A 55,994-nucleotide genomic window follows, 5' to 3' on the forward strand; every position below is an offset into this window, starting at 1 on the left:
ACGGGCACATCGTGAGGTTGCGCTGGCAGCGTGTCGACGACTTCTTCGTCAAACACCACCGCAACAATAGGGATGCGGTGGTCGCGGACCTGCTCAAGCGCCCGGTCGTAATAGCCGGCGCCCTTGCCCAAACGTTGCCCGCGGCGGTCCACGGCGAGCGCCGGGATCACCAGCGCAGCGCAACCTTTGAGCACTTCGCTGGAGAACCGGGAACCGACTGGCTCCGCGATGCCAAGCGCGCCCGGCTGCTGTTCTTCGGTGCACGCGGCCCATTGCAGCACACCGCCAGGAAGCGAAATCGGCAGCCACACCGTTCTTGCGTGTTGGGCGAGCTGCAGCGGGTAGTCAGCGGCAGCGGGTTCCGTGCGCAGCGGGTGGTAGGCGCTGATTTCACTGCCCACGGCGCCGAAGTGATCGAGAGCCTCGAGCGTGTGCTGGAGAATGCTGGCGTCGCGTTGACGCTTTTCGTCGGGTTTGCTGGCGAGGTGGCGTCGAAAAGTAGTGTGTGCTTCGCGGATAGTTTGCTTGGTGTGCAAGTGGGGGAGCCTCCTCACGAGTCGGAAACGGTAGTCGGGCCATACAGAGGTAAAGTAGATCTTTATGCGGAAGTCTAATGAAGAAACCTCCCAGCAGCCTGCGTCGCGTGGCGTGAAGACCGTCGTGGTGCCGGCAGCTGGCATGGGTACACGGTTTTTGCCAGCTACGAAGACTGTTCCTAAGGAACTCCTGCCCGTGGTGGATACACCCGGTATCGAGCTGATTGCCGAGGAAGCGGCAGAGCTCGGCGCTCGCCGATTGGTGATCGTGACAGCTCCGGCAAAAGAAGAAATCATGCGCCACTTCGGCGAGTTCGAGCTGCTGCGCGAGACCCTCGCGGCGCGCGGGAAAGACGACCAGGTGAAGAAGGTCGCCCGCGCCGCGGACCTTATTAATGCAGTCGCCGTGACGCAGGAGAAGCCGTTGGGCCTTGGCCACGCGGTGAGCTGCGCGGAATCTGCCCTCGACGAAAACGAGGACGTTGTCGCCGTCATGCTGCCAGATGACCTTGTGCTTCCCACCGGCGTGATGGAGAAAATGGTGCGCACCCGCGAGAAGCTCGGCGGCTCCGTGCTGTGTGCGTTCAACGTGACGCCGGAGGAAGTCTTTAACTACGGCGTGTTTGATGTCGAAGACGTCGACGAGACTATTGAGGGCGTCGAGGTCAAGCGCGTGAAGGGCATGGTGGAAAAGCCGGCCGTGGAAGACGCGCCGTCGACGCTCGTGGCCACCGGACGCTACCTGCTTGACCGGGCAATTTTTGATGCGCTGCGTCGCATCACGCCGGGCAAGGGCGGGGAGCTGCAACTGACCGATGCGATCGAGCTGATGATCCAGGAAGGTCATCCAGTGCACATCGTGGTGCACCACGGCAAGCGCCACGATTTGGGCAACCCGGGCGGCTACATTCCCGCTAATGTGGACTTTGGTTTGCACGACCCGAAGTACGGACCTGCACTGTACACGGCACTCAAGCAGATCATGAACGACTTTGAGGCCGAACACCCCGAACTCACGGGTGATGAACAACGCTAACGAAGGCGTAGAAAGAGGCGTGGCTGATGCGCGGTGTTGATGAGCAGCTTGCCATAATTGGCGACGCAATCCGGACCCCCGAGCCGATCCGAGTGGGGATCGACGACGCGCTGGGGCTGATGTGCGCCGAGGAAGTCGTAGCGACACGCGCGTTGCCCGGCTTTTCGCAAGCAGCCATCGACGGCTACGCCGTCCGCGCGGTCGACGTCGGGGGATCCGCAGGCCTGCGGGTGAAGCCGCGCCAGGCGGAAGAAGACGGCGAGCCGGAGCGCGATTCGCGCCCACGCACCAACGCCGATCGTGCTCTACCTGTGGTGGGGGAGGTTCCCGCCGGTTCCCAGAAGCCGTTGCGCCTGCAGCCACGCCAAGCGGTGCGGGTTGCAACAGGTGCCCCGCTTCCCACACTTGCCGACGCCGTGTTGCCACTGGAATGGAGCGACCGGGGTGCCAAGCGGGTTACGCCGCAACGCCCAGTTGCAAGTGGCGAGTTCGTACGCAAGCCGGGGGCTGATATCCAGCCAGGCGACATCGCAGTGCGCCCCCGCACGGTCCTCGGACCTGCACAAATTGGGCTGCTAGCCGCTGCTGGGCGCACAAAAGTACTGGTGTATCCCCGGCCGAGGGTCACCGTGCTGAGCTTCGGCATGGAACTCGTTGACATCGAACGAGAGCCAGGCTTGGGCCAAGTTATCGACGTCGCCTCCTACGTCGTTTCCGCTGCCGCCGAAGAAGCGGGTGCAGATGTACACCGTGCCGGCATCATGAACGCTGAACCGCGGAAAATGCGGGAAACCCTGGCTGGCTACATTGGGCGCAGCGAGATGATCGTGATCACCGGCGCTGTTGGTGGTTCAGGCGCGCAGACACTCCAAGAAGTGCTGCATGACCTCGGGGAAATCGACACCACTCGAGTGGCCATGCACCCCGGGTCCGTCCAGGGTTTCGGCACGCTGGGTGAGGAACATGTGCCGGTCTTCCTGCTGCCGTCCAATCCGACGGCCGCGCTCGTGATCGCCGAAACCATCGTGCGACCGGCAATCCGCCAAGCGCTGGGCAAGCAGTCTTGGCAGCGCCCAGTCGTTCGCGCACGCTCGATGCGGGCAATTACCTCGCAGCCGGGGCGGCGTGGTTACATCCGTGCACGCCTCATGCGAGACACGGAGACCGGCGACTACTTAGTCGAAGGCCTCGGCGGTGCCGGTGGCGAAACCTCCCACCTCTTCGCAGGCTTCGCGGAAGCCAACGCCATGATTCGCCTGCCGGAGTCCACCGCGGAGATCCGCCCAGGCGACGTGGTGGACGTCGAATTCCTCCAGCAGCGGGGATAGACGTTGGGCCTGCTGCGAAGGATTGAAACTTGGCTGCACGGACCCACACCTGGTTGGCCCGAGCGCACCCCGTTCGTCAGACTTCCGAGCGGGGAAACCGTCACGCTGCGGCCCCTGCGCTTGCAGGATGGCGGGGAATGGTGCCGTACCCGCCTGCTCGACCAGCAGTGGTTGCAGCCGGTAGAACCAACGATCCATTCCACATGGGAAGCTGCTCACACCAAGAGCGCTTGGGCGGGGCAGTGGACGATGCTCAAAGAAATGGCTGCAGATGGCACCGTCGTACCGATGGTGATAGAGGTCGACGGCCACTTTGCCGGCCAACTGACCCTCGGCGGCATTCAGCGCGGAACCGTCGACGAGTGCTGGATCGGCTACTGGGTGCACAGACAGTATCAAGGGCGCTGCGTCGCGACGGCCGCGTGCGCCTTGGGCGTTGACCACGCCTTTGCGCGGGTGGGCCTGCACCGCGTGACTGCGACGTACCTTCCAGACAACCCGGCCAGCGGCCACGTCCTGCAGACCGTGGGTTTCCGCGAAGAAGGATTCATGCGGGGAAACATTCATATCGACGGCCGCTGGCGCGACCACTACTTCGTCGCAATGACCGAAGATGACTACCCGACCACGGCCGTAGACAGGCTGCGGCGTTCCGGCCGAATTCGATGACGCGGCCCCGGCGTGGCTCGGGCCGGAAGAGCGGATTGCTCGCTACCGTTAAAGGTCAGTTTCGAGGGTAGTTTTAGGAAGGTGGCTTCGCTGTATGGGTAGCCCGAGCTTGATCATTATCTTGATGATCGTCGTGTGGGTCATCGTGCTGGCACCACTCGTATTTGGCAACAACAAACCAATTCGCCGCTCCGGCGAAGGGTACGACGAGACGAGGGTCCTGCACACCGGTGGTACGGAACCCATGGAGGTTCGTCGCCGCCCACGCGTGACCGCTGCGGACGTGCACCTGCACGACGAAGACGCTGCGGACGTGGAACTCGTCGAAGCCGTCGAACACGAGCCAGCTGCCAGCGAAGTACTCATCGACGACAGTGCGGTCATCCGAAACTTCTTCTCGAAGAACCAGGAAGACGCTGTCTCCGAAGAAGATACCGACTCAAACGTTATTGAGGGAGAGGTCATCGAAGCGGAGCCAGTCGAGGATGCGGCAGTTGAAGCGGAGTCCGCTGAGGCTGAGACTGAGTCCGCCGATGAAGTGGATGAGGCTTCAGACGATTCTTCAGACGACGCCGATGCGGTAACACTCGAGACTGCGGAGGATCCGGAGGCCTCGGTAGCAGAAGCCGAAAGCATCCCCGACTCGTACTACTCCGCAGCTGACTTCGGATACGACACTGGCGTGACGGCAGAGATGGACGCCGAAGAGCTCACTGCCGAGGAAACCGAGGACGACCAGGACGCTCCAGATGAAGAGGTCGCAGTCACCGACGAAGATCTCGCGTTTGCAGAGGCCCGCCGCGGCCGTGGCGGCTGGGACCCAGACCGTGCACGCCGGGCACGCGAAGACCGCTTTATGCGCCGTCAGCGCACCTTCCTGGGCCTCATCATCGCCTGCGTGGTCACGTTTGTGATCGCGTTCGTCGCAGGCGGCTGGACATGGATCCTGCCTGCGGCCTCCGTCGCCCTGACCACCTGGTTCATGGTTGTGCTGCGCAGCGTCGTCCGTCAGGAGCGTGCGCTGCATCGCCGCCGCATGCGCCAGCTGCGCCGCGCGCGCCTCGGCGTCGCCACTGCAGATTCGACGCACCCCAGGCAGGAGTGGCCGCGTCGATACGGAGAATCCGTAGCCCTCGACCTTGACGACGCCCACCCCGACTTCACCGACCTCCCCGAAGCATCCTCCGCAATCTTCGAGGACCACACGGATTCCCCCCACTACCCATACGGCGAGGATGACAACCGTGCCCCACGAGCGAGCTAAATCGCCTGGGTAACCGGACGATTTAGCATCAGCGGAGAAGAGGAGTAACGTCTTCTCCAGCGAGGGGCTATAGCTCAGTTGGTAGAGCGTCGCGTTCGCAATGCGAAGGTCAGGGGTTCGATTCCCCTTAGCTCCACAGTCCGTAAAACCCCAGGTCGTTGGTGGCCTGGGGTTTTGTTGTGTTTGTGCTGGCTCCAAATTCCGGGTTTTCCGTGAAGACGGCGAAGTCACTCGAACAACGTCTTGAGGAGCTTGATGCGAGGCGCGACGCGCTGAAGCGTCAGATGCGTGAGCGCGATAAGCGCGAGCGCCAGCGTTTCGGGAAGCGGGAGCAGCCCGAAACGCTCCAGCCGTCCGAGCAACGCAAGGACGGCTAATCCCAAGCGGCGGATGCCGCGAGGGCGCGGCACATGGAGCGAGCATCGCGATCGACATGTGGCGGGACGCCGCGACTACACGCCGAAGAACGCCGTGCAAAGAGCAAGGACCCCGACCACGAAGTAAAGTCCTTTTACGAGTACGTCGTGAGTCTTGGCGATAGAAACGGCGTGATGGCGGTGACGGACGCGACGTTCGACAACGCGACGTGGAGGCGGCTGAAGGACGGCTACACGGACGACGATGGAGCGGAGCACGCTCTGGACTATCGCGCTGCCGATGCTTACGTTCGTGAGCATCGCAACAATCATCCCGATAGGTCGGTGGTCAAGGTGGCGTTGACCGCCTACATGTCCGAACTCCAAGGCCGCTTCCCGAATTTTCGCTTCACCGCTATCGAGGGTCACGACGACGAGCCGAACGGCACGTCCCACTTCCACGTCCGTTTCTTCCCGGTAGGCGAAGGCTATAAGAACGGCATGCAGCAGCAATGCGGGTTGAACAAGGCTTTTGAACGGATGGGTTTCGAGGGCGGCAAGGGTATGCACCCGATAACGCAGTGGCAGAACGCGGTCAAGCGCGACCTTGAAGAGATCGTGCAAAAGTCGTGCGGTTATGACCGTGCATACGGCGATGGCCGCAAGGAGCGTATGGAGCAGGACACTTACGCGCCCTCGCAAGATCTTGGGGAAATGCGCATCGAACTCGAACAGGTTCAGGTTGATGCGTACCGCAAAAGTGCCGCCGTACGCAAGCGCGAACAGCGTGTTGCTCGCCGCGAGTCTGTAGTCGACGAGCGCGAGGCTTCTATTGCCAAACGGGAGGCGTCTATTGTCAAAAGCGAGGCAGCCATCGCTGATAGGGAGGATGCTCTTGCCAAGAGGGAGAAGGACGTTGAGTCTGCGGTAGCTGATCTTGAACCAAAGCGCAGATGCTTGGCAGTGCAGAAGTCGAAGTTGGATACTCGTGAAGTTTCATTATCGAGGCACGAGTCGGCGCTTGCCGATGACGAGCAGGAAGCGGCGAAGCAGCGTCGCACACTTGCGCAACGTCGCAAGTGCTTAGATGAACGCGAGGCAGAAATCATGCGGCGCGAGCACGATGTGGACAATCGCGAAACCAACGCGCATGCCCATGAACTCGATATACTTAAACGCGAAAACGAAATCGCCAATCGGGAGCGAGCCGTCGCGTCTCGTGAGCACGCGGCAACCGACCGTGAGAACCGACAACTTGCAGAAACGAGGCGCCGCCTCGCCGACATCACGGACATCAGCGCATCGCATTACGGATACGGTCTCCGCTAGTAATTGACGGCGGTATAATGGGTAATAATCGTCACAAGCAGTGAAGTGGAGCCGATTATGAAACTGATCGATACGACATGTCCGAAATGTGGCGCACAACTAAAGGTTGATGCTGACAACGCTCAAGCAAAATGCGAGTTTTGTGGTGCTGGTCTTCTTATCGATGACGAGGTGCAGCGTTTGAAGGTCGAAGGAGCGGAAAAGGTCGGCTATGATTTTGAAAAAGGCCGGCAGCGAGCGCAGGCCGAAGCTCAACAGCCTGTAGCAGTTAACTATGCCGAGGCACCGCAGCAAAAGAAGAAACACGGTGTCGGTTGGTGGATTGGAATGGTTCTGCTCTGGATCTGCTTCTTGCCCATCATGGCAACGATATTCGTTGTGCGCAACCAGAATTTGAGTCGAAACGCCAAGATTGGCATCGTCGCTGCGATATGGGTAGCTTGTATCCTTATTTACGCGGTATCTCCAAAGGACAGCAGCGGTACTGGCTCTAGCATCGCATCTTCTTCGGTCGCTGCTTCGTCGTCAAGTGCATCGGCTGACGCCAAGGCGTTTGGAAGCAAGGAGGATACAGTTAATAAATTCGTCGAGCAGTACAATGCGACGCACGAAGTGAAGATTACCGACACAGTCATGTTCGATCCTCATCAAGAGCATGAAACGGGTGGCCCGTATTCGCGCGTCGAGTATCGACTGGGGGCCTATGACAATAGCGTAGGGCTGCACGGAACGCTGGGTAGCGATACGATAGACGTTGTGGCAACAGGAAGCGGCAACCTTCGCGTTTACGTTGACCAGAACGATAGGGACTACGAACGCACCCTCGGATACGCCCACGCCGTTGTAGATACGTTCTTCGCTGCGGCGGGATACACCGTGCCGAGCGATAAGCTCTCTGGTTACGAAGAGGATTGGAGCCGCTTCGATGAAGGCGTAAGGCATTACGACTATCAGTATGCCACGAACCAGAGCCTGCATTATATCGACTCCCCTGTTACTGCTGACGTGTCGATACTAAGCGGGCAAAAGGGCCAAATCGCCGAGCTTCTCGTTGACCTCAAGGCGTAAACCCTCGGCGTACAATACATGTCCTTCCCCCGGCCGGCGTGTCGGACACCCGCGATTCCGGCTCGGAGACGGATACACCGAAAGACCACAACGCTCGCTGCGCTCGCGTGGTGGTCTTTCGGTGCTGTGCGTCGGAGAGGTGGATTCGCGCACTGTACGGGCGATCGTTTGACTTCGGAACTATTTTTGTAGACAGCCGTCGCCACCTGGGGAAACGTAAGCATTGGTCGACCGAAGGAGACCTGAAACACGAAATGGTTCCCCGGGTTGGGAACTTTTTGTTCCAGGTCAAGCTGTCCAAGCTGGTCAAGGGAACCATGAAGAGCCATGGCATGTGTATTTAAGGTGTGTCGAGAAGGCCTCGTACCCCGGGTGCTCGCCCGGATGCAGCAGTGTGGAGGGAATCGAGGGAATAACCGTTTCTGTTGGGGTGCAGGAACGGTTAGCACAGAGTGACAAACGTCGCTAGAGTGTCACGCGCACGACAGCCGAAGAAAAGGAGAACACCGTGACCGCGCAGCAGATCCGCCGAGCAGTGCTGGTTGTTGCACTGTTGAACCTTGCGTACTTTTTCGTCGAGTTTATCGCCGCGCTGGCGATCGGCTCTGCCTCGCTCGCAGCGGATTCCGCCGATTTTCTCGAGGACACGGCGATTAACCTACTCGTATTCTTCGCGGTGGCGTGGCCGACGCACCGGCGTCGCATGGCGGGCAGCGTGCTCGCCGGGCTGATTCTCATCCCGGCTGTAGCTGCGGTAGTCATGGTGGTCACCAAGATTCTCAACCCGGTCCCGCCGTCTCCCGAGGGACTGACAGGCGTGGCGCTCGGTGCGTTGGCAGTCAACCTCATCTGTGCGGTGATCCTGCTCAAGCTGCGTGACCAGGGATCCTCCTTGGCGAAGGGGGCATGGCTCGCAGCGCGCAACGACGCACTGGCGAACCTGCTCATCATTGCGGCCGGGTTACTGACGTTCGTGTGGTCCACCGCTTGGTTCGACATCATCGTTGGCGCCATCATCGCAGCGGTGAACTTCTCAGCTGCGAAGGAAGTCTGGGAGGCGTCCCGCGAGGAGTACGACTCGGTGGAGGAAGCCTTCGCAGAGATGGATGACGACTAGCTCCACACCCCGGAGGCTCCTCGCCGGTGCGTGCCGACCAAGTTCGTGTCGATGATGCCGGTCGATTCCATGAGCGCGTACATCGTGACGGGGCCGACGAAGGTGAAGCCACGCTTCTTCAGGTCGCGCGCGAGGCGGCGTGACTCCTCAGACTGGGTTGGAACCTCCTCCATCGTGCGGGGCGTAGGTGTGGTTTCTGGCTGGTAGGACCAGATAAAGGTTGCAAGATCCGTGCCGGATTCCCGCAACTCGCGGGTGGCGGACGCGTTGGTGAGCACCGCCTGGAGTTTGCGCCGGTTGCGGATCAGGGAGGCGTCGTCAAGAAGATGCTCGATTGAGTCCATCCGTGCGAGGGCGTCGGGGTCGAATCCGTGGAAGGCTTCGCGTAGGGCGTCGCGCTTTTGCAGAATGAGCTTCCACGACAATCCGACTTGGAACCCCTCGAGACAGAGGCGCTCGAACATTCCGGCCTCGTCGCGGATGGGCATGCCCCATTCGGTGTCGTAGTAGTGGCGCAGGAGCGGATCGTGTGCGGCCCAGGGTGGGCGGCTGAGTCCGTCGTCGCCGGTGATTGGGAATTGTTGCTTCGTTTCTTTATCCATACGTAGTTTGACGTTTTTCTGTCTAGTTCGGTTCCTTGAGTACTCTAGTGTGCATGAACAGGCCAGCAGTTCGAGATTTTGCGCTCTTAGTCATCCGCGCGGTGCTCGGGATCGTGTTTGTTGCGCGTGGGCACCAGCGCTGGTTTGAGCTGGGAATGCGGCGCACTGCGGAGGACTTTGCGGCGATTGGGGTGCCTCAGCCGACGCTGTCGGCGTACCTGGCGGGATTCGTTGAGCTGGTTGGGGGAGCGTTCCTCGTCATTGGTCTGCTGACTACGATCGTCGCGTCGGTACTTGCATTGTTGGCGGTGGCGGCAACCTACTTCGTGCATTTGAGCAACGGTTTCTTCATTGCCGATGGCGGTATTGAATACACGATGGTGCTCGCCGCGGCGTTGTTCGTGGTCATCGTGTTCGGGCCGGGGCGCGCAAGCTTGGACGGGGTGCTCACACGTGATTAGCCATGACGAGATTCAGGCCTGCCTGTCCGCGCGGCTCGACGGGGAGCAACCATCGCTTGACGACGCCATCGTGGACGCCCACCTGGCGCAGTGCGAGGAGTGCGCCGCGTTTTGGGAGCAGGCGCTTTCCTTGTCGCAGACGGTGCGCTTTGCAGAGGTTGACGGCAATGTGGCTCCTCCGAGCGACCTCGCTGACGCGATCCTCGCTGGGGTCAACGACCCGTGGCACGCGATGATGCAGCGCCGACAAGTCAACGTGATGATTGGCAGAGCCGCGCTGTGTGCGATCGCGGTGTGCTGGATTGTGTGGGCCATCGTTGGGGTCGTCGGTGTGGGCGAGGCGTTGGCGCAGACTCCCGAGGTCGCCGCAGCCACGCTGATGGGGGTTGCGGTCCGCTTCGGCGTGGGCCTGTCGTTGGGGCTCGCGTCCTGGAAGCCTGCCCAGATCCCCGGCATCGTGTTGATCGTGGGGACGATGTTCACGTTTACCCTGGGGTTTGCGGTGCTTGATGCTGTGCAGCGTATCGGAGCAGTGGCACCGATGACGGTCATCGCTCCGGGAATCGCGTTGTTGGCGCTCGCCTGGACGTGGATCGCGGACAAAGGCGTGGCCATGCGCCGCGCGTGGCACTTGCTCAACGCAGACCCGACCGGCCTCTAGCGAACTATTTCCAGCTCGGGAACCACATGAGGGACTCGTAGTAGCCGTCGGTGACTCGAAGGCCGTACAGGATCGGACCCCAGTAGACGAAGCTTGCCGCCACAACGGCGAGGTAGACAATCACGATGATTTGGCCGGTGCGAATCGGGGCGCCGGTCAGCTTCACCAGCCACTTAGGTTCCCGTAGCGTGCCTTTCTTCGCGATGTTTCCGAGCGCCAGCGCGAGCAGCACTGCGGTAAACGGAATGAGCGCGGTGGCGTAGAAGAAGTACATCTGGCGGTCGAACGCCGCAAGCCACGGCAGGAAGCCTGCGGCAAAGCCGATGACTGGCACGATGACGCGGAAGTCGCGTCGGGTAATCCAGACCCACGCTGCCCACAGCAACACGGGGATGGTGAGCCACCAGATCGCCGGGGTGCCGAACAGTGAAATCATTTCGCGGCAGGTGTTGCCGTCGCCGCACTCGATGTCGGTGGAGGAGTAGTAGAGGATCGGGCGTGCTGCGACGAGCCACGCCCACGGCTTGGAGTCCCATGGGTGCGAGTGCCCGCTAGAGCTCGTGAGGGAGCCGTGGAACTCGAGCACGGAGAAGTGGTAATACAGCCATCCAGCAGCGGCATCCGGCAGGTTGGCGAGCCACGGCCAGTCAGAACCTGCGATCGTGCCGTCCGCCAGGGAGTGGCGGTACACAGAAGTCTCAGAGGCGAACCATGCGCGCCACGACCAGATATAGAGGAGTGCGGGCAACAGCACGATCGAGGCGAGTGCAGAGGGCACGTCGCGCACCAGTGCGCCAGCCAGCGGCTTCTCGACGCCATAACGCTTTCGCAGCCACAGATCCCAAAACGCAGACATCAGGCCGTAGAACGCGATGTAATACAACCCCGACCACTTCACGCCCAGGGCGAGTCCGAGCAACACACCGGTAGCGAAGCGCCACCAGCGGAACCCGAGGCGCGGCCCGTACGGACCCGAGGACTGCACAGCACCTGACAGCCAGGCGTCGTGCCAACGCTGGTGTACCTGGCGCATGTCACCTGCGAGCGTCCACGCGGCGGCGACGATGAACAGCACCTGGAAGATGTCCAGCATGCCGAATTTGGCTGCGACCAGCAACACGCCGTCGAAAAGCGCGATGACGCCTGCGATGGCTGCGATCGACGTCGACTGGCTCACGCGTCGGGCGAGCAGGAACGTGAACACGATTACTGCGGTACCAAAGAGCGCTGTCATGATGCGCCAACCCATCGGGGTGTAGCCGAAGACGGTTTCACCAAGCGCGAGGAGCTGCTTGCCCAGCGGCGGGTGCACCACCAGCCCATAACCGGGGTTGGACTCGATGCCGCCCAGCACTGGGTTAAAGGAGCTGCGCACCATGTCCCAGCCCTGCGGCACGTAGTGCTTCTCATCGAAGACCGGGGTGCCAGAAGACGTCGGCTGCACCAGCCCGAGGAAGCGCGTGAACAGCGCGAGGACCGTCAGTACCGTCAGCGTCACGGTGTCCCTGCGATGCCATGGCACACTGACTGGTGCTCCCGGCTGGGGCCTGCCAGGCTTCATCAACGCGGGCGTTGGCGACGCTTCACTCTGGACGGTATCGATGGGCGCATTGGTATTCACGTGAATGGATACTACTGTGTTCGCCGCATTATCTGTAGCTGCACCTAGTATCTAATGCATGGATAGTGCAGACACTCAAGCGACGTTGCAACACCAGTTTCCAACACGTGGGGTAGTGCTGGCCGCTACGCCGCTCGGCAATATTGATGACGCCTCGCAGCGGCTTCAGCACGCACTCGCGAACGCAGACGTGATTGCGGCGGAGGATACGCGGCGCACCCGCGCGCTAGCGGCAGCCTTGGGGGTGGAACCGCGTGGGAAGATCATCTCGAATTTTGACCACAACGAAGAGCAGCGGCGGGACGAGTTGCTCGTGGCTGCTCGCAATGGCGTTGTGCTCGTGGTGACCGACGCCGGCATGCCGATTGTGTCCGACCCTGGCCTTTCACTCGTTGCAGCGGCACACGACGCCGGCGTCCCCGTGACTTGCCTGCCTGGCCCCTCTGCTGTCACGACGGCGCTTGCGCTCTCAGGCTTGCATGTAGGGCACTTCATCTTCGATGGCTTTGCTCCACGCAAGGCAGGCGCGCGGGAAGCCTGGCTCAAGGAGCTTGTGCACCAACCGCGCGCCGTGTGCTTCTTCGAATCACCGCACCGACTGGCACAGACGCTTGCCGACGCCGCTTCGGTCCTCGGCCGCGATCGACGTGCAGCGGTGTGCCGCGAACTGACAAAAACGTACGAAGAAGTAAAGCGCGCGACACTTGGTGAACTCGCCGAGTGGGCCAAGGACGGAGTGAGGGGAGAAGTCACCGTTGTCATCGAGGGCGGTGACGCCGCAACAGCGGAGCCCGAAGACCTTGTGGAACTCGTCTTAGAGCTGGTAAGCGGGGGTATGCGGATGAAGGATGCAGTGAAGACTATCGCGAAGCAGCACGGGGTGAAATCGGGCGAATTATATGACCTCGCTCAGGAAGCTCGCAGCGCGGAATAGTCAGACTTTTTGGCTGAAAATGGGCACTACGTGGACGAATTGGATTAGATATAGCAGCCGAATTCAGTTAACCTGCTAAAGCTTTCTTATTTTCTATGGAATTGAGGAGAATTTTTCATGTCTCAGGGAGACCTGACCCAGGATCCGCATGATCCTGATGCAGAAACTCGGAGTACTGAACAGATAAATTCCGATGAAACCGAAATTGCCGCACCGTCTGCGACGAGCGAGCTTGCCGAGCTCATCGTTGCAGAGCGGCGCGGGGAGCGTAAAGAATCGGTCGACGCAGAGGAGCAGGTTGAGCTTGCTGCGGAGGACGAGAACGCGAAGATTGACTGGAGCATCGTTGTTCCGCTTCTCGTCGTGGTGGCGGCCGTCGTCGCTTGGGGCCTGTTAGCAACAGATAGTTTCTCGCGCTTTGCTGATACGTCCTTCAGCTGGGTGATTAACAACCTTGGCTGGGCGTTCGTGCTCTTCGGCACGATTTTTGTGTTCTTTGTCTTGGTAATCGCGTTTTCGAACTTCGGTACGATCCGCCTGGGCAAGTCGGACGAACAACCGGAGTTTAGAACGTCGTCATGGATTGCGATGATGTTCGCGGCAGGCATGGGCATTGGTCTGATGTTCTACGGTGCGTCTGAGCCGCTGGCGATGTACCGCGATGGTGTCCCTGGCCACCAGCCACACGAAGTGGGCACTGCGCTCGCGCAGACAATGTTCCACTGGAGCCTGCACCCATGGGCGATTTACGCGATCTTGGGCCTTGCGATCGCGTACTCGACGTTCCGCCTCGGCCGCAAGCAACTGCTCTCTAGCGCCTTCATCCCGCTGATTGGTGAAAAGGGCGTGAACGGTTTCTGGGGCAAGCTCATTGATGGTTTTGCAATTTTTGCAACGATTTTCGGTACCGCATGTTCGCTGGGCTTGGGCGCGATGCAGATTAGCTCGGGCCTGAACGCTTCCGGCTTTGTGGATTCGCCGTCGACGAAGCTGACGGTCGGCATCGTGTCCGTCCTGACTCTTGCATTCCTGCTGTCCGCGATGTCGGGCGTCGGCAAGGGAATCCAGTGGCTGTCGAACTTCAATATGGCGATTGCTGCGTTGCTGGCTATTTTCGTGTTCGTCTTCGGCCCAACCGTCAGCACCCTGAACTTCTTGCCGACGGGCGTCGGCGCATACCTGTCCCAGTTTTTTGAGATGGCTGGCCGTACCGCTGAGAACCAGAACGGTGAAGCAGGAGACTTCCTGTCCGGTTGGACCATCTTCTACTGGGCATGGTGGATCTCCTGGTCACCATTCGTTGGCACCTTCCTGGCACGAATTTCCCGTGGCCGCACGATTCGCGAGTTCTGCCTTGGCGTCATGCTGATTCCAGCAGGCCTGTCCACCGTCTGGTTCGCCATCTTTGGCGGCACCGCGATCAAGTTCGAGCAGGACGGTCGTTCCATTTACGGCGAGGGTACCTCGGAAGAGCAGCTCTTCAACCTGCTGCACCAGCTGCCTGGTGGCTTCTACATTGGTATTTTCGCGGTGATCCTGCTGGGTACGTTCTTCATCACCTCGGCTGACTCGGCTTCGACCGTGATGGCGTCTATGTCGCAGAACGGTAAATCGGATGCGAACCCATGGATCGCAGCTGTCTGGGGCCTTGGCACCGCGTTCGTTGGCCTGACGCTGCTGATCGCTGGCGGCTCTGACGCACTGGGCGCGCTGCAGTCTGTGACGATTGTTGCGGCAACCCCGTTCTTGCTCATCCTGATCTTGCTGATGTTCGCGATTGTGAAGGACGTGTCCAACGACACTATTTACCTGGACAAGAAGGAACAGGATCGCTTCAACCGCCAGTTGGCTATTGAACGCCGTATGCACCGCGACCAGCTCGAGCTTGATAGGAAGAAGGAGCAGGTCAAGCGCATGTTGCGTCCGCGTAACTAAGCTCTGACATCCTGCGGTGAATACCGCTCATGGCCCCGATATGACCCGAAACATGGGTTGTGTCGGGGCCATAACTTATGCTTAAGGGCATGACTTCTGCGAAGACTCAAAAAAATATCCTTGTGTGCGTTGCGTGGCCATATGCGAACGGCCCCCGCCACATCGGCCACGTAGCTGGTTTCGGGGTACCTTCTGACGTGTTTGCGCGCTATCAGCGTATGGCTGGCAACAACGTCCTGATGGTCTCCGGCACCGACGAACACGGGACCCCGCTGTTGGTGCAGGCGGACAAGGAAGGCGTGAGCGTCAAGGAGCTCGCAGACCGCTACAACGAACAGATCGTGCACGACTTGGCCGGTTTGGGTCTGTCCTACGACCTGTTTACTCGCACGTCGACTCGTAACCACTATGCCGTGGTGCAGCAGCTGTTTAAGGGACTGTACGCCAACGGTTACATGATCAAGGAGACGACGCAGGGCGCGATCTCTCCTTCGAATGGCCGTACGCTGCCGGACCGCTACATTGAGGGCACCTGCCCAATCTGCGGCGCGACTGACGCTCGTGGTGACCAGTGCGATACCTGCGGTAACCAGCTGGACCCAGCAGATCTGATCAACCCTGTCTCCAAGATCAACGGCGAGACGCCGAAATTTGTTGAGACCGAGCACTTCATGCTAGACCTCCCGGCGCTGCACGACGCGTTGAAGACGTGGCTGAGCACCCGTGAGAAGTGGCGCCCGAACGTGCTGAAGTTCTCGTTGAACCTCTTGGAGGACATGCGTCCGCGCGCAATGACGCGTGACATCGACTGGGGCATCCCTATCCCGGTCGAGGACTGGCAGGACAACCCATCGAAGAAGCTCTATGTATGGTTTGACGCGGTGGTCGGCTACTTGTCTGCCTCGATTGAGTGGGCGGAGCGAAGCGGTAACCCGGATGCGTGGAAGACGTTCTGGCAGGACCCAGAAACGGCGAGCTACTACTTCATGGGCAAGGACAACATCACGTTCCACTCACAGATCTGGCCAGCGGAGCTGCTCGGCTACGCGGGCAAGGGCTCGCATGGTGGGCAAGAACACGAGCTGGGCACCCTGAATCTTCCGACTGAGGTTGTGTCCTCGGAGTTCCTGACCATGTCTGGTTCGAAGTTCTCGTCTTCGAAGGGCGTAGTCATCTACGTCAAGGACTTCCTGAAAGAGTTCGGTGCGGACCCGTTGCGCTACTTCATTGCGGTGGCCGGACCGGAGAACAACGACACGGACTTCACCTGGGACGAGTTCGTGCGCCGTGTGAACAACGAGCTGGCGAATGGCTGGGGCAACCTGGTCAACCGCACTGTGTCGATGGCGCACAAGAACTTCGGTGAGGTTCCAGAACCAGGAGAGCTCGCCGAAGTGGACGAGAAAATCCTTGAATTGGCGGAATCCACGTTTGTTTCCGCAGGCAAGGACTTGGCTGAGGCTCACTTCAAGAGCGCGATCACCAAGACCATGCACGTGGTTGGGGAGACCAACGCGTACATCGCGGACCAGGAGCCGTGGAAGCTCGCGAAGGATCCGGACCAGCGCACTCGTCTGGCGACGGTTCTGTGGACCGCACTGCAGGTGGTCAGCGACTGCAATGCGATGCTGACCCCGTTCCTGCCGCACACGGCGCAGAAGGTACACGAGACCCTCGGCCGGACTGGTGTGTGGGCCGCAGAGCCGTCCATCGTTGAGGTTCGCGATGACGCTGACTACGATCTCGTCGGCGTCGGCCTGCCGGAGCGCGGCCAGACCTACCTCACCATCACCGGCGACTACTCCGAGCAGCAGGCGACATGGAAGCGCGTGCCAATGGAGCCCGGCGTGGCACTGTCGAAGCCGAAGCCACTGGTGGCGAAGCTCGATCCGGAGCTCGGGGAGACCGGCCCGGAGTGGGCGCCTGTGCAGTAACGCTGCGGCAGCGCTAGAGTGCTTCGAGTGTTTGCTCTTGTACTTTTCGTCGCTGTCATTAGTGCCTCACTGAATTTGCGTGCGGGCATTGCCTCCGTCGGGTCTGTACTTGACCAGGTCATCGCATACTATGACGCCCCGGCATGGGTCGGTGGCGTCATCACGGCGATCCCCGGCACGCTCTTCTTCCTGGTCGGTATCTGTGCGGTACCGATTGCGCGGCGGTTTGGCCTCACCCCCGTCATTCTGGGCGCTGCGGGGTTGCTGACCGCGGGCTTGGGCTTGCGCCCCTTCGCACCCGATATCGCGATGTTCTTACTCGCGACGGTGGGCGCGGCCGGCGCCATCGCACTTATGAACGTGTTGCTGCCTGCGTGGATCAAGCAGCACGGTGGGCGCTACATCGTCGCCCTGACTACGGTGTACTCCGTAACCCTGGGCTTATCGTCGGCGGCTGGCCCGCTCAGCGCGTTGGTGACACCCTCGTGGCAGTCGGCACTCGGCCTGTGGGCGGTGACGGCTGTCGTGCAGCTGGCGGTTTGGGTATTTGTGCTCTTCAAATTCGGGAGGGACATCCCCGGGAGCAAGGCTTCGACCCCGCAGGACGGCGCGGTTGCTACGCCAGAAGCGCCGGTGTGGAAGTCGCTCACTGCGGTGGCCTTGATGCTCTTCTTCGGGTTGCAATCAACCAGCGCGTATATCCAGATGGGGTGGTTGCCCGCCATTTTCATTGACGCCGGGGTTGCCCCTTCCACCGCAGCCACGGGACTGGGGCTGCTTGGCGCGGTAGGCATGGTTGGTGGGCTTGTGCTGCCGACGGTCATCTCTCGCGCGCGGACGCTGACGCCGCTGGTGGTGCTGTTTGCGCTCTCGACGGCCACTGGGTATCTCGGTTTGTACTTCGCACCGGCAGCATCACCGCTGGGCTGGAGCTTCCTCCTGGGCTTCGGCGGGTGCTGCTTCCCGCTAGCAATCGCACTGATCCCGGCGCGCACACGCGACCCGCTAGTCACTGCACGGCTGTCGGGTTTTGTGCAGCCGGTCGGGTACGTGCTCGCGGCAACGGGGCCGCTGCTCATTGGCGTGGCCTATGGGCGGATCGGGGAGTTCCAGCCGATCCTGATCGCGTTAGTCATCATGGCGTTGGTCATGGGGGCTGTTGGCATCGTGGCGGCGCGTCACGTCGTTATTGACGACGAGCTTAGTGTTGCAAGCCGCTGAGGAACTGCTCCAGGAACGTGGTGAGTTTGCCGGTTGCGTCGTCGTCGAAGCGGGCGTCGACAACCATGATGGGGGCGGTGTATTTGGGGGAGTTGGTGTCGGCATCGCGGACGACGACGAGGTCCGTGCCGTAGTCATCTTTCAGGAGTTTCCAGGTAAATCCGTAGTCGCGGACGAATGCGTCGCCGAGGGCGGTGCCGACGATACGGGCTGTGTCGCCGCGCGGGTAGCTGCGTTGTGCGTCGCGGGGAAGTGCAAGGAAATCCTCGAGTAACCCTTCGAACCGCTCGATGATTACTCGTGCAGGGCCATTGAGCCCCTGCGCCGCTGCCTCGGCGAGTGCGTTGTCGGTGCTGGTTTGGGTCTGTGCGTCAATCGCGTGGAATGTCATAGGCTCTATCGTATGAGCAAAAAGAAACCTCGCCCGACACCAGTACCAGCAGCCCCTATACCAGGGCTTATCGACGCCCACACCCACCTAGCCTCTACCGGAGCCACCACGCAGGCGGATATCGATGCGACTATGGAGCGTGCGTTGAGCGCCGGTGTGGAGCGGGTATGCACCGTGGGCGATGGGCTCGCGGAAGCAGAGCAGGCGCTTGCCGCCGCGCACATGCATGAGGGCGTGTTCGCAGCGTGCGCGATCCATCCGACGCGAGCCGCCGAGCTCGACGACGCGACGCGGGAACGGCTCACGCAGATGGCCTCGGACGCTCGGTGTGTTGCGGTGGGGGAGACAGGCATCGATACGTATTGGATCCGCCACGACGCCGAGAACACCGCTGACCTTGCCACGCAAGAAGAGGCGTTTCGTTGGCACATTCAGCTCGCCGTGGACTCCGGCAAGGCATTGATGATCCATAACCGTGAGGGGGATGCGGACATGATGCGGATTCTCGCGGATGCGCCGAAACCGGAGCATGTGATTTTGCACTGCTTCTCCTCGCCCCTTGACGTGGCGCGGGAGGCGATTGAGCGTGGCTATGTGCTCTCCTTTGCTGGCAACGTTACGTTTAAGCGCAATGAGGAGCTGCGGGAGGCGGCGGCTCTGGCGCCGGTGGGCCAGCTGCTCATCGAAACCGATGCGCCGTATATGACTCCGGAGCCGTTTCGAGGTTCGCGCAATGAGCCATCGCTGATTGGGCATACGGCACACGTGGTTGCGCAAGCTCGGGGAGTGGACGTCGAGACGCTGGCGAGCGAGGTATCCGCTACCTTCGATCGCGTCTATGGTCTGGGATGATGCTGTGCACGTGTCCGGGAACACACTGAGCGCAAGCAAGCATTGTCGCAGGTCGGCTGTGAGTGGTGTGAATCGCGTGGCGCGAGTGAACGTGTCCACCATGGTGTGCAAACATGTGCTGGTAAAACGGTAGAAGTTACCGTATTGTTATCGAAGTATTATTTCGTGACGAAGGGGAATGACGCTTTATGGGCTCGCGTATCCAGCACAACAACACCGCAACGAAGCGAATCGCCGTCGGGGCACTCGCAGGTGTTGTCATTGCAGCCGGTACCACCACGGCGCTCGCCGCGCAGAAGGACGTCACAGTGGACGTCAACGGTGAGGCGACCTCGCTGAAGACCTTCTCGGGTGACGTCGCGGGTGCGTTGCAGGCTGCGGGCGTTGAGGTCAAGGACAGTGACGTTGTGTACCCGGCGCCTGCTGAGAAGCTGTCGAACGGCGATACCGTGACCGTTCGTACTGCGAAGCCAGTCGCCGTCGTCGTCGACGGGGTGGCAAAGGAAATCACCTCGACAGCGCTGACTGTTGGGGAAGTCATGGACGAGGTGGGTGTGTCCCCGGCTTCCTCGTCGGACCTGGACAAGGACACCAAGCTTGTCGACGGCCTCAATGTCGACGTGACCACCCCGAAGATCATCGCGATCAATGACGGCGGGAACGTGACCTACGCGTCGGTTGCGAAGAAAACCGTAGGCGAGCTCCTCGCGGACCGTGGCATCACCTTCGACTCCGATGATCGTTTGAACCACCCGCTTGATGCCGCGGTGTACCCGAACATGGAGATCGTGCTCGACCGCGTCAACGTGGTGAAGCGTGCTGAGGTCCTGCCAATCGAGGCACCGGTTGAGTACGTCGATGATGAAGAGCTGGAAACCGGCAACGAAGAGGTGCTGGAGGAAGGCAAGGACGGGGAGAAGGAAATTCTCCACGAGACCGTTCTGGTCAATGGCAAGGTTGAATCCGAGGGCATTGCAGGTGAGCGCGAGGTTCGTGCGCCGAAGGCGGCGAAGGTGCGACGCGGTACCAAGGAGTCAGCGAATGCTCCCGCAGTAGCAGCTGGTTCGGTATGGGACACGTTGGCGCAGTGTGAGTCTGGCGGCAACTGGTCCATCAACACGGGTAATGGCTACCACGGCGGCTTGCAGTTCTCTGCGTCGACGTGGGCAGCGTACGGAGGCACCCAGTACGCGCCGACCGCTGACCAGGCGACCCGCGAGCAGCAGATCGCAATTGCCCAGAAAACGCAGGCATCCCAGGGGTGGGGTGCGTGGCCTGCATGTACCGCGCGGATGGGGTTGCGCTAACCTCGTCAGGTATGAGCGAATCCCAACTGCTTGGCCCGGTAGAAATCCGTGAGCTTGCGGCTGCACTAGATGTCACCCCAACGAAACGGCTGGGGCAGAACTTCGTGCACGACCCGAATACCGTGCGGCGTATCGTTGCCGCAGCGGAGCTTTCCCCAGACGACCGCGTGGTCGAGGTCGGTCCTGGTCTCGGGTCGCTGACGCTTGGCCTGCTCGATGAGGCGGCGCACGTGACCGCGCTCGAGATCGATGACAGGCTGGCACAGCAGCTGGGTAAAACGGTGGAGCTTCGAGCACCTTCGGCCGCGCACAAGCTGGATATCGTGCACATGGACGCGCTGAAGACTACGCAGCGTGATGTTCCCGGGGAGCCAACGGCTCTCGTTGCGAACCTGCCGTACAACGTTTCGGTGCCGGTGTTGTTACACCTGCTTGCGGAGTTCCCTTCCATTCGCCGCGTGCTCGTGATGGTGCAGAAAGAGGTCGCTGACCGCCTTGCCGCGAAGCCAGGCACGAAGATTTACGGCGTGCCTAGCGTAAAAGCGGCGTTTTATGGCGAGGTGTCGCAGGCAGGGACCATCGGCAAGCACGTCTTCTGGCCGGCTCCGAATATCGAGTCCGGGCTTGTTCGCATCGACGTCGATCCCGAGCGCGACCGCAGCGTGCGCGACAAGGTCTTCCCACTTATCGACGCCGCCTTCGCCCAACGCCGCAAGACGCTGCGCTCAACGCTCGCGTCGGTGTACGGTTCCCCCGCGGAAGCCGAGTCTGCGCTGCGGGCGGCCGGTATCGATCCTGGACTGCGTGGTGAGAAGCTCGGGGTGGAGGACTTCGTCAGGCTGGGGGAGGCCCGATGAGCAGCAGCACGCGGGAGATTGTTGCATCAGCGCCCGGCAAAGTGAACCTGCACCTCGGCGTCGGCAACGCGCGTGCCGACGGCTACCACGAGTTGGTAACGGTTTTCCAAGCCGTTGAGCGCCGCGAGCGAGTTCGCATCGTCGTCGAGGATGAGGCGGCATGCGTCGAATCTGGCTCCGTGGTCGTTGGGATGCAGACGCACTTCCACGTGGACGTACCGGACGAGGATATCGATACGCCTCGAAACCTGACGTGGCGTGCGGTCGATGCCGTCGTCGACGCCGTGCGGGCCCGCAGTGGCGTGCAAGGATTGTCGTTGCCGAAGGCGAAGCTGGTCGTCGACAAGCATGTGTTTGTGGCAGGCGGGATGGCTGGCGGCTCCGCAGATGCCGCGGCTGGGCTCGTCGCAGCGAACGCCTACGTGGAGCGGTACTGCGGTGAGCGGCTCAGCGAAGAAGATCTTTACGACCTTGCAGCCGGGCTGGGAGCGGACGTGCCGTTCGCACTCCACGGCCACACAGCGCTTGGCACCGGGCGTGGCGACGCCCTCGTTGAGGTCCTCGGACGTGGCACGTACTGGTGGGTGTTTTGCAACCCGAAGATTGGGATTTCGACGGGCAAGGCCTTCGAAACACTCGATGATCTGCGCCACGACAACCCGGCGCTCGTACCGCATTTGGACACGGCCGCGCTGTCGCAGGCACTCGTGACGGGCGACCCGCGCGAGCTAGCGAAGCACCTGCACAACGATTTGGAAGCTGCAGCGGTGGCGATGCGCCCACGCATCGCAGCCCTGATCACACGCATCGAATCCGAAACTGAACTTGTAGCCCGAGCGATCGTTTCCGGGTCCGGGCCGACGATCGCCGCACTGTGCTTCGACGAAGAAGCCGCGCGGACCCTCGAAACGGTGCTGCGTGACAGCGTCGAGGGCGTCGAGGTGTTCTGTACTTCCGGCCCGTCTGCGGGGGCGCAACTCGAGGCGTAGGCTACGATGGGTTTGCTATGGCGAACCTGATCAACCTCGAAAACGTATCCAAAACCTGGGGCTTAAAAACACTGCTCGACGGTGTCTCCCTCGGAATCCAGACCGGCGATCGCATCGGCATCGTGGGCGTCAACGGCGGCGGGAAAACAACGTTGCTTGAGGTGCTCACCGGCATCGAAGCCCCGGACAGCGGGCGCGTGTCGCACAACTCTGACCTACGCATGGCGGTGGTGACACAACGCTTCGAAATTCACGACGACGCCACCGTCGGCGACGTCGTCGTCAAACCCTTGGGTCTCGAGACGTACGAGTGGGCGTCGAATAGCAAGGTGCGAGAGGTTCTCCAAGGAACAGGCGTGGCTGCCCTCGGGCTGGACACCCCGGTCGGGGAGCTTTCTGGTGGTGAGCGGCGCCGCGTGAGCCTCGCCGCGGCCCTTGTGCAGGACTTGGATCTCGTCGTGCTTGACGAGCCGACGAACCACCTTGACGTCGAGGGCGTGCAGTGGCTGGCATCCCACCTCATGCAGCGCAAACTCGCAGTCGTGGTGGTTACGCACGACCGCTGGTTCCTCGATACCGTCGCTACGCTGACCTGGGAGGTCCACGACGGCACCGTCGACGTCTACGAGGGTGGCTACAATGACTGGACGTTCGCCCGCGCCGAGCGTGCCCGCCAGGCCGACGCCATCGAGCAGCGTCGTCAGAACTTGGCGCGCAAAGAGCTCGCGTGGCTGCGCCGAGGCGCCCCCGCACGCACGTCAAAACCGCGCTACCGCATCGAAGCAGCCGAAGCTCTCATCGCGAATGTCCCGCCACCACGCGACAAGGTCGAGCTGATGGCGTTTTCCAAGCAACGCCAGGGCAACGTCGTCATCGAGTTTGAGGACGCCCGTATCGACGCTCCTGACGGGCGCACGCTCGTCGACCACCTCACGTGGCGGCTCGCGCCGGGCGAGCGCATCGGCCTTGTTGGTGTCAACGGTTCCGGAAAGACGACGTTGCTGCGGACGCTTGCCGGTGACTACCCGCTTGCTGCCGGCAAGCGCATCGAAGGCCTGACCACACGGATTGGGTGGCTGCGACAGGAACTCGACGACCTCGACCCAACGAGGACGGTGCTCGACTCTGTGGAGGATGTCGCGCACTACATCACGTTGGGCAAGAAAGAGGTTTCGGCCTCACAGCTCGCGGAGCGCCTCGGGTTCAGCCCGAAGCGCCAGCGCACACCTGTTGGGGACCTCTCCGGCGGTGAGCGTCGTCGGCTCCAACTGACGCGTGTGCTGATGAGCGAGCCGAACGTTTTGCTCCTCGACGAGCCCACCAACGACCTCGACATCGATACATTGCAAGAGTTGGAAGACCTGCTTGATGGTTGGCCAGGGACGCTCGTGGTGATTTCGCACGACCGCTACCTCATCGAGCGTATTGCAGACACCACGTACGCGTTGTTCGGCGACGGAACACTCAGCAACCTGCCGGGCGGGATTTCGCAATACCTCGAGCAGCGAGCTGCCATGGACACCCAAACGGGTCCACTCGATTTGGGGGAGAAGACCGAGAACGCCGAAAAAGCTGCTCCCGTGGAGGAGCCACGGCTTTCATCGCAGGAAGAACGTGAGATCCGGAAGCGGATGAAAGCGCTTGAGCGCAAGATCGCGACGGCAGAAACTCGTGCCAAGGAGTTGGAAGCGCAGATTGCCGACATGTCGGGTGAAGACGCGCCGGATTTCGAAGCGATCGGCGCGAAGACGCAGGAATTGCAGCGCACCAACGATGGCCGCGATGAGCTAGAGATGGAGTGGCTTGAGCTTGGGGAGCAGCTCGAGCACTAAATTGGGTACCCGTTATTGATCTTCTCGATCAGGTCGTTCACAATACGACCCTGCTCGAGAAGTGCTTCCTGCAGGTAGTCGGACGCCTCGTGGCGCTTTTCTTCGCGCAGCAGCTCCACAATGTGCTCGTTGACGGAGATGAACTGGCGGTTAAACGACGGCTGCTGCTGAATAATCGGAAGCGTTGCCAAGCGCATGAACGCGTCAAGCTGGTCCATGGTGTCGCCGAGGGTCTTCGAGCCCATTGCGGAGAGCACCACGTGGTGGAAAGCCTGGTTCACGGCCGTCAGCAGGTCATCGTCGTCCTGAGCGATTGCCTCGCGGGCTTCAGTGTTGAGTTTTTCGAGACGGTCAACATCGAGCTCTTCGCCCCAAAGGAGAGCCGCAGGCTCGATTGCGGCGCGCGCACGGTAGGTGTCAGTGACGAAGTCCGGGGAAGGAGTGGCGAGGAATACGCCACGGTTCGGAATGCGCTCACAAAGACCTTCTGACGTAAGCATTGCAAATGCTTCGCGGAGGGTATTTCTGGATACCTCGAAACGCTCAGCGAGGGCAACCTCGTTGAGCTTCTGGCCTGGGGAGAACTCACCACGCGAAATCGCGCGGCGGACCTCAGAGGCAACGTTTTGAGCAAGCATGGCATCCGTAAGTGTAGAACTATTTATTTAAGCTAGTCAGCAATGGTAAATAGAACCATCGGCCGACAACTGTTACGAGTATAACGCATCTATTGTTGAACAATTAACTGAGCAGCTTCGTAGCCAAAAGCGTCGGCTGACAACAATGCGAGATATGCGTAGGGTGGTGGCATGATTTTGATCAACGTTCGTTACAAGCCACTGCCAGAATACGTCGAGACATTTCGTCAAGAGGTAGAGGAATTCACCAACGCAACCCGCGCAGAGCCGGGCTGCATCTTCTTTGACTGGTACCGCAGTGAAGAGGATAAGAACGAATACCTGCTCATCGAGGCATTCCACGACGATGCCGCGGAAGCGCACGTGAACTCCGATCATTTCCGCGCCGCCCAGGAGCTGTTCCCGAAGATTCTGAAGGAAACCCCGACCATCATCAATACCCTGATCGAGGGTAAGACCGAGTGGGATACCATGGCTGAATTCAAGGTGGACTAGCCGAATCGGCTTAATTTCTCCCCGCTTTATGGGTACGGTTAGTACCTATGAGTGAAGAGAAGAATTCCACCAAGCCCCCGAAACTTTCCAAGAAGGCGTACGAGAAAGAACTCGTACGCCTTCAAGCTGAGTTGGTGGCAATGCAGCAGTGGGTCGTCAAGACCGGAGCGCGTGTTGTCATCGTGATGGAGGGGCGCGACGCGGCAGGCAAAGGCTCCGCAATTAAGCGCATCACCCAGTACCTGAACCCGCGCACCTGCCGTATTGAGGCGCTGCCGAAGCCAACTGAGCGCGAGCAGACGCAGTGGTACTTCCAGCGCTACGTCGAAAAGCTCCCCTCCGCAGGCGAGATCGTCATCTTCGACAGGTCCTGGTACAACCGAGCAGGCGTCGAGCGTGTTATGGGCTTCTGCACCTCAGAAGAGTACCGCCGTTTCCTGCACCAGACCCCGATCTTCGAGCGTCTCCTTGTTGAGGACGGCATCATGTTGCGTAAGTACTGGTTCTCCGTTTCGGATGAAGAGCAGTACAAGCGCTTCCAGTCGCGCCGGAACGATCCGCTCCGCCAGTGGAAACTCTCGCCAATGGACCTCGAGTCCATTACAAAGTGGGAGGACTACTCCCGAGCCAAGGATGAGATGTTTATCCACACGGATATTCCTGCGGCGCCGTGGTACACGGTTGAGTCGGAGGATAAGAAGCGCTCGCGCATCAATGTGATTTCTCACCTCTTGTCGACGATCCCCTACGAGCACATTGACCCTGATCTGCCAGAGATCCCTGAACGCCCAGCAATTATCGACTACGAGCGACCTCCGCGCGACGAGTTCCGTTACGTGCCCGATGCTGCTGCAAAGCTGGAACTCTCCAAGGTGAGCAGCAAGAAAAAGAAGAAGGGCAAGAAGAACTCCTAGTTTGGTGTGTTGCCCAAATGGAGAAACCCAGCCATACCATGAGGTGGCTGGGTTTCTTGTTTTGCGGTCTGTATATCTCTGTATATCAAGGAATCGTTGGTAGCTGGATCCCGAGAATCGTCCCTGCGCCCTGGGCGAGTGCGGCGACGGTCATTACGACGCCAGCGATCGCCATGAGTGAAGTGATCACCGTGGTGATGTGTCCGCCGACGTTATCGACGGCGCTCATACGAGCTTCCCGAGCATCGCCTGGAAACCTGGCTGGCTCGCTGCAAATGCAAGGCCACCGAGGGCCGCGATTGCGGCAAGCACGATTCCGACGATCGCGCCGGTTCCAAGGCTTGATCCTTCCGGCGTGGGAGTGGGCGTCGTCTGTGCGGGAGCATCCTTGAATTTCAGTGCAAGGGCTACCTTGGAATCCGCGAAAGGCTCACCGGCCTTGTACTGCTTATCGAAGATCGCGGAGCCGTCCTCTGTCAGTTTGGTCGGGGTGAAGGTCGCAGCGAATTGGTTGTTCTTGTTAGCCTTCAGCGGCTGTTGGACGTCGAACTCGACGATGCGCTTATCGTCGCCGGTCAACGTGGTGGTCTCTGCACCGGGCATAGCGCCCTTGCGGACATAGTCTGCCTGGAGGAACCCTTTAGCGCCTTCGATGACGACCTTGAAATCAGACAGCTGGATATCCATCGCACCGTGGTGTGCGTTGATACTGATAGCGCCGTCGAGGTCTATGACCCCTTCGCCAGTTGCCGTGAGCTTGGACTCCTTTGCATTTACTGGCAAGGCGAAGTCAACCAGCTTGCTCGCGTCAAGTACCTTTTCTGCCCCATCGGACGCCGTGATGGTTGCTGCGGCAAACGGCTTCTGGATGTAGCTCAGGAATGATCCCTTGATGTTCCAGTTTGCGTGCCCGGACTCGAGCGTTGGGGCTTCCGCGAATGCGCTCGGCGCGACGAGGACAGTAGAAGCAAGGAAGGCAGCGGTGAGGGTTGCCAGAGTGGTGGAGCGAGACATGTACGTCCTTTCATGAGTAATCGCAACCACACCGAATGGTGAGGTTAGGCTAACCTTAAATATTGGTTGGGGTTTGGTCAACGGCCGGGGGTAATGGGGCTAGGTCGCACCTGTCATAGGGGAGCAGTTCACCTCATGAGGCGCGATGAAAACACGATTTCCGTCGTGCAGGACCGTGATAGGCCAGTCGTAGACCTCGCTCAGAATGTGGTCCTGGTAGACCTCGGCCACCGGCCCCGCTGCCGCAACAGCCCCCTGCTTCAAGCACACCACGTGGTCGCAGTACCGCGCAGCAAGCTGAAGATCGTGGAGCACGACGATCACGGTCGCGCCATCACGTGCCAAGGTGCGGGCGACGCCCATCGTCTGCTCTTGGAAGCGCACGTCCATCGCGGCAGTTGGTTCGTCGAGAAACACCACAGGTGTTCGCTGTGCCAAGACTCTGGCAAAGGCCACACGGGCGCGCTCACCACCGGAAAGTGTGAGCATCTCTCGTTCCTGGAGGTGCGTGATGCCCGTCGCGGCGAGCGCTTCGTTGACGATGGTGGCGTCGTCAGGCTGAGTGCCCCACGGATGGCGCCCCATCTCGACGACGTCGCGCACCAAGAACGAAAAGGCGACACTGACATCCTGAAGCATGACGGCACGCGTCCGAGCGAGTTGATGAGCGGTGCACCCAGATGCATCCTGACCCGCAAGCTGGATGCTTCCGCTCGAGAGGGATGTATCGCCGGAGAGCGCAGCGAGCAATGTTGACTTGCCAGCTCCGTTGGGGCCGATGAGACCGGTGACCTCTCCACTCTGCGCGGACATGCTGACATCGTGGAGTATTTCGCGCCCCTGTCTATGGACTGTGACATGTGAAGCGGTAACTGTCATTGTGCATGCCCCTTTCGCATCATCTGCCGCAGCAGGAAGAAGAAGGTCGGCCCGCCAATCAGCGCTGTGAAAATACCGATTGGCAGGTCAGCGAATGGAATGATTGTGCGGGAGAGGATATCGCCAGCACCGATCAAAAGCGCGCCACCGAGTGCAGAAGCCGGGACAAGCACCGTATTGGACGGGCCGACCGCAGTGCGCACGATATGTGGGACGACGAGTCCTACGAACCCGATCAACCCAGCGAAGGAGACTGCTGCGGCTGTAAGCAATGTCGATAGTGCGATCGCCAACATGCGCAGGCGTGCGACGTTGATGCCTACATGGAATGCAGCTTGGTCGCCCAAAGCGAGGATGTCGAGCTTGCGCACAAAACACATGGCACATGCCAATGCGAAGGTGACGACGGCAGCTACCACCCCAGTTTGCGCCCAACTCGCCCCAGCGAGACTGCCCATCTGCCAGAAAACGATCTGTTCCCGCGCCGTGGTAGGGGCGATGAATGTGAGTGCTGAAATGCATGCGCCGCAGATAGCGTTCGCTGCGATGCCTACTAGAACCAGGTTCAGGACGCGGACTCTGCCACCTGAACGCGCTAGCTGGTACACCACCACGGTGACGAATATGCCCGTTGCGAACGCGAAGATCGGCACGGTCATCGTTCCGAATGTGGTGATGCCGAATACGGTGGCGATAGCTGCGCCTACACCTGCCCCGGTGCTGACGCCAACGACGCTTGGTTCTGCTAGGGGGTTGGCAAATACGGACTGCATGAGCGCCCCGCCTGTTCCCAGTGCCGCGCCGACGCAGAGTCCTAGAACGAGCCTCGGGATGCGGATTTGCCACAATACTGATGCTTCGAGTGTGGACGCTGACATTGGCCCTGCGGTAAGGATCGGCCAGAGCTCGCCGGGGGAGAACTCAAACTGGCCTACAACGAGAGAGGCAATGGCCGTGAGCACTAGCAGGGAAGCGGTGGCTGCGAAAAGCACAATTCTTCCAATGCGTCGTGCATGGATTGCTCCGTGGTGCTCGCTCATAGCTGCTCTCCGTAGAGAGCGTGCGCCGCGCGCAGCAGCAGTTCGCCAGTTTGAGGTCCGAACGCAAGTGAGTCACCGTCGGGAAGCGCCAGGACTCGCCGGTGCTGCCCCGCGGTGGTTTGTGCGACGCCGGGACGTTGGAGGAGGCCTTCAATATCGCCTGTGGACTGGAGCCCACCGTTCATCATGACGAACACTTCGGGGTTTACCTCGGCGAGCGCCTCAGGGCTTGCAGGCGAAGGCTGACCGATGCCGTGCTCGGAATTGACGTCCCTGCCACCTAGAGCAGTGATGAGTTCTTCAGTTCCTTCTTCACGCCCGAGTAGATAGAAGACGCCACCGGTGCCGCGAGCATACAAAAACGACATTCGCAGTGGTTCTTCAGGTGCCACCGCAGCGATTGCGTCGAGCGCTTGCTGGACTTCTTTCTCGCTGCGTTCGGCGAGGAGGCGGCCTGCCTCAGGCTCACCGACGAGGGTTGCCACATTAGTGATGTCCTCCGCGATCGAGGCCAGCGAACGCGTCGGCTCCAGCATCACAGTGGTGATACCGGCTGCCCGTAGCTGGTCGATCGCCTCAACTGGTCCTACTGAGCGGTCGACAAGCACCAAGGTGGGACGAAGATTCAGAATGGCCTCGACGTTGAGCGAATGCCCGTTTTCCGTGACTACGGGCAGATGCGCAAGCGACGGCTCCGAGGAACTTACGGTCCGCCCGACGATGTTGTCTGCCATGCCGACACCACGAAGCGTCTTGGTGAATGTGCCGTATAGGTCCAGTGCAAGGATGCGGGAGGTATCAGTAATGGTGACGTCGTAACCGTCCGCATCGGTCACTTCGACGGGCAGAGCTTGTTCCCGTGGCGTATCGATTGGCTCGACCTCGGAGATCTCAGAGACCATCGAAACCCCTTGCGCCTGGTGTGGGTCCCCGTTTGTCTGCAGCGACTCCGCGAGCTCGTTGGTGGTGTGTTGTGTTGGGTTGTCCCACTCCGCACACCCGCCGAGGCTCAGCGTTATCGCAGTCGCGGTAACCAAGGAAAGAGTGGTTTGCAGCATTTTCATAGTGTCATATCTCCCTATCCAATGACCGCGAATCTGATGAGCGCACCGCCTGCGCCAAGCAGCGAGGCAATGAGCACCAAGAGCGTCGCGACGGTCGCGTCATCCCAACCATCCGCCCCTGTACGCGAATTGGGCGCGGTGTTTTTAATCTGGAACTTTCCGCCTTCTGGCTGATCAGAGGACGAAACAGTTGCGTCCCCCAAATGCTCGTCGAGAACGCTTCCGCGGGAAGGCGTAGACGAGGATGTTGTAGACTTCCGAAGTTTCGCGCGAGCGTCGGCCCCCGCCGCATTGTTGGATGGAGAGGACGCCCCTCCGATGGAGCCCTGGCCTTCGGCGCAGTTAGCCGATCCGCCGAGTTGAGCGGTGAAGTGAATTGTGTCGAGCGGATCGCCAGGAGGGTAGAACTGCCCAAACGCTTCCGAACCTGTGCTCGTAAGCGTTGCTTCTGCTGTACCGGTTACCGCAGAGTCGCTCACATCGAGGTTCGTGAAAGTGAGGTCTGCGATGGCGATGCGCCCGTAGTCGCGGGGGTCGCCTTCCATGGTGTTCGACGTCGCGTTGAGGATCAGCTGGCCGGTATTGCCGGAGAACTGGATTTCCATGTTGGAAAAACGAGTGTCCAATACGCCCCCGTGCCCGGTAAAACGGATCGAACCGGGGTAGAGGATGGACCCCGACCGCGTCGCAGAATCAACTGCTCCCGAATTGCCGTTGAAAGTAAAGGTGTTACCGCTGTCTCCAACGCCTTGGAGCTCCCACTTTCCTTTCGCGATATTGCCACGGATGTATGTACGGAACGACTGCCGGATTCCCCACTGTGCCTCAGCAGAGGTGACTCCGTGTGAGGTGCCAGCATCACAGACGGTATTTGAAGATGCATTACCGCCTGACGGTGCTGTGGCTGAGGCATCGCGATTGCTGTGGGCCGATGCGTTGCTCGATGGGGAAGTCGGCGCTGATGCTTGGTTGCGCGCCGGGGCCGTGTTGGCAGCCGAAGCAGTCGTCCCCGGCGCCGTCGAAGAGCGGTTGGGACGGGCTGACTGTTGCGACGATGTAGCGCGCTCGTGTAACGACGTTGCGCTTCGCAAGACCTTGTCGGCGTTGGTAAACAGCCCGTTGACCTCGATGAGCGTGTCGTTTACCTGTCTGAGCCAGAAAGCCGGTCCGCTTGTCGCCTTTGAACGTGTGGCGCCACTGTGCCCCTGAGCAGCTGCGTTGCTATTGTCTCCTGATGGGGACCCGAGTGTGAAGTCCGGGACTGGTCCGGCACCCGAAGCCTCCGTGAGTGAGAGATCGATACTGATCGGGTCGAGGGGCTCGCCTGCTTCGTAGAATCCGGCGAAGATAGTTTCCCCAGAAGCGGTAAGTGAGGTGTGGCCGCTTATTGTCACTTGGCTTGCGGTGAAGTCCGGTGCGGCGTCAAGGGTGATGGTGGCCAGTACTTCTTTTTGTCCTTCTTCGACAGGGCCCACAGCTCCTGCGCCGACATACTTCCGTGTGCTGTAGTCCACCCGGAGTTCTGCGTTAGTGCCGTTGACCACCAAGATCGGGTTGCTGAGCGTCAGCTCGAGAGAGCCATCGTGGCCACTGAAGTGGACTGAGCCGGTGAAGTTGAATTGTCCGGAGGATGGGCCAGTAATCGCGGAGGATTCGGCTGGGAATTGGAATGCCGTCCCTGAGCGAGTTGCCCCTTCATCTGTGGAGATGGACCCCTTGGCGACGCCGGTTTCGATGTACTTACGGAACGATTCTCGCACACCCCAATCCATTGTTCCCGTGGATACAGTGCGGTGTGACGCGGTTTGTTCCTGTGCCGGAGCAGGGGGAGGGGTAATGAGGAGCGGGCTGAACGCTGTTGCTGCAAAGCCAAGCATGCTGGCAGAAGCGGCCAACGTGCATACGTAGCGGATAGACATAGTTCTTGGAAAATACTCTTCGTCGTCGGGATAAATGAGGGTAAGCTTACCTAATTAAAGTTAGGTGAGCATAGCCTTATGAAAGGGTGTTGTTGTGGTAGTGGACCAGGAGCCTGTAACCGAGCTCATTCCAGTCGTCTCAGAGGTGTCTCAAGGGCGGTTCGCGCCGTGGGAGCGTGCACTGTCGGCTGTAATTGCTGGCGTAGTGGTCTTTGGTGTGAGCGCCGGAAATCTGTGGGTAAGCTCCTTGGCCTGCTTGGGGTTGGTTGCACTAGTTTTTGCGCTGGCTGCGCTGCCGTCGCGACGTCGTTACCAGGCATCACCGCGCGGAGGTCGTCGCTCCGGGTTTCTCGTTGGTGTGGTGTGGGCTGGGGTGGTTGCAGTCTCGCTGGTGGTGTTGTTCGCCGTGCCTGAGCGCTACACCCTTACCGGGGGCGTGCTTGCCGCCTTTGTGGCGGCAAGTGCCGTGTGGGGTGTGTTTGCGTATCTCGACAGCAGTGACGCCAAGCGTCGAGGGCTAGTCGAGTCGTGATGTGAGCTCCTGGAACACCGCTTCATTCAGCGTGAAGACGTGCTTTGCTGTCTCGATGAGTTGGGTGCGTTCGTCGTCGCTCAGTTGCATGGCGTCCAGGGATGCTTTGTATTGCGCACGATATGGCGGGATTTTCCCAATCGCGGAAAAGTCGTAGAAGTTGAGGGCGTTATCGCCGAGGTTGTATTCGCGGCGAAATACCCGGGCAAGCGCCTGACCACCAGCGATGTCGCCGAGGTAGCGAACGTAGTGGTGTGCTATCACCTCGGGGCCGTTGTTGGGGGTGAGTGCGTTGAGTTCGGCAACGTAGCGTGACGTTGCCTCGAGTGGGTGATGGTGATTTTGCCAATCCGCGCCGAGTAGCGCTGTGAGGTCGGCGGAGATTGCGTCTACCCGCTCAAGTCTCGGGTCGGCGATCTGGGCTACGGCATGGTGAGTGGCTGTGCGGCGCACCGCGGCTTCGAGTGCGGAATAGATGTGGAAGTACTGCACGGTGAGCTCGGCGACGGCTGTTGCGCTGAGCTGACCTCCGCTGAGGTTAGACATGAAGCGGGAGGTCTCGGCACTTGCGTGTGCGGCTGTGGTCTGCTCCTTCAGGGCGACGGACAGTGGCATCTGTGTAGGGGCGATGAGGGTCATCGGTGACTCCGATCGTGCGTAGGTGGGGAGCGAGCGCTCCAAGCTGACGCACCAATAGTAAGGCAAGGCTTGCCTAAAGAAAATCGCCCAAAAGTTTAGGATTTATGCCTTGTATTTATTGCTCGTTTTATAACCGCGTGGCGTGGAAACAGTTTTGTCTCCGGGGATCCAGAATCGCCAGGGGGCATCAGCATTCTTCGAGATGCCAATACGGGGGCCACAAACCCACTCCGGGGGAGCGGTAGGTGCGGTCAAAGAGACGGATTTATGGTTGTCGGTGAGTTCAAACCCCAACGCTTCGCCCAGGTTTCCGGGACCACGCGCCAGGTTGTCTTCTTCGATGGGAAGGCGGTCGGGTTTTTGGCGGCGTCGATAGGCGATATCGTGGCCTTCGATGACCCTGCCTCCGCGCAGTAGGCATCCCTGGCCGATGCCCTCCGGTGCGCACACAATGTTGACGTTGTGGTGAATGCCGTACGAAAGATACACGTAGAAACGTCCGGGAGGGCCAAACATCGCAGCGTTTCGTGCCGTTTTGCCGCGATAGGTGTGCGCGGCGGCGTCTTCCTCGCCGAGGTATGCCTCGACCTCGGTCAATACGATGCTGACCCCGCCATGAGTGAGTGTGCACCCGAGTAGTTTCGGCGCGACGATGTTTGCGGGGCGGGAAAAGTCAATCATGGCCCCACCCTAACGAGAGTTCCCCAATGGTGGTTGAACGAAAGGGGGAAACACCACATGAAGTGTGGCTGGAGTTTGTTTTGTTATTTTTTTGCGTACGGTGAACACAGGAACGCTTTTCTACACGCCACTTAGTCTAAGGAGCATCATGGCAGGCAAGCGCAACTGGGCAGCAACAGCGTCGATCGCGGCAGCGTTGGGGGTAGGAACTGTTGCAGCTGTGGATCTGACTCAGAAGAAACACTCCATTCGAAGAATTTACCCAGTCTTGGGGCGTGCGCGGTGGGCACTCGAGAAGATTCGACCGGAGCTTCAGCAGTACTTTATTGAGCGTGACTGGGACGGCCGCCCATTCGACCGCCGCACTCGTAGTCTCATCTACTCGCGCGCGAAAGGGCAGACTTCGACCACTGCGTTCGGTACGCAAGAAAACGTCTACGAGCAGGGACACCGCTCCCTGGTGCATTCGATGCGCCCCGTAGATATGCCTGCGGAGTCGCCGCGCGTGCTGATTGGAGGCCCGCAGTGCTCCCAGCCGTACAGTGCAGCATTGCTGAACATCTCCGCTATGAGCTTCGGCTCGTTGTCTGGGCGCGCCGTCGAAGCGATGAACAAGGGAGCCAAGTTGGGCGGGTTCTACCAGGACACCGGTGAAGGCGGTCTGTCCCCGCACCACGAAAAGTACGGCGGTGACCTGGTGTGGGAAATCGGCACCGGGTACTTCGGCGCACGCACCCCGATGGGGGGATTTGATGCAGATACCTTCGCAGAGAAGGCAAAGCGGCCACAGGTGAAGATGACGCTGCTCAAGCTCTCACAGGGAGCGAAGCCTGGTTTGGGCGGTGAGCTGCCAGCCGCGAAGGCGACGAAGGAAGTTGCTGAAATTCGCGGGATCGAGGAGGGGAAGGCGTTCACGTCCCCAGGTGCGCACTCTGAATTTGATACCCCAATCGGCCTCCTGCACTTCATCGACCAGATGCGTACCCTCTCCGGGGGGAAGCCGGTTGGATTCAAACTGTGCATAGGCTCTCGTCGGGAATTCCTCTCGGTGTGCAAGGCCATGCTCGAGACTGGCATTCTGCCTGACTTCATCGTGGTCGACGGTTCCGAGGGCGGTACTGGCTCGGCGCCGAAGGAGTTTGAGGACCACGTGGGCCTGCCACTCACAGAGGGCCTGACGTTCGTGAATAATGCGCTGGTGGGCTGCGGCCTTCGCGACAAGATCAAGATCGGTGCTGCCGGCAAGATCGCCGCCGGCAACGACTTGGTGCGTCGCATGGTGCAGGGCGCGGACTTCCTGCTGAGCGCCCGCGCGATGATGATGGCCGTCGGCTGCGTGCAGGCAATGGAGTGCCACCTCGGTACGTGCCCGGCTGGTGTCGCGACGCAAGACCCGTGGCGTGAGCGTGGCCTGGATGTCGAGGACAAATCAATGCGCGTGATGCGGTACCAGAAGGCCACCGTTTCGTCAGCGCTGCGCCTCATGGCCGCGATGGGAGTGCAAGATCCGAAGGACCTGCGCCCCGAGATGATTCGCTGCAACGACGACTACGGGAAACCCCAGACGTACCGCGAGCGCTACGAGTGGCTTCGCGACGGTCAGCTTGTCGACGGCGACGTCCCGGAGAACTGGCGCGAGGACTGGGAATCTGCGAACGCGGAGTCGTTTCTAGCGAAAGGGAAGTAGTGCTTCGCTTCGGCGCGGAAAATTTGCCACAATAGGGGCATGACCCTAGATGAATCACAACGCGCGAAGGAACTGGCCGAGCTTGAGGAACGCCTCGAGCTCGGCCGTAAGCACCACGAAGAACTCATGGCGCAGATGAAGGCGAAAGTCCAGGAGTTCGAAGAGCGCCAAGCTGAGCTTGAGCGAGCTATTGCGGAGCGCAAGTCCGCAAAGTAAGCGCTATTGCTCACTGAGCCATGTAGCAAGTCGATGCACTGCTGCATGCTCAGCGTTGGTTCCGATGACCTCGTCTGCCACCTTCTTAAGGTCCGGGTGGGCGTTGCCCATCGCAACCGCTGTTCCAGCCGCCTGGAGTATTGTGTGATCGTTCAGGAAATCACCGATCGCGGCAGTTGCCTCCTGAGGCACGCCCAAGGCGTCCGCGATCGCCAGCAGCGCCTTGCCCTTGTCTGCCTCTGGGCTCATGATGTCGATCCAGTGCTGGCCACTAACTACGTGGTGTAGTCCAGGCGCGTGCGCCTGCACCCACGCCAGCGCGTCACGCTCTGCATCACCGTCCACGTAGAGTGCGACTTTCACGGGTTGTTCGAAGGGGACGTCGACAAGCGAATCCACGTTTGTGTTGGCGTGATAGTACTTTGCAATCTCCTGCTCGACTTCCTTGGATGCACCGCGCAGTGAGTAGGACTGCTCGGGAGTGCACAGCACTGCCGACGCCGAAAACGGCGCTGTTTCAAACGCGCGTAGAAACTCGCGTACTGGCTGCTCCGGCATGGCAGTCACGTCGATTATGCGGCCGTCGTGGAAGACAACGGAACCGTTCTCCGCGATGAACGTGTGAGGCTGATGAGTGGTGAACATGTCACGAAGCGTCGCGAGCTGGCGTCCCGATGCCGGCGTGACCAGGACTTCGCGGTCGTCGGCAAGGCGAAGGAGCTCCCAGAAGGCGTCGGGAATGCGCCCGTGTTCGTCGAGCAGGGTGCCGTCCATGTCGAGGGCGATGATCTTCGGGCAAGGCATAGATTCGTTTCCTCCAATGCGTTGATGTACGTGCACAGGGTACCGAAGGTAGTTTCGCGCCAGCTTGTCGACGCCACGTTGGACAAATACCGCCATCCAGCACCGGGGGTGTGTTTTGGGGGTGGGGTGTGGGTTTACGTGGCGTTGCACTACAAAGCCCACCTAAGGCGACTGATGTAACCATATCTCGCGGTGTGGGATGGTTTAGCTGGAGTATTTGTAACAAAGATGGACCAATACGCGCTACGATAATTCCTGTATTGGGGGTACGGCAGCTGTGTCATGTACCCCCAAGGCAAACGTTTCCCAATTGTTCAATTACCGCATGAAGAGGATGACTGTGTCTACGCCTACGAATACAACGCACCAACAGGACTGGAATCACAAGCTGACCCTGGCCCAGGAAATGCTTCCGCTCATCAGCCAGCTTCACCGTGAAAACAACGTTGTCACCTCGATTTTTGGCCGACTGCTGGTAGGCGTGACGGACATCGACATTATTAAGGCGCACCGGTACGCGCGTCGCATTGTGGAGAAGGAGCTTCCGCTCGAGGACACGTTGCCGGTGCTTCGTGAGCTTGTTCAGATGAACCTCGGCACGGCATCGATTGACCTTGGCCGTCTTGCCAGCGACTACAAGAAGTCCGGCGCGAGCGATCTGCGGGCATACTTGAACGAGGCGCTTGCCGACGTCGTAGATACGGACTCGGAGCTCGAGCCACGCGATGTTGTGCTGTATGGTTTCGGTCGCATCGGCCGCTTGTTGGCTCGCATTCTGATTGCTCGTGAGGCGATGTACGGGGGAGCGCGCCTGCGCGCCGTCGTCGTGCGGAAGAAGGGTGACGACGACATCGTCAAGCGTGCATCGTTGCTTCGCCGCGATTCGGTGCACGGCCCATTCGACGGCACTATCACTGTGGATCACGAGAAGGAAGTCATCTGGGCCAACGGGACGCCGATCCAGATGATCTACGCGAACGACCCGGCATCCATCGATTACACCGAGTACGGCATCAACGATGCGATCGTCGTTGATAACACCGGTGTCTGGCGCGATGAGGCTGGGCTGAGCCAGCACCTGAAGTCCAAGGGTGTCTCCCGCGTTCTGCTGACCGCTCCAGGTAAGGGTGATATTAAGAACATCGTCTACGGTATCAACCATGCTGACATTGCGGACGGCGACCAGATCCTGTCCGCGGCTTCGTGCACCACGAACGGTATTACGCCGGTGCTGAAGGTCATCAACGATCGCTACGGTGTGGTCCACGGCCACGTTGAGACAGTGCACTCCTACACGAACGACCAGAACCTGGCCGACAACTTCCACAAGGGGGACCGCCGCGGTCGCGCTGCTGGCCTCAACATGGTGCTGACGGAAACAGGTGCCGCAAAGGCTGTGTCGAAGGCGCTTCCCGAGTTCGAGGGCAAGCTGACCGGCAACGCGATCCGCGTTCCAACGCCTGACGTTTCTATGGCGGTGCTCAACCTTGAGCTCGAAACCGAGACGACAAAGGATGAGGTCAATAACTTCCTCCGTAAGGTCTCGACGGATTCTAACCTGCGCCAGCAGATTGACTACATCCAGTCGCCTGAGGTTGTCTCGACAGATCTGCTTGGTACCACGCACGCTGGTGTCGTTGACGGGTTGGCGACGATTTCGGCCGGCAAGCACCTCGTGCTCTACGTCTGGTACGACAATGAGTATGGCTACTCCCACCAGGTAGTGCGAGTTGTTGAGGAGATCGCGGGTGTTCGCCCGCGCATTTACCCCGCACGGACCGTTCCGGAGGATCTGAAGTAGTCATTTCTTTCCATGCCCCAGGCTGCACATGGCAGTTCCTGGGGCATGATGAGTTATTGGGGGGTGTACGTTTTGCGCTGGGAGTTCGCAAATTGACGTTCATACACTAAGTTAGAAGCGTACGTCTTTCGGTATGGGTGATTCGAAGAAGTGTAAGGCAGAGGCAATAGTGCGTCGAGGTAAGTGTAAAACCGGGCTCGCGGTCGCAGCGGCGACTTCAATCATGCTTGTGTCCGCAGGTATTGCTCCAACATATGCCCATGCCGAGCAAGATTCTCCGGAAGTGATCGACGAAGTTGCCGTCGATACTTCAAACTCGCTGGGGTTTGAGGAACTTCCGGAAGGGAAAGCGAAGCGCTCGTACCTCTTCCTCGATACCGATGGTTCACCACTGCAGGACACCGAGGTACGGTTCGTGAGCCAGGACGGGAAGACTTCGCACGTTGCGCGCACCAACGAGAATGGTGCAGTTGCGTTCATCGTCGACCCAGGTTCGTACCGCTACCAAATCTATGGCGGAAAGGACCCGGAGAAACCGCGCTTTGTTTCGGGTTGGATCACCGTCAAAGAAGACACGTTCATCATCACCTCGCTGAAGCTGCCTGCTGAGCAAACCATTTTCTATACGTGGCCGAAGATTGACTTGAAGCCAGGTGAGCACAAAGTGGTCATGCCAAACGAGGAGAATGAGACCGGTACCGAGTTTGAAAAGATCGGTGGGACTCCTGAATGGGTGACTGTCTACCGTGACGGCACGGTGGAGGTTGCACCACTCGAAACGACGAAGGCCGGTGTGTACACCGTCAAGATTCGCGCTTCGAACGCACCTGACTTTGCCGTCAGGATTGAGTTGCAGGAATCAGCTAGTGGCGCTGATCGATACGCCTTCAAGTATCCAACCAGCTACGTTCGTCCCGGTTCTGTCGGTTCAAGCATCACACCGAGCTTGACGCTGCGTAAAGACGGCTACGACTTCATTAACCAGCCGGTGCCTCGTGGGACGATGTTTGAGACTTCATACCCAGAAGCTACGATCGATAAGAACACCGGCGAGGTCAAGTACATCGCTTCGAGGGGCACCAAGGTCGGGGAGACCGTCAAAATTCCGGTGACCGTGACGATGCCCGACGGCAGCCAGCTGAAGACGGACGCCGCTTTTGAGGTGATCCCTCCGCTGCTCAAGACAGTAACGGACATCTCCTATGATGACGCCCGCGTGGCGCCAGGTGGAAAGTTCGTTGCAGATCTCAACTCCCGCGAACCGCTGCCCGTTGGCACCGAGTTCCGTTGGGACGCTAGAAAGAACGCTGACCTCCGCGGATGGAACGTCGCCGTCGACAGTGCCACGGGGGTCGTCGAGGCTGTGGTTCCCGAAGGCTTCGAGGATAAGGATTACAACTTACACATCCTGGCCAGCTATACGGATGGGTCAAGGGAGTACGTAACACTGCCTGTGCACATCGTGAACCAACTCAGCCCGGAGGAACTCGAGGCGCACAAGCTGCGCTATGCACAGCAAATCGTGACCCCTGGTAAGGCGTTCACCGCTGAACCAGAGGGCGATCCTGTCTACGGCAGCGTGTTCTCCATCGAAAACGACGGTGGCATTCCGATCACCATTGACCGCGCGACAGGCCGCGTCACTGCAAAGATTCCGGCAGATACCGAGGCAGACAGCACCTACACCTCGAAGCTGCGCGTTGACTTCCCCGGTGGGCACCAAATCATCGAGTTGAAGGCAACTGCTAACTCGTTAGCTAGGAAGAACACAGTCGACTACGCTGTGCAAGAGGGCTTTGCCAAGCCGAAAGATCAGTTCTCTGGCGTCCACTATGGGCTGCCAAAGAGCTACAAGAACCAGGACGCGAACGTCGATATCAACCCGGAAACGGGCGAGGTGCGAGCTACGGTGCCACGTAGTCAGAAGCCAAAAGAGATTAACGTTCCTGTTGTTGTGACGTGGGAAGATGGCTCACAGCAGCTGGTCGACCTACACGTTGTGCCTAAGCAAACAGCGACGCAAAAGGAGCTGAACTGGGAGCGCGTGTGGTGGATCGTGCCGTTCATGATCGCCGCTGAGGGCCTTGGTGTCTTACTCTTCTGGTTGTGGGACAGTAACAAGCATGTTCCGCCGTTTAACGCGGTGACGCATGCGTTGAAGAACGCCGGATTTAACGTTTCGGGATAAAGGACGAGAAAAGTGAAGATGAAACGAGCTCTTGCTATCGCGCTGTGCGCAGGCCTTGCCTTCGGTGGGGTGCAGCCCATCGCTGAGGCTGGCGTTCAAAAGAATCCCGGCGGCGTCTGGATCGAGAATGATTCGAAGACTGAAGGCTTTGCTACTTCGAACCTGGCGTACGGGTCGAAGCTGAACACGACGTTCCAGAATCCGCAGTCGGTCGGCGGTTTGCTCGAAAGCAGCCTGCAGACTGTCCTGACCGTCGACGGGCGACAGGTGGCGTTCCTCCCGACTGAGACGAAGTCTGACGTTGAAGAAAACGAGATCGGTTACAAGGTCATCCTGACGCACTACGATGCGAACACCGAAATCCAGATCACGCGCACGATTGAGATCGGCACAAATTCGATGGACGTGACGGTCGAGGCTACGAACAAGTCGAAGCGTGACCGCAAGATTGACATTGAGATGTTCTCTGCCGTGCCAAAGTATGCGCAGTATCAAGGTACCTACCGAGGCGGAAGGTTTAACTTCGGTCCTGCCGAAAAACCTGGCTACGATGTTTCGGTGAACTTCCGTGGTGCTGACGTCTCAAAGGCGGCGGGGCACGCGATCGAGTCTGGCGAAGCTAGCCGGGTGGGTGAAGTTGCCGAAGACGGCGCCGGCTACCAGTACGCGGCGTGGAACAAGGAACTACCAGTTCAGGGGACGGCGTCGGTTACCGCGAACATCTTCATCCAGACGCAGCCCACGGCGAAAGACACTGACCAGGATGGGCTGCCGGATGAGTGGGAGAAGGTGGGGTTCACTGCTGCTGACGGGACCCAGCTTCCACTCGACAGGTGGGGGGCGAAAGTAGGACAGAAAGATCTGTTCCTGCAGTTGAACTGGATGAAGTCTGAGTGGGAGACGCTGAACTGCAACGAGGTGAATAAGTTCGGCGCGAACATCCAAGACTTTGAGAAGTTTGCGAAGTGCGCTGAGGCGAACGCGAACGTGTACCGGCCTTCCCGTGAGTCCCTGATGGAGCTGGAGGATAAGTTCGCTGCGCACGGGATTCGTCTCCATATCGATGCTGGTGACCTCTACACCTCCATCCCTAACTACGAGAACAGGCACGGTGGCCCAACGGAGGACTTCACCCCGCTGTACTTCGCGGATGGTATGTCGAAGCGAGACAAGCTAGGGCAAAAGCGCCAGGAGCTGCTCGGTACTCGTGAGTCGGTGTTCCGCGTCGGCATTATCGGCGACCAGATGGAGAAAGGCGACTGGTCGACGGGTACCGGCCTGGTCAACGACTCTGCGTTTTACGTGTCTTACCACGAGAACGTGACCAACCAAGAGCAGCTGCGAAACACCATCCTGCACGAGTTCGGCCACAACCTAGGCCTGACCCACAATGGCGCACTGTCGACGAACCCGGTGGATACCGAGGCGTATTTGCCGACGTACAAGTCGGTCATGAACTACCTCTACCAGTGGTCGCACTTCGACTACTCCGACCAGGCCTATGAATCGGTCCCCAAGACCGACAAGAGGTACCCGAAGGAGAAGTGCGAACAGGACGGCGTCGTCTGCTACGAGGGCAAGTACTCCGTGCCAGCGGACTGGGACAACCTGAACCTCAAGGGCAAATACATTGGCTCAGGTGAAGGCACCGTTGGCACCGACGCCATTCCGGAGCCAAGCCACAATATTTCTGCTCGCGAGCTAGAAATCATTGCTGCAGATCAGAACCCTGGAAAGGCCGGTTTCCGTCTGGCCGGTGGTGAAGATGCGGCGGTGGTGACGAACCGTTCAACCGACGTACTGACTGGTGAGATCCGCAACCTCGGTCTGGATCTGCACAAGTTCACGGTGTACGCCAAATACCCGACGATCACGGGTGCGGAGCCAATCGAAGTCACTGTTCCTGGCCAGATTAACGCCAGCGGTGCGGAACCTTCTGCACGTGTTGAAATCCCGATCAAGAATGCAACCTCGCTGCGGGACTCGACGATGCCGCTTGAGATCCGCATCGTTAACGCCGAAGGCGACGAGGTATTCAAGGAGGAGTACCAGGTTTCCGTTCTTGACTACACGGCGGAAGAGATGGAGCGCATCCGCAAGGAGATCGAGAAGGATCCAACCGCTAGTGACCGCCTGAAGGAATCTGCGCGCCGGATTCTGGACCCGAAGGCTGGGCGTCAGGCACCGGAGGAGCCGGACCGCATTGACGTTGAGACGCCGAAGCCTCAGGCGCCACCGACCGATACTGGTGTGAACACGGGCCAGTCGGACAAGTCGTCCGCGTCCGACAACGTGGGGATGATCGTCGGCATTATCGCTGCAGTCGGCGGTGTGTTGGCGGCGGTCTACGCTGCGGCATGGGCATCAGGTCTTCTGAAGTTCTAAACTTCTCTCTACAAAGGCCCCGTGGGAATTCTCCCGCGGGGCCTTTCTCTATTTGTGCAGCTCAACCATATCTTCGTGTGAGTTTGCACATAATAAGTTGCAAGTTCGGTAGGGCGAACTTTAGAGTTGGTGAGGTACACCTTAGTTTGAAAGGAAACACTTCATGTCACGCACATCCAGGATCCTCACTGCATGCGCGCTTGCCTTGGGCGTAGGGCTCGCAGGCTGCTCGTCTACCGAGGACAACCAGGCGACACAGGACGGCATCAACGCCGACGGTGCGCTGCAGGTCTACGCAACCACGGGTTACCTCGCGGATGCCATCGCCAACATTGCGCCTGAGGCGGAGGTCACCACGATGGTTGGCCCGGGCGGGGACCCGCACACCTACCAGCCCTCAACGAAGGACATCGACAAGATTCAGTCCTCCGATGTGGTGTTCTGGAACGGCCTGCACCTCGAAGCTCAGATGATCAAGCAGCTGGAGAGCCTCGGGGACCGCCAGCTGGCAGTAGGAGACAAGCTGCCGAACAATCTGCTGCTTGACTGGCCAGAAACCGATGCTGAGGGCAACCCTCTGCATGACCCGCACGTATGGAACAGTCCAGAGGCGTGGAGCCTGGTTGTCGGCGAGGTCGCAAACAAGCTTGCAGAGGTCGACCCTTCGAAGTCCGATGAGTACCACGAGAACGCCGCGAAATACCAGGCGGAAATCGCGGATGCGAACGAAAAGGCTGCAACCATGCTGGCGAACATCACTGGGCCACGCATCTTGATCACCGGCCACGATGCCTTCAACTACTTCGGCAAGACCTACGGGTTGGATGTGTACGCGACGGACTTTGTTTCCACAGAGGCGAAGCTGTCGGCGTCGGAACTTTCGGACCTTGCGGATCTCATCGCGGACAACAAGGTGCCGACGATCTTCCAGGACAATCAGGCGAACCCGCAGGCAATTAAGAGCCTGCAGGAGGCTGTGCACGCCCGCGGGTGGGATGTCGCCATTTCTGACGAGGAGCTCTTCGCCGACACCCTCGGCCCCACCGCGCCAACGGATACCTACATCGGGGCGTTCCTGCATAACGCTGAAGCAGTTGCTGCAGCGCTCGGGGGCAAGTAACCCATGACTACGCAGACGTTTGCGTGCGCGACGCATAATCTTTCCGTTGCCTACCACCTCGATCCGGTCCTGGAACAGGTGAATGTGCGGTTCCCCGAGGGCGCCATCATGGGGATCGTCGGGCCGAATGGTGCCGGCAAGTCAACACTGATCAAGGCGATGCTGGGGCTTATCCCGACGCTGACCGGGGAGACCGAGTTCTTCGGCCAGCCGCTCAAGGCAGTGCGCCACCGCGTGGGGTACATGCCACAACACGCGAGCGTCGACTGGGACTTTCCTACGACGGTGCTCGACGTGGTGACGATGGGTACGTACGGGAAGCTGGGCTGGTTCCGCAGGGCGGGGAAGCGCGAACGCGCCGCCGCATACGAAGCCTTGGAACGCGTAGGGATGCAGGATTTCGCTGGCCGCCAGATCGGCGCACTCTCAGGCGGGCAGCGCCAGCGCGTCTTTCTCGCACGCGGGCTAGTACAGGACCCGGACTTGTTCTTCCTCGACGAGCCGTTTCAAGGCATTGACGCGAAAAGTGAGGCGACAATTATCGACGTGCTCCGCACCATGCGCGAGAATGGCACAACAATCGTGATGGTGCACCACGACCTTTCGACAGTGCCGACGTACTGCGATGCGGTGACGCTGCTGGATAAGACAGTGATTGCATCGGGGCCAGTCTCCTCCACGTTTACGCCGGAAACGATTGCGCAGGCGTACGGGTTAGGCGCGGACTCGATGAGATTGTTGGGTGTGCTGTGATGGGGACGTCGATAAGCCTTGGTGCGTTCTTTGCGAACCACACCTATGCCATGGTGTTTTGGGGGACCACCATCATTGGCGCAGTGGCAGGGATGCTTGGGACGTTCGCGTACCTGCGCAAGCAGTCGCTGACCAGTGATGTGATTTCGCACTCCGCACTACCAGGCACGTTGCTGGCGTTTTTGCTGTGCGTCGGGCTGGGAGTCGACGGCCGTAACATGGTTGCGCTGCTGGTTGGAGCCGTAGTCACTGGTACGTGCGCGGTGATGGTGGCGAACACGATTACTGCCCGGACGCGGACGTCGATTGACGCGGCGATGGCGATCAGCTTGTCGTTCTTCTTCGGGTTCGGGATGCTGTTGCTGGACGTGATCACGAGCAATCCGTTCCCAGGCAAAGGTGGTATTCAGGACTACCTGTTCGGCAACGCATCCGTGATTACCAGGGCGGACCTGCGAATCAGCATCATCGTCGGGTTGCTCGCGGTCTGCGTGATGTGCGTGTTGTTTAAGGAGTTCGAGCTGCGCTCCTTCGACCCCGTGCAGTCCACGATGCTTGGGTTTCGCCCGAGGGTCATCGACACGGTGATGTTCATGACGATCGCGCTTGCGACGGTGATCGGCGTCAAATCTGTCGGGTTGGTGTTGATGGTGGCATTCGTCGTAACTCCGCCTGCCGCGGCGCGCCAGTGGGTGCAAACGGTGCCAGCGATGGTCGTGCTCGCGGGCGTGTTTGGAGCCGTCGGCAGTGGTGCTGGATCCTACTTGTCCATCGCGCTTGGCAACGTGCCGACCGGCCCCGTTATCGTGCTTGTCCTGTTCGCGGTGTTTCTGGTGTCGTTCATCTTCGCCCCGAAGCGAAGCGTCATCGCCCGGGCCCGTTCGCAGCGGCGAGCGACGGCAGCGCTGCGTGCCCGGCTGGAAACAACAGTTTCGGCGGAGGTAGCGTCGTGAGTTTCATCGTCGGAACACTTTTGCTCGCGGTGGTCACGGCGTGCGCATGCGCAGTGCCGGGAGCATTCGTTGTGCTGCGGAAGCACTCCATGCTCATAGATGCTATCGGGCATGCGATCTTGCCGGGCATTGCCCTGGGGTACTTGTTTACGAACAACCTGAACTCACCGGTGGTGATCGTGTGCGCGGCGCTGGCCGGTGTGGCGGTGGTCCTCGGCGCACAGTGGCTCGGGGATTCGGGACTCGTGACTGGAGACGCCCCGCAGGGCCTCATCTTCCCGGCACTGTTCAGCGTGGGCGTCATCCTGATTACCTCCCACTTCTCGAACGTCCACCTGGATACACACGCGGTGCTCGTCGGCGACTTGAACCTGGCTGCGTGGAATCAGCTTACTGTTGGCGGGGCGCAGCTGGGACCGGTGTATCTCTACATCATGCTCGCGGTGCTAGCGCTCAACGTGGTCGCGATTGGTCTTGTGTATCCGCAACTGCTCGCGTCCACGTTTGATGGCCAGTTCGCACGCAGCATCGGCGTGCCAGTGAGCATGCTGTCCGTCGCGTTTATGTTCCTGGTGTCCTTGACCGTCACAGCAGCGTTCAACGCAGTCGGGGCGATCCTGGTCATTGCACTGGTGGTCATCCCCGCGGCAGCAGCCAAACAGTTGGCCACGACGGTACCGCGCATGATGACCCTGACGGTTCTGCTCGCTGCGGTTGGGGCAGTCGCAGGCTTCGGCGTCGCCTACCTTCTCGACGCCCCCACCTCCGCCACGATGACTGTCATCTACGGGCTCGAGTTCCTCAGCTGCGCCCTCTGGGCACGGCGGGCTCAGCGGTCACCCACACGGCGTCCGCTGCGCGTTTCCCGAGCGCAAGTGGAGGTTGCTGGCCGTCGATAAGCACTTCGACGGTGTCAGAGAACGGGGCTGCCTGCTGGGTACGCAAGTGCGTACCCACCGTGATACCGGAGGTGTCGAAGAACTGCAGCAGACTCGGGTCACCGTCGGAGACACGTTGGACCACGACGTCGTTGTCTGGGGCGATCGTGCTCAGCGGCTCAGCGTGGAATTGCGGCACGGTGCCGTCGGCGGCGGGGATGGGGTCGCCGTGTGGGTCGCGGGAAGGGTAGTTGAGGTGGGCGTCGAGGCGCTGCAGCATGAATTCCGAAACGGCGTGCTCGAGGACCTCGGCGTCGTCATGCACCTGGTCCCACGAGTATCCGAGCGTTTCCACGAGGAATGTTTCGATGAGGCGGTGACGGCGAATCATCGCGACGGCGTGCGCGCGGCCTTCCTCCGTCAGCGTAATGGGCGCGTAAGGCTTATGGTGTACGTACCCATGCTGAGCAAGCTTCTTGACGGCGTCCGACACGCTCGAGAGCCGAAGCCCCATGTAATCCGCCAGCACCTTGGTGGTCACCTTCGTGTCTGACCATTCGGTGAGCGCCCAGAGTGACTTGAGATAGTCCTGCGTACTGGTGGAGAGCTGGGAAACGGAATCCATGGGGCTTACTGTACAGACTCGAGAATGAACGCGAGGTGCATGGTCTGCAGCTCGAGCTCGCCTTCGGTCGCCGGCAGCGAAGCGATTTCCTGACGCGCCTCAGCGGTCAGCGGGATGACCCATCCAGCATTGGGGTCGAGTACAGGAACAGCGGGCTTTTTGACGGGCACCCAAGTCACGGTGCGCGCGCCGGGGCAGATCATTTGGAGCGGGCCGTCGATACGCTGGAGCTCCGCGAGTGCCGCCGGTGTAGAGGTCACGACGACCAATCGTTCGTCCGAACCTGGAGAGAGCGCCGCAGTCGTGACCTTGAGCACCGGGAGCTCCACACGCTCATACTCCGTCGGGTACTCTGCGAGTGCAGGAGCAGCGCCCGCCCCGAACCATTTCTTGATCTGACCCAACACGCTCATGGTGCACACGATACCCTGTACTAGGGTAAACGCCATGGAACACAGCGAATCGCCTCCGGCGACAGACTACGTCGTGCCCTATGGTCCCGGCGAACTCGTGCACGTGCCGCAGCACAGCGACGGGCCTGACGTGTTCACAAAAGATAACCGGGTCACGCCACAGGGCTGGATATACGTGGCTAAGCGTGTCATTGCGGACTTCTCGGTTGACGCAATGCTTGACCGCGCAGCTGCGCTGACCTACTACGCCGTGTTGTCTATCGCCCCGATGATTTTGGCGGTCTACTCGATCGCGACGCTGCTGCTGCCGCGTGATGAAGCCGCCGTCAACGACATCATCGACGACTTCATCGCCCTCTATGTGCCCGAAGCGCTGGAGGATGAGGCCCTGCGCTTCCTCCTGACGGTGATTGGCACACCGGCGCAGAGCACGATTGCGCTGGTGGTATCGATTGTGATCTCGCTCCTTTCCGCATCCGCGTACGTGCGATCTTTTTCACGGAACGCGAACGTCATGTACGGTCGCATGGAGGGGCGCAACCTGGTACGCACGTGGTTCACGATGTGGGTCACCACGCTGGTCATGGTGCTCGGGGTGATCGTGATTATCGTCGGCACGTTTTTGCGCGAGTCAATCGTGAACGGTCTGCTGCAGCCGATCGCGGAACCACTGGGGATGACCGAGGCCGTTGATTACCTGACAAAGATCTTCCTGCCGGTCTGGGACTACGCCCGCTTCCCGGTCACTATCGTGACTGCGATCGCGTTGATCTCCATCCTCTACTTCGTTTCGCCCAACGTTCGGCCGGAGAAGTTCCGCCTGCTGACCCTTGGGTCCTCGATGGCGCTGACGGCGATTTTCATTATTTGGCTTGGCTTCTCATGGTTCATCGGCACGATAGGGATCTCCAGCGCGTACGGGGCGTTCGGCACAGTGGGCGCCGTCCTTGTGCTGGTCTGGGTGATGAATGTCGTGCTCCTCGAGGGCGTCAAGATCGACGCGGAAGTGCTGCGCGTGAAACAGCTGCAGGTCGGCTATGACGCAAAAACAATCATTCAGGTCCCGCCGAGAAGCACGAAAGCGGTCGACTTCCGGCTGAAAGTGCAGCGCTGGATCGACCGCAGTGCCTCAACGCTCAAAGCGCAGGAGGAGGATGACGACGTCGAGAAGGACCTGGAGGCCTAGTCCGCGACGAGCGGCTCCATCGTCAGGTTCGGGTGCTCCTTCTGGATGAAGGCCAGGCGCCACTTATCGCCGAACAGAGCGATCAGCTCGCCGTCGGAGCGCGTAAAGATCTCGACGCCGCGCTGGCGTCCAAGCGCCTCCGCAGACTCGGCGTCAGTCCGGCGGGCCACCGAGTACGGGATTGGTTCCGTGACTGTTTCCACGTTGTACTCCAGCTCCATGCGAGCCTGCATGACCTCGAACTGCATCGGGCCGACGGCCGCCATGACCGGAGCAGCGTCGCCGCGCAGGTCGTTGCGCAGGATCTGGACAACGCCTTCCGCATCCAGCTGGTCGAGGGCCTTACGGAACTGCTTATACTTGCCCAAAGACTTAGCGCGCAGCGTCTGGAAGTGTTCCGGTGCGAACTGCGGCATCGGCGGGTATTGCACCTTCTTGCCTGCGTAGATGGTGTCGCCCGGCGCGAGCGAACCGGCGTTGACCAAACCGATGATGTCGCCGGGGAAGGCGGTTTCCACGGTGTCGCGGTTACGCCCGAAGACCGTCAGCGCGTACTTGGTGGAGAACGTACGGCCACTTTGGGCGTGCGTGACCTGCATACCGCGGTCGAACTCGCCGGAGATGACTCGCATAAACGCCAAGGTGTCGCGGTGGTGTTTGTCCATGCCTGCCTGCACTTTGAACACCACACCGGAAAAGTCGTCGTCGAGGTCACGGTGAGTATCCATCGCGGTGGTGGAAGTCTCGACGGCCTTGGGGTCGGCGTCACGGCCCTGAGGAGCTGGCGCGATCGCGCACAGCGTGTCCAGGATTTGATGGACACCGAAGTTCAGCATCGCGGAGGCGAAGATGATGGGGGAGGTCACGCACTGCTCGAACAGCGTCTGGTCGTGCACAGCGCCGTCGGCGGCAAGCAGCTCAGCTTCCTCGACGGCGGTCTCCCAGGTCTCGCCCTCGCGGTTAGCTGCCTCATCAGGGGAGTAGTGCTCCTCCGGCGCGATGGTGGACCCGCCGGCGGTACGGATGAAGTGGATATAGTTGTCTGCCTCGCCGTCAGCGTTGATGTGGGCGAGCCCACGGAAGTCGCCAGCCTCGCCGACAGGCCAGTACAGCGGCGTCGGCTGCAGGTCGATCTCCTGGACAATCTCGTCCACCAGCTCGAGCGGCTCGCGGCCGATGCGGTCCCACTTGTTGACCACCGTGACGATCGGCAAGCCGCGCGCCTTGCAGACGCGGAAGAGCTTGAGGGTTTGTGGCTCAAGGCCCTTGGCGGCGTCGATAAGCATGACAGCGGCATCGACTGCGGACAGCACGCGGTAGGTATCTTCGGAGAAATCGGCGTGACCAGGCGTATCAACCAGGTTGATCATGTAGGGCGTCGTCGCCTCCGAGCCTTCGGGGAGGTACTCGAACTGGAGCGCCGAGGACGCGACCGAAATGCCGCGCTCCTTTTCCATATCCATCCAGTCGGAGACCGTCGACTTGCGGTTGCCCTTTCCGTGCACCGCACCTGCTTCCGAAATAACGTGCGCGTGCAGCGCGAGCGCCTCCGTCAGCGTTGACTTACCAGCATCGGGGTGGGCAATGACTGCGAACGTGCGGCGACGGTGGGCCTCTGCGCGGGTACCAGTAGACGTGCTCATAAGTGCTCAAGCGTAGTCGCAAGGCGGGGGAGATAGACAACCGGAGGCAGGTAGGGTGAGAAGCGGCGGTGCTATAGTCGCCGCGGTTGGGAAAGAATTAGGTCAACGTAACGCAACACTGTGAGGTTTGTGATGAAAGTCGGAATCGTGCTCGGATCCATTCGCCAAGGCCGCTTTGGCGAGCAAGTTGCCCACTGGGTTGCTGACGCTGCTGCGAACAGCCCCGACGTCACCTACGAGATCCTTGATCTCCAGGAGTTTCAAGTCCCACTGCTCGACACAGCGACGCTACCTGGAGGCGCGAACAAACAGTACGCCGATGAGCGTGTTACCGCATGGTCTCGCGCAGTCGATAGTTGCGACGGCTACATCTTCGTTACCCCTGAGCACAATCACTCCGTGCCTGGCGCGATGAAGAACGCCTACGACAGCCTCAGCGGCGAGTGGGCCATGAAGCCCGTCGCATTCGTTGGATACAGTGCCGACGGCGCGATTCGCGCGGTGGAGCACTGGCGGCAGATCGTCGCAAACTTTTCGATGTTCGACGTGCGCAACCAAGTTGCCCTTTCACTTTTCGACGACGCCACCAACGGCACCCTCACCCCGCGCCCGCAGAAGAACACAGACCTGACGAAGATGCTGAATGCGCTGGAACAGTTCTTGCGTCACCATCACGCTTCCCAGTAGGAGAGCCGGGTTAGCTGCGCGGGTGGATCTCGTTTTGCGCTTGCGCGAGCCCGGTGCTGGTGATTGCGTGGACGGCATCGGCAGCTAACGCGATTGCGTCAGTGGGGGTGGTTGTGAATTCCGCAAGCACCCAATCGGGGATAGCGATGCCGCTTCCTTTCGGCGGCCTGCCGATGCCGACGCGCACCCGCACGTAGTCGCGCGTCCCGAGCTCCTGCGTGAGCGACTTCAACCCGTTGTGGCCGTTCTCGTTGCCGCCCTGCTTCAAACGAACCTTGCCCGGAGGCAGGTCCAGCTCGTCGTGGACGATCACGATCCGCTCCGGAGGAAGGTTGTAGCGCGCGGCGAGCGGAGCGATGGCCTTGCCAGACTCGTTCATGTAGGTGTGCGCGCGGGCGTAGGCCACACCGTCCTTCACCGCGAACGAGTAATCGCGACCTGCGATGACCGGAAGCGATTTCGCGAGCGCATCCACAACGAGGTAGCCGACGTTGTGTCGCGTCCGCTCGTACTCGGTACCAGGGTTGCCCAGCCCAACTACGAGCCAGTCGATGTTCTCAGGGGCGGGGTTGGCGCGCTTGAAGCGGCGGAAGAAGTTCAACACGGAGGCTAGTGTAAGGCAGAACCTCTCGATTCTCACGGTGGGAGCCGTTAGCGTATGGGTATGCAGCTACCGAAGATTATTGCGGCTCCGATGGCGGGAGGACCCTCCACGCCGGCCCTTGTCAACGCCGTGACGTTTGGGTTCCTCGCGTTTGGGACCTGCAGCGTCTCGCAGGCCCGCGAAGAACTTGCGGAGGTCACCGGCAACTTTGGCGTGAACTTCTTCATGCCACAGCGGATTGCGCCCGATCAGCGTGACGTCCGCGCGCTGGCCGCGGAACTTGGGGTGGAGGTGCCGGATGTTGACTTGAGCTGTGGCTTCGAGGATAAGTTTGCGATTGCGCTCGAGGCTGGCCCTGCAGTGGTCTCCTCGACGTTTGGGTGTTTTTCCGAGCGCGAAATTCAACGCGCACACAACGCCGGCGCGCAGGCCTGGGCGACCGTCACCAACGAAGAAGAAGCGAAGGTTGCCGTCGCGCGTGGCGTTGACGCACTTGTGGTGCAAGGAATTTCTGCAGGAGGCCACCGCGCAACGTGGTCGCCGAACGAGACACCCGACCCGCGGGACACCCTGGAGCTTGTCCGCGTGCTCAAGGACATCAGAGTGCCAATCATCGCGGCTGGGGGAGCGCGCACGCCCTACGACGTCGATCGCCTCATTGAAGCAGGCGCCACGGCGGTATCCTGCGGCAGCATATTCCTCATGACGGACGAAGCCGGAACGAGCCTGCGCAACCGAGAGCTTCTCCAAAGCGATCGGTCGACGATTGCCAGCAGGGCGTTCAGCGGACGGGTCGCCAGGGGTATCCAGAGCGCGTTCACAGACGAACACCCCGATCTGCCGCCACTCTACCCCTACCTGCGCCCCATGACCTCGAGCAATGACTACTGCCTAGTCGGTGCCCGCCGAGGCACCTTGCCTACGGGGCCCGCGGCGGCCGTGGAAGCGTGGATGGCAGGTACCCGTTAACCCTGTTTAACCCTGCGCGTGGGCGATGAACGCGTCGGCCGCATCGGCAACAGCAATCGCGACATCGATCTGCTCTTTCGCCGCGAACTGGCGCAGCACAAAGTCCGCCGGCGGCATCTTGCCCGGCGGGCGCCCAATCCCGACCGCAAGCTTGTTGTAGTTCTTGCCGTTTTTCAGCTTCGACAGCGACTGGGTCACTGACTTCAGCCCGTTATGCCCGTGGTCGCCCCCGCCGGTGCGTAGCTTCACCTCTCCCAGCGGAAGGTCAAGCTCGTCGTGGACCACGTAAAGGTCCGCGGGGGAGGCGTCGAAGTAGTCAAGCAGTGCCTTGACCGGGCCGCCAGACACGTTCATGTAGCTTTGCGTTCGTGCCAGGACCACTCGACGGTCCGCCAGAAGCCTGCCTGCGGCGAGTTCCGCAACCTGGGTATTCGTGCGCTTGTGCAGCGCAAGCGTCGCCGGCGACATCGTTGCTCGGCCCGCGAGCTCCTCAATAACAGACACGCCTACGTTATGGCGCGTTCCCTCATATTTCGGGCCAGGGTTTCCAAGGCCCACGACGATGATAGGTGAAGCAGTCATTCCCACATCATAGGCACAGATGGCAAAACGCCCCGCTCGCATGTGGAACGGGGCGTCGAAACGTTGTGAAACGCAGCGGGAGGATTACTCAGCTTCCTCAGTGGACTCTGCGCCAGCTTCAGCGCCGCCCTCTTCAGCTTCCTCAGCTGCAGCCTCGAGATCCTCGTCAACCTGCTCGTAGGTGAAGTTCACCAGCAGGTGATCCGGAGCGGACACCAGCTCAGCGCCCTCAGGCAGCGTGACGTCGGCAGCGGTGATGAGGTCGCCGATCTCCTTGCCATCGATGTTGACCTCGATCTCGTCCGGGATGTTCAGAGCGTCGATCTCGATCTCGATCAGGTCGGACTCGACCAGGACGACTGCGTCTGGGTGAGCCTCGCCGACAGTGACAACAGGGACCTCGACGACAACCTTCTCGCCGCGCTTAATGCCGAGCAGGTCGATGTGGTCGATATCGAGGGTGATCACGTTCTGGTCGATGTGCTTGACCATCGCGAGCAGCTTCTCGCCGTCGAGCTCCAGCTCAACAATGGCGTTGACGCCCTCGTTGCGCACGATGGAGGTCATCTCGATGCGGTCGACAGAGAAGTGGATGTTGTCGATGCCAGCTTCGTAGAGAACGCCCGGGATACGGCCGTCGCGACGCAGGCGACGTGCAGCGCCCTTGCCGAACTCTTCGCGCTTCTGACCTGGGACAACAACTGGGGTAATAGCCATGTTTGTGACTCCTTTTGTAATTGGGCCACAAAAAACCTGTGACCACTGAACGGACAAATTGCTCGTCGAGTGATCACAGGCCAAAGTCTGAGATACATATCGCGTCGATAACGGCCAAAATCAGCCCTCGCCGAGACCCAGCTAGCTTAGGTTTCGACGCCCACCATTGTCAAGCGCCCGCCAGGCGGCAGTGCACGCATTGGTTTCTTCCTCGTTTGTCACCGTAATACGGATGCCTTCATCAAAGGCGCGAACAAGCACCCCGTGCGAAGCAAGCTGCGCCGCCAACTCCTGCGGTGATTCGTTCAAACTCTCTGCCGGAACCCACACGAAATTCGCCTCGGAGTGGGGAGTTCCGTATGCAGCGAAGAACTCCTGCAGCCGCTCACGCTGCGCGCGCGTCCGGGCGACGCGGTCGTGGAGCTCGTCTTGTGAAGACAAGGAAGCAAGCGCACCGACCTGTGCCACCGAGCTCACACTAAACGGAACGGCGACCTTATTCAGCGCATCGATCGTCTCCTCCTGGCCGAACGCGTAGCCAACGCGCGCTCCGGCCAGCCCATACGCCTTGGAAAAGGTCCTAAGGCACACAACGTTGGGATACACCTGAATTTCATCGACACCGCGCGGGGAGTCGGTGGCTGCGTTGTATTCGAAGTAGGCCTCGTCCAGCGCGACGATAACGTCTTGAGGGACGCGGGCCATGAAGTCAGCCCACTCGCGCTCCGTGATTGTGGTGCCCGTCGGGTTATTCGGGTTGCACACAAACACCAGGGAAGTTCGTGGGGTAATTGCATCCGCCATCGCTGGCAAATCCATCCGGTGGTCAGCCGTCAATGGCACTGCAACCGGCGTAGCTCCCGCGATCTGAGCGAAAATCGGGTACGCCTCGAACGACCGCCATGGGAAGACGACCTCGTTGCCCGGCTGCGAGGTCATGGTAACCAGCTGCTGGCACAGCGCTGAAGACCCGGTGCCGACAGCGACCTGCTCCGACCGCACGCCGAGCGAGGCAGCAATCGCCTCGCGCAGTTGCATCGCACCCATGTCCGGGTAGCGGTTCACCGACCGCAGTGATTGTGCCATCGCCTCCTCTACTGCGGACAGTGGGCCCTCAGCAATCTCATTGGAGGAAAGTTTCACCGCACGCTCGTTCCTCTGGCCGGGGACGTAGGACGGAAGGCTATCGAGATCTTTGCGAATCAACTCGGATACTCCTTGAGTAGAGAATAGAAAATTTTAGGCGCGCGACTTCGGCTTCAACGCCCAAATGATTGAAAGCGCGATCACCCAGCCGATCAGAGCGAACAGGCCGGTGCGGTAATCAGGCAGGAACGCCATCAGGACCAGCACCAGGATGAAGAACCCTGCACAGATCCAGTTTGCCACTGGGTACCACGGAGCGCGGAACGACACATCGGGGTGCGTCTTCCGGAAGTTCAGGTGCGCGAAGCACACAGCAGCCCAAGTAATCAGCTCGGAGCCGACGATGATGGCAAGCAGGATGGCGAACACACGACCCTCAAAGAAGTAGTTCATGAAGACCACAATGCCCATCAGCGAACCGTTGAACAGCAGAGCGCGAAGCGGCAACCCCTTTTTGGTCGTTGCTGCGAAAAATGAGGACGCCTGGCCATTGCGCGCGAGATCGCGCAGCATACGGCTTCC

Annotated in this window: 56 protein-coding genes and 1 tRNA gene (2 of these 57 running past the window's edge); 35 read left to right on the forward strand and 22 right to left on the reverse strand. The window is 60.2% G+C overall.

Annotated features, from left to right (window positions below; genetic code table 11):
* Positions 1-536, reverse strand: the 5' portion of a protein-coding gene (locus HMPREF3170_RS09210) for a 5-formyltetrahydrofolate cyclo-ligase (protein ID WP_070479252.1). 40 nt of this gene lie to the left of the window's left edge; 536 of the gene's 576 nt are visible here — the first part of the coding sequence; its start codon is at positions 534-536; its stop codon lies off the left edge, out of view.
* A 64-nt stretch (positions 537-600) separates the two neighbouring features.
* Here HMPREF3170_RS09210 and HMPREF3170_RS09215 point away from each other — a divergent pair, with 64 nt between their 5' ends.
* From HMPREF3170_RS09215 to HMPREF3170_RS09255, 9 genes are all read left to right on the forward strand, one after another.
* On the forward strand, positions 601-1,572 hold the full coding sequence (locus HMPREF3170_RS09215; protein ID WP_070362819.1) for a UTP--glucose-1-phosphate uridylyltransferase: 972 nt from the start codon (positions 601-603) through the stop codon (positions 1,570-1,572).
* A 26-nt stretch (positions 1,573-1,598) separates the two neighbouring features.
* Positions 1,599-2,900, forward strand: coding sequence for a molybdotransferase-like divisome protein Glp (glp, locus tag HMPREF3170_RS09220; protein ID WP_070479253.1), 1,302 nt, complete (start codon positions 1,599-1,601; stop codon positions 2,898-2,900).
* Between the two features lie 3 nt (positions 2,901-2,903).
* On the forward strand, positions 2,904-3,569 hold the full coding sequence (locus HMPREF3170_RS09225; RefSeq protein ID WP_371327496.1) for a GNAT family N-acetyltransferase: 666 nt from the start codon (positions 2,904-2,906) through the stop codon (positions 3,567-3,569).
* Positions 3,570-3,663: 94 nt separating this feature from the next.
* Positions 3,664-4,833, forward strand: a complete 1,170-nt coding sequence (glpR, locus tag HMPREF3170_RS09230; RefSeq protein ID WP_070479255.1) for a divisome protein SepX/GlpR — start codon at positions 3,664-3,666, stop codon at positions 4,831-4,833.
* 63 nt (positions 4,834-4,896) lie between these two features.
* A tRNA-Ala gene (locus tag HMPREF3170_RS09235) sits at positions 4,897-4,969 on the forward strand.
* A 49-nt stretch (positions 4,970-5,018) separates the two neighbouring features.
* On the forward strand, positions 5,019-5,210 hold the full coding sequence (locus HMPREF3170_RS09240; protein WP_141742265.1) for a hypothetical protein: 192 nt from the start codon (positions 5,019-5,021) through the stop codon (positions 5,208-5,210).
* 33 nt (positions 5,211-5,243) lie between these two features.
* Entirely contained in the window at positions 5,244-6,518 is a 1,275-nt protein-coding gene (locus HMPREF3170_RS09245; protein ID WP_141742266.1) for a hypothetical protein, read from the forward strand.
* Between the two features lie 57 nt (positions 6,519-6,575).
* Complete coding sequence (locus HMPREF3170_RS09250) at positions 6,576-7,586, forward strand: TFIIB-type zinc ribbon-containing protein (RefSeq protein ID WP_070479261.1); 1,011 nt, start codon at positions 6,576-6,578, stop codon at positions 7,584-7,586.
* 508 nt (positions 7,587-8,094) lie between these two features.
* Positions 8,095-8,703: a cation efflux transmembrane domain-containing protein gene (locus HMPREF3170_RS09255; protein WP_070479263.1), complete on the forward strand. Its 609-nt coding sequence runs from the start codon at positions 8,095-8,097 to the stop codon at positions 8,701-8,703.
* Here HMPREF3170_RS09255 and HMPREF3170_RS09260 read toward each other — a convergent pair.
* Positions 8,700-9,305, reverse strand: coding sequence for a DNA-3-methyladenine glycosylase I (locus HMPREF3170_RS09260; RefSeq protein WP_070479264.1), 606 nt, complete (start codon positions 9,303-9,305; stop codon positions 8,700-8,702). The genes HMPREF3170_RS09255 and HMPREF3170_RS09260 overlap by 4 nt on opposite strands.
* 53 nt (positions 9,306-9,358) lie before the next feature.
* On the opposite strand from HMPREF3170_RS09260, the gene HMPREF3170_RS09265 reads away from it, so the two are divergent.
* Both HMPREF3170_RS09265 and HMPREF3170_RS09270 read left to right on the forward strand, forming a co-directional pair.
* Positions 9,359-9,766: a DoxX family protein gene (locus tag HMPREF3170_RS09265; protein ID WP_070479266.1), complete on the forward strand. Its 408-nt coding sequence runs from the start codon at positions 9,359-9,361 to the stop codon at positions 9,764-9,766.
* Positions 9,759-10,427, forward strand: coding sequence for a zf-HC2 domain-containing protein (locus HMPREF3170_RS09270; RefSeq protein WP_070479267.1), 669 nt, complete (start codon positions 9,759-9,761; stop codon positions 10,425-10,427). Before HMPREF3170_RS09265 ends, HMPREF3170_RS09270 begins: the two co-directional genes overlap by 8 nt.
* A gap of 4 nt (positions 10,428-10,431) precedes the next feature.
* On the opposite strand, the gene HMPREF3170_RS09275 is transcribed toward HMPREF3170_RS09270, so the two are convergent.
* Positions 10,432-11,988, reverse strand: coding sequence for a dolichyl-phosphate-mannose--protein mannosyltransferase (locus tag HMPREF3170_RS09275; RefSeq protein WP_070479350.1), 1,557 nt, complete (start codon positions 11,986-11,988; stop codon positions 10,432-10,434).
* A gap of 118 nt (positions 11,989-12,106) precedes the next feature.
* On the opposite strand from HMPREF3170_RS09275, the gene rsmI reads away from it, so the two are divergent.
* From rsmI to HMPREF3170_RS09295, 4 genes are all read left to right on the forward strand, one after another.
* Positions 12,107-12,982, forward strand: coding sequence for a 16S rRNA (cytidine(1402)-2'-O)-methyltransferase (gene rsmI, locus HMPREF3170_RS09280; RefSeq protein WP_070479269.1), 876 nt, complete (start codon positions 12,107-12,109; stop codon positions 12,980-12,982).
* Positions 12,983-13,099: 117 nt separating this feature from the next.
* Positions 13,100-14,917 carry a BCCT family transporter gene (locus tag HMPREF3170_RS09285; RefSeq protein ID WP_083290957.1) on the forward strand — a complete coding sequence of 606 codons (1,818 nt, stop codon included), beginning with the start codon at positions 13,100-13,102 and terminating at the stop codon, positions 14,915-14,917.
* 89 nt (positions 14,918-15,006) lie between these two features.
* Positions 15,007-16,851 (forward strand): methionine--tRNA ligase, encoded by a 1,845-nt coding sequence (gene metG / locus HMPREF3170_RS09290; protein WP_246814956.1) that lies wholly within the window; start codon positions 15,007-15,009, stop codon positions 16,849-16,851.
* A 27-nt stretch (positions 16,852-16,878) separates the two neighbouring features.
* Entirely contained in the window at positions 16,879-18,072 is a 1,194-nt protein-coding gene (locus tag HMPREF3170_RS09295) for an MFS transporter (RefSeq protein ID WP_141742267.1), read from the forward strand.
* Here the strand turns inward: HMPREF3170_RS09295 and HMPREF3170_RS09300 are convergent.
* Positions 18,053-18,463 (reverse strand): DUF3806 domain-containing protein, encoded by a 411-nt coding sequence (locus HMPREF3170_RS09300; RefSeq protein WP_070479272.1) that lies wholly within the window; start codon positions 18,461-18,463, stop codon positions 18,053-18,055. The two genes, HMPREF3170_RS09295 and HMPREF3170_RS09300, sit on opposite strands and share 20 nt — an antisense overlap.
* A 12-nt stretch (positions 18,464-18,475) precedes the next feature.
* On the opposite strand from HMPREF3170_RS09300, the gene HMPREF3170_RS09305 reads away from it, so the two are divergent.
* From HMPREF3170_RS09305 to HMPREF3170_RS09325, 5 genes are all read left to right on the forward strand, one after another.
* Positions 18,476-19,315: a TatD family hydrolase gene (locus tag HMPREF3170_RS09305; RefSeq protein WP_070479274.1), complete on the forward strand. Its 840-nt coding sequence runs from the start codon at positions 18,476-18,478 to the stop codon at positions 19,313-19,315.
* Between the two features lie 188 nt (positions 19,316-19,503).
* Complete coding sequence (locus HMPREF3170_RS09310; protein ID WP_070362808.1) at positions 19,504-20,622, forward strand: resuscitation-promoting factor; 1,119 nt, start codon at positions 19,504-19,506, stop codon at positions 20,620-20,622.
* An 11-nt stretch (positions 20,623-20,633) separates the two neighbouring features.
* Positions 20,634-21,479 carry a 16S rRNA (adenine(1518)-N(6)/adenine(1519)-N(6))-dimethyltransferase RsmA gene (rsmA, locus tag HMPREF3170_RS09315; RefSeq protein ID WP_070479353.1) on the forward strand — a complete coding sequence of 282 codons (846 nt, stop codon included), beginning with the start codon at positions 20,634-20,636 and terminating at the stop codon, positions 21,477-21,479.
* Complete coding sequence (locus tag HMPREF3170_RS09320) at positions 21,476-22,468, forward strand: 4-(cytidine 5'-diphospho)-2-C-methyl-D-erythritol kinase (RefSeq protein WP_070479275.1); 993 nt, start codon at positions 21,476-21,478, stop codon at positions 22,466-22,468. Before rsmA ends, HMPREF3170_RS09320 begins: the two co-directional genes overlap by 4 nt.
* Positions 22,469-22,485: 17 nt before the next feature.
* Positions 22,486-24,300 (forward strand): ABC-F family ATP-binding cassette domain-containing protein, encoded by a 1,815-nt coding sequence (locus HMPREF3170_RS09325; RefSeq protein ID WP_070479277.1) that lies wholly within the window; start codon positions 22,486-22,488, stop codon positions 24,298-24,300.
* Here HMPREF3170_RS09325 and HMPREF3170_RS09330 read toward each other — a convergent pair.
* A complete protein-coding gene (locus tag HMPREF3170_RS09330; RefSeq protein WP_070479279.1) occupies positions 24,297-24,938 on the reverse strand; it encodes a GntR family transcriptional regulator in 642 nt (213 codons plus the stop codon). The genes HMPREF3170_RS09325 and HMPREF3170_RS09330 overlap by 4 nt on opposite strands.
* Before the next feature lie 171 nt (positions 24,939-25,109).
* On the opposite strand from HMPREF3170_RS09330, the gene HMPREF3170_RS09335 reads away from it, so the two are divergent.
* Together HMPREF3170_RS09335 and ppk2 are read left to right on the forward strand one after the other, a co-directional pair.
* On the forward strand, positions 25,110-25,433 hold the full coding sequence (locus tag HMPREF3170_RS09335; protein WP_070362804.1) for a putative quinol monooxygenase: 324 nt from the start codon (positions 25,110-25,112) through the stop codon (positions 25,431-25,433).
* A 47-nt stretch (positions 25,434-25,480) separates the two neighbouring features.
* Positions 25,481-26,347 (forward strand): polyphosphate kinase 2, encoded by an 867-nt coding sequence (ppk2, locus tag HMPREF3170_RS09340; protein ID WP_070479281.1) that lies wholly within the window; start codon positions 25,481-25,483, stop codon positions 26,345-26,347.
* An 85-nt stretch (positions 26,348-26,432) separates the two neighbouring features.
* Here ppk2 and HMPREF3170_RS11760 read toward each other — a convergent pair whose 3' ends face one another.
* From HMPREF3170_RS11760 to HMPREF3170_RS09365, 6 genes are all read right to left on the reverse strand, one after another.
* Positions 26,433-26,576: a hypothetical protein gene (locus HMPREF3170_RS11760; RefSeq protein WP_168156192.1), complete on the reverse strand. Its 144-nt coding sequence runs from the start codon at positions 26,574-26,576 to the stop codon at positions 26,433-26,435.
* Entirely contained in the window at positions 26,573-27,361 is a 789-nt protein-coding gene (locus HMPREF3170_RS09345) for an HtaA domain-containing protein (RefSeq protein WP_070479282.1), read from the reverse strand. The genes HMPREF3170_RS11760 and HMPREF3170_RS09345 overlap by 4 nt, the downstream gene beginning before the upstream one ends.
* A gap of 99 nt (positions 27,362-27,460) precedes the next feature.
* Positions 27,461-28,240, reverse strand: coding sequence for a heme ABC transporter ATP-binding protein (locus HMPREF3170_RS09350; RefSeq protein ID WP_070479284.1), 780 nt, complete (start codon positions 28,238-28,240; stop codon positions 27,461-27,463).
* Entirely contained in the window at positions 28,237-29,280 is a 1,044-nt protein-coding gene (locus HMPREF3170_RS09355) for a FecCD family ABC transporter permease (RefSeq protein ID WP_070479285.1), read from the reverse strand. The genes HMPREF3170_RS09350 and HMPREF3170_RS09355 overlap by 4 nt, the downstream gene beginning before the upstream one ends.
* Positions 29,277-30,344 (reverse strand): heme/hemin ABC transporter substrate-binding protein, encoded by a 1,068-nt coding sequence (locus tag HMPREF3170_RS09360; RefSeq protein ID WP_070362799.1) that lies wholly within the window; start codon positions 30,342-30,344, stop codon positions 29,277-29,279. The genes HMPREF3170_RS09355 and HMPREF3170_RS09360 overlap by 4 nt, the downstream gene beginning before the upstream one ends.
* A gap of 14 nt (positions 30,345-30,358) precedes the next feature.
* Positions 30,359-32,263, reverse strand: coding sequence for an HtaA domain-containing protein (locus HMPREF3170_RS09365; RefSeq protein WP_083290958.1), 1,905 nt, complete (start codon positions 32,261-32,263; stop codon positions 30,359-30,361).
* A gap of 94 nt (positions 32,264-32,357) precedes the next feature.
* Here HMPREF3170_RS09365 and HMPREF3170_RS09370 point away from each other — a divergent pair, with 94 nt between their 5' ends.
* Positions 32,358-32,795 carry a hypothetical protein gene (locus HMPREF3170_RS09370; RefSeq protein ID WP_070362797.1) on the forward strand — a complete coding sequence of 146 codons (438 nt, stop codon included), beginning with the start codon at positions 32,358-32,360 and terminating at the stop codon, positions 32,793-32,795.
* Here the strand turns inward: HMPREF3170_RS09370 and HMPREF3170_RS09375 are convergent.
* Together HMPREF3170_RS09375 and HMPREF3170_RS09380 are read right to left on the reverse strand one after the other, a co-directional pair.
* Complete coding sequence (locus HMPREF3170_RS09375; protein ID WP_070479290.1) at positions 32,781-33,434, reverse strand: biliverdin-producing heme oxygenase; 654 nt, start codon at positions 33,432-33,434, stop codon at positions 32,781-32,783. The genes HMPREF3170_RS09370 and HMPREF3170_RS09375 overlap by 15 nt on opposite strands.
* Before the next feature lie 102 nt (positions 33,435-33,536).
* A complete protein-coding gene (locus tag HMPREF3170_RS09380; protein WP_070479291.1) occupies positions 33,537-34,115 on the reverse strand; it encodes a DNA-3-methyladenine glycosylase in 579 nt (192 codons plus the stop codon).
* A 148-nt stretch (positions 34,116-34,263) separates the two neighbouring features.
* Between HMPREF3170_RS09380 and HMPREF3170_RS09385 the strand changes: the two genes are divergently transcribed.
* Together HMPREF3170_RS09385 and HMPREF3170_RS11765 are read left to right on the forward strand one after the other, a co-directional pair.
* Positions 34,264-35,802, forward strand: a complete 1,539-nt coding sequence (locus HMPREF3170_RS09385) for an FMN-binding glutamate synthase family protein (RefSeq protein WP_070479293.1) — start codon at positions 34,264-34,266, stop codon at positions 35,800-35,802.
* A gap of 39 nt (positions 35,803-35,841) precedes the next feature.
* Complete coding sequence (locus tag HMPREF3170_RS11765) at positions 35,842-36,018, forward strand: hypothetical protein (protein WP_168156190.1); 177 nt, start codon at positions 35,842-35,844, stop codon at positions 36,016-36,018.
* Positions 36,019-36,021: 3 nt separating this feature from the next.
* On the opposite strand, the gene HMPREF3170_RS09390 is transcribed toward HMPREF3170_RS11765, so the two are convergent.
* On the reverse strand, positions 36,022-36,822 hold the full coding sequence (locus HMPREF3170_RS09390) for an HAD family hydrolase (RefSeq protein WP_070479295.1): 801 nt from the start codon (positions 36,820-36,822) through the stop codon (positions 36,022-36,024).
* 340 nt (positions 36,823-37,162) lie between these two features.
* Here HMPREF3170_RS09390 and HMPREF3170_RS09395 point away from each other — a divergent pair, with 340 nt between their 5' ends.
* The 7 genes from HMPREF3170_RS09395 to HMPREF3170_RS09425 all read left to right on the forward strand — a co-directional run bounded on the left by HMPREF3170_RS09395 (position 37,163) and on the right by HMPREF3170_RS09425 (position 46,921).
* A complete protein-coding gene (locus HMPREF3170_RS09395) occupies positions 37,163-38,623 on the forward strand; it encodes a glyceraldehyde-3-phosphate dehydrogenase (protein ID WP_256007874.1) in 1,461 nt (486 codons plus the stop codon).
* A 133-nt stretch (positions 38,624-38,756) separates the two neighbouring features.
* Entirely contained in the window at positions 38,757-40,811 is a 2,055-nt protein-coding gene (locus HMPREF3170_RS09400; protein ID WP_141742268.1) for a Rib/alpha-like domain-containing protein, read from the forward strand.
* Between the two features lie 18 nt (positions 40,812-40,829).
* Positions 40,830-43,196: a zinc metalloprotease gene (locus HMPREF3170_RS09405; RefSeq protein WP_070479299.1), complete on the forward strand. Its 2,367-nt coding sequence runs from the start codon at positions 40,830-40,832 to the stop codon at positions 43,194-43,196.
* Between the two features lie 163 nt (positions 43,197-43,359).
* On the forward strand, positions 43,360-44,316 hold the full coding sequence (locus HMPREF3170_RS09410) for a metal ABC transporter substrate-binding protein (RefSeq protein WP_070362790.1): 957 nt from the start codon (positions 43,360-43,362) through the stop codon (positions 44,314-44,316).
* A gap of 3 nt (positions 44,317-44,319) precedes the next feature.
* Positions 44,320-45,069, forward strand: a complete 750-nt coding sequence (locus HMPREF3170_RS09415; RefSeq protein WP_070362789.1) for a metal ABC transporter ATP-binding protein — start codon at positions 44,320-44,322, stop codon at positions 45,067-45,069.
* Positions 45,069-46,022: a metal ABC transporter permease gene (locus HMPREF3170_RS09420; protein ID WP_070362788.1), complete on the forward strand. Its 954-nt coding sequence runs from the start codon at positions 45,069-45,071 to the stop codon at positions 46,020-46,022. Before HMPREF3170_RS09415 ends, HMPREF3170_RS09420 begins: the two co-directional genes overlap by 1 nt.
* Positions 46,019-46,921 (forward strand): metal ABC transporter permease, encoded by a 903-nt coding sequence (locus HMPREF3170_RS09425; protein WP_070362787.1) that lies wholly within the window; start codon positions 46,019-46,021, stop codon positions 46,919-46,921. The genes HMPREF3170_RS09420 and HMPREF3170_RS09425 overlap by 4 nt, the downstream gene beginning before the upstream one ends.
* Here the strand turns inward: HMPREF3170_RS09425 and HMPREF3170_RS11385 are convergent.
* The gene (locus HMPREF3170_RS11385) at positions 46,824-47,525 is read right to left on the reverse strand and encodes a metal-dependent transcriptional regulator (RefSeq protein ID WP_083290959.1); all 702 of its coding nucleotides are present in this window, start codon (positions 47,523-47,525) and stop codon (positions 46,824-46,826) included. The genes HMPREF3170_RS09425 and HMPREF3170_RS11385 overlap by 98 nt on opposite strands.
* 5 nt (positions 47,526-47,530) lie before the next feature.
* Entirely contained in the window at positions 47,531-47,974 is a 444-nt protein-coding gene (locus tag HMPREF3170_RS09435) for a hypothetical protein (RefSeq protein WP_070479302.1), read from the reverse strand.
* Between HMPREF3170_RS09435 and HMPREF3170_RS09440 the strand changes: the two genes are divergently transcribed.
* Positions 47,973-49,124, forward strand: coding sequence for a YihY/virulence factor BrkB family protein (locus HMPREF3170_RS09440; protein ID WP_070479303.1), 1,152 nt, complete (start codon positions 47,973-47,975; stop codon positions 49,122-49,124). The two genes, HMPREF3170_RS09435 and HMPREF3170_RS09440, sit on opposite strands and share 2 nt — an antisense overlap.
* Here the strand turns inward: HMPREF3170_RS09440 and HMPREF3170_RS09445 are convergent.
* Positions 49,121-50,767: a peptide chain release factor 3 gene (locus HMPREF3170_RS09445; RefSeq protein ID WP_070479305.1), complete on the reverse strand. Its 1,647-nt coding sequence runs from the start codon at positions 50,765-50,767 to the stop codon at positions 49,121-49,123. The genes HMPREF3170_RS09440 and HMPREF3170_RS09445 overlap by 4 nt on opposite strands.
* A gap of 132 nt (positions 50,768-50,899) precedes the next feature.
* Between HMPREF3170_RS09445 and HMPREF3170_RS09450 the strand changes: the two genes are divergently transcribed.
* Entirely contained in the window at positions 50,900-51,454 is a 555-nt protein-coding gene (locus HMPREF3170_RS09450; protein WP_070362782.1) for an NADPH-dependent FMN reductase, read from the forward strand.
* Between the two features lie 10 nt (positions 51,455-51,464).
* Here the strand turns inward: HMPREF3170_RS09450 and pth (HMPREF3170_RS09455) are convergent, their stop codons facing one another.
* Complete coding sequence (gene pth, locus HMPREF3170_RS09455) at positions 51,465-52,058, reverse strand: aminoacyl-tRNA hydrolase (protein ID WP_083290960.1); 594 nt, start codon at positions 52,056-52,058, stop codon at positions 51,465-51,467.
* 54 nt (positions 52,059-52,112) lie between these two features.
* Between pth (HMPREF3170_RS09455) and HMPREF3170_RS09460 the strand changes: the two genes are divergently transcribed.
* The gene (locus HMPREF3170_RS09460) at positions 52,113-53,027 is read left to right on the forward strand and encodes a nitronate monooxygenase (protein WP_070479309.1); all 915 of its coding nucleotides are present in this window, start codon (positions 52,113-52,115) and stop codon (positions 53,025-53,027) included.
* A 6-nt stretch (positions 53,028-53,033) separates the two neighbouring features.
* Here HMPREF3170_RS09460 and pth (HMPREF3170_RS09465) read toward each other — a convergent pair whose 3' ends face one another.
* The 4 genes from pth (HMPREF3170_RS09465) to HMPREF3170_RS09480 all read right to left on the reverse strand — a co-directional run.
* On the reverse strand, positions 53,034-53,609 hold the full coding sequence (gene pth / locus HMPREF3170_RS09465) for an aminoacyl-tRNA hydrolase (RefSeq protein ID WP_070479311.1): 576 nt from the start codon (positions 53,607-53,609) through the stop codon (positions 53,034-53,036).
* Between the two features lie 84 nt (positions 53,610-53,693).
* Complete coding sequence (locus HMPREF3170_RS09470) at positions 53,694-54,326, reverse strand: 50S ribosomal protein L25/general stress protein Ctc (protein ID WP_070362778.1); 633 nt, start codon at positions 54,324-54,326, stop codon at positions 53,694-53,696.
* A 141-nt stretch (positions 54,327-54,467) separates the two neighbouring features.
* Positions 54,468-55,532 carry a histidinol-phosphate transaminase gene (gene hisC / locus HMPREF3170_RS09475; protein ID WP_070479312.1) on the reverse strand — a complete coding sequence of 355 codons (1,065 nt, stop codon included), beginning with the start codon at positions 55,530-55,532 and terminating at the stop codon, positions 54,468-54,470.
* A gap of 33 nt (positions 55,533-55,565) precedes the next feature.
* Positions 55,566-55,994, reverse strand: partial view of an amino acid permease gene (locus HMPREF3170_RS09480; protein ID WP_070479314.1) — the final stretch only. The gene runs 930 nt beyond the window's last position; the window shows 429 of its 1,359 coding nt (coding positions 931-1,359); the start codon falls outside the window, past its right edge; its stop codon occupies positions 55,566-55,568.

The sequence above is a fragment of the Corynebacterium sp. HMSC08D02 genome, from assembly GCF_001807505.1.
Lineage (GTDB): Bacteria > Actinomycetota > Actinomycetes > Mycobacteriales > Mycobacteriaceae > Corynebacterium > Corynebacterium pseudogenitalium.

Coding starts and splice junctions, on each gene's coding strand:
- HMPREF3170_RS09435 (WP_070479302.1), bottom strand. CDS start 47,974: ATGGCGTTTACCCTAGTACAGGGTATCGTGTGCACCATGAGCGTGTTG.
- HMPREF3170_RS09365 (WP_083290958.1), bottom strand. CDS start 32,263: ATGTCTATCCGCTACGTATGCACGTTGGCCGCTTCTGCCAGCATGCTT.
- HMPREF3170_RS09250 (WP_070479261.1), top strand. CDS start 6,576: ATGAAACTGATCGATACGACATGTCCGAAATGTGGCGCACAACTAAAG.
- HMPREF3170_RS09445 (WP_070479305.1), bottom strand. CDS start 50,767: ATGAGCACGTCTACTGGTACCCGCGCAGAGGCCCACCGTCGCCGCACG.
- HMPREF3170_RS11385 (WP_083290959.1), bottom strand. CDS start 47,525: ATGGATTCCGTTTCCCAGCTCTCCACCAGTACGCAGGACTATCTCAAG.
- HMPREF3170_RS09375 (WP_070479290.1), bottom strand. CDS start 33,434: ATGACCCTCATCGCCCCTACACAGATGCCACTGTCCGTCGCCCTGAAG.
- HMPREF3170_RS09215 (WP_070362819.1), top strand. CDS start 601: ATGCGGAAGTCTAATGAAGAAACCTCCCAGCAGCCTGCGTCGCGTGGC.
- HMPREF3170_RS09460 (WP_070479309.1), top strand. CDS start 52,113: ATGGGTATGCAGCTACCGAAGATTATTGCGGCTCCGATGGCGGGAGGA.
- metG (WP_246814956.1), top strand. CDS start 15,007: ATGACTTCTGCGAAGACTCAAAAAAATATCCTTGTGTGCGTTGCGTGG.
- HMPREF3170_RS09320 (WP_070479275.1), top strand. CDS start 21,476: ATGAGCAGCAGCACGCGGGAGATTGTTGCATCAGCGCCCGGCAAAGTG.
- pth (WP_070479311.1), bottom strand. CDS start 53,609: ATGACTGCTTCACCTATCATCGTCGTGGGCCTTGGAAACCCTGGCCCG.
- HMPREF3170_RS09390 (WP_070479295.1), bottom strand. CDS start 36,822: ATGCCTTGCCCGAAGATCATCGCCCTCGACATGGACGGCACCCTGCTC.
- glp (WP_070479253.1), top strand. CDS start 1,599: ATGCGCGGTGTTGATGAGCAGCTTGCCATAATTGGCGACGCAATCCGG.
- HMPREF3170_RS09440 (WP_070479303.1), top strand. CDS start 47,973: ATGGAACACAGCGAATCGCCTCCGGCGACAGACTACGTCGTGCCCTAT.
- HMPREF3170_RS09285 (WP_083290957.1), top strand. CDS start 13,100: ATGTCTCAGGGAGACCTGACCCAGGATCCGCATGATCCTGATGCAGAA.
- HMPREF3170_RS09410 (WP_070362790.1), top strand. CDS start 43,360: ATGTCACGCACATCCAGGATCCTCACTGCATGCGCGCTTGCCTTGGGC.
- rsmA (WP_070479353.1), top strand. CDS start 20,634: ATGAGCGAATCCCAACTGCTTGGCCCGGTAGAAATCCGTGAGCTTGCG.
- HMPREF3170_RS09335 (WP_070362804.1), top strand. CDS start 25,110: ATGATTTTGATCAACGTTCGTTACAAGCCACTGCCAGAATACGTCGAG.
- HMPREF3170_RS09350 (WP_070479284.1), bottom strand. CDS start 28,240: ATGACAGTTACCGCTTCACATGTCACAGTCCATAGACAGGGGCGCGAA.
- rsmI (WP_070479269.1), top strand. CDS start 12,107: ATGGATAGTGCAGACACTCAAGCGACGTTGCAACACCAGTTTCCAACA.
- glpR (WP_070479255.1), top strand. CDS start 3,664: ATGGGTAGCCCGAGCTTGATCATTATCTTGATGATCGTCGTGTGGGTC.
- HMPREF3170_RS09260 (WP_070479264.1), bottom strand. CDS start 9,305: ATGGATAAAGAAACGAAGCAACAATTCCCAATCACCGGCGACGACGGA.
- HMPREF3170_RS09300 (WP_070479272.1), bottom strand. CDS start 18,463: ATGACATTCCACGCGATTGACGCACAGACCCAAACCAGCACCGACAAC.
- HMPREF3170_RS09450 (WP_070362782.1), top strand. CDS start 50,900: ATGAAAGTCGGAATCGTGCTCGGATCCATTCGCCAAGGCCGCTTTGGC.
- HMPREF3170_RS09325 (WP_070479277.1), top strand. CDS start 22,486: ATGGCGAACCTGATCAACCTCGAAAACGTATCCAAAACCTGGGGCTTA.
- HMPREF3170_RS09275 (WP_070479350.1), bottom strand. CDS start 11,988: ATGAAGCCTGGCAGGCCCCAGCCGGGAGCACCAGTCAGTGTGCCATGG.
- HMPREF3170_RS09400 (WP_141742268.1), top strand. CDS start 38,757: ATGGGTGATTCGAAGAAGTGTAAGGCAGAGGCAATAGTGCGTCGAGGT.
- HMPREF3170_RS11765 (WP_168156190.1), top strand. CDS start 35,842: ATGACCCTAGATGAATCACAACGCGCGAAGGAACTGGCCGAGCTTGAG.
- HMPREF3170_RS09360 (WP_070362799.1), bottom strand. CDS start 30,344: ATGAAAATGCTGCAAACCACTCTTTCCTTGGTTACCGCGACTGCGATA.
- HMPREF3170_RS09305 (WP_070479274.1), top strand. CDS start 18,476: ATGAGCAAAAAGAAACCTCGCCCGACACCAGTACCAGCAGCCCCTATA.
- HMPREF3170_RS09405 (WP_070479299.1), top strand. CDS start 40,830: ATGAAACGAGCTCTTGCTATCGCGCTGTGCGCAGGCCTTGCCTTCGGT.
- HMPREF3170_RS09345 (WP_070479282.1), bottom strand. CDS start 27,361: ATGTCTCGCTCCACCACTCTGGCAACCCTCACCGCTGCCTTCCTTGCT.
- HMPREF3170_RS09470 (WP_070362778.1), bottom strand. CDS start 54,326: ATGGCTATTACCCCAGTTGTTGTCCCAGGTCAGAAGCGCGAAGAGTTC.
- HMPREF3170_RS11760 (WP_168156192.1), bottom strand. CDS start 26,576: ATGAGCGCCGTCGATAACGTCGGCGGACACATCACCACGGTGATCACT.
- HMPREF3170_RS09380 (WP_070479291.1), bottom strand. CDS start 34,115: ATGATTGACTTTTCCCGCCCCGCAAACATCGTCGCGCCGAAACTACTC.
- HMPREF3170_RS09415 (WP_070362789.1), top strand. CDS start 44,320: ATGACTACGCAGACGTTTGCGTGCGCGACGCATAATCTTTCCGTTGCC.
- HMPREF3170_RS09265 (WP_070479266.1), top strand. CDS start 9,359: ATGAACAGGCCAGCAGTTCGAGATTTTGCGCTCTTAGTCATCCGCGCG.
- HMPREF3170_RS09385 (WP_070479293.1), top strand. CDS start 34,264: ATGGCAGGCAAGCGCAACTGGGCAGCAACAGCGTCGATCGCGGCAGCG.
- ppk2 (WP_070479281.1), top strand. CDS start 25,481: ATGAGTGAAGAGAAGAATTCCACCAAGCCCCCGAAACTTTCCAAGAAG.
- HMPREF3170_RS09310 (WP_070362808.1), top strand. CDS start 19,504: ATGGGCTCGCGTATCCAGCACAACAACACCGCAACGAAGCGAATCGCC.
- HMPREF3170_RS09355 (WP_070479285.1), bottom strand. CDS start 29,280: ATGAGCGAGCACCACGGAGCAATCCATGCACGACGCATTGGAAGAATT.
- HMPREF3170_RS09330 (WP_070479279.1), bottom strand. CDS start 24,938: ATGCTTGCTCAAAACGTTGCCTCTGAGGTCCGCCGCGCGATTTCGCGT.
- HMPREF3170_RS09420 (WP_070362788.1), top strand. CDS start 45,069: ATGGGGACGTCGATAAGCCTTGGTGCGTTCTTTGCGAACCACACCTAT.
- HMPREF3170_RS09245 (WP_141742266.1), top strand. CDS start 5,244: ATGGAGCGAGCATCGCGATCGACATGTGGCGGGACGCCGCGACTACAC.